Source organism: Alistipes sp. AF14-19 (assembly GCF_003461645.1).
Lineage (GTDB): Bacteria > Bacteroidota > Bacteroidia > Bacteroidales > Rikenellaceae > Alistipes > Alistipes shahii.
Genome location: NZ_QTXM01000013.1, coordinates 57,672 through 105,669, shown reverse-complemented (window position 1 = coordinate 105,669; position 47,998 = coordinate 57,672). Strand labels below are relative to the sequence as shown.

General features: G+C 46.3%; 49 protein-coding genes and 2 pseudogenes (1 of these 51 running past the window's edge). 30 read left to right on the top strand and 21 right to left on the bottom strand.

Going from position 1 to position 47,998, the window contains the following annotated elements; translation table 11 throughout:
• Nucleotides 1–101 precede the first annotated feature (101 nt).
• The 18 genes from DWW03_RS11680 to DWW03_RS11590 all read left to right on the top strand — a co-directional run bounded on the left by DWW03_RS11680 (nt 102) and on the right by DWW03_RS11590 (nt 16,343).
• Nucleotides 102–785 carry a hypothetical protein gene (locus DWW03_RS11680; protein WP_022061195.1) on the top strand — a complete coding sequence of 228 codons (684 nt, stop codon included), beginning with the start codon at nt 102–104 and terminating at the stop codon, nt 783–785.
• Nucleotides 786–1,010: 225 nt separating this feature from the next.
• Complete coding sequence (locus DWW03_RS11675; RefSeq protein ID WP_118406784.1) at nt 1,011–1,283, top strand: hypothetical protein; 273 nt, start codon at nt 1,011–1,013, stop codon at nt 1,281–1,283.
• Between the two features lie 94 nt (nt 1,284–1,377).
• Nucleotides 1,378–2,118, top strand: a complete 741-nt coding sequence (locus DWW03_RS11670) for an AAA family ATPase (protein ID WP_118406783.1) — start codon at nt 1,378–1,380, stop codon at nt 2,116–2,118.
• Nucleotides 2,087–3,103 (top strand): DUF3871 family protein, encoded by a 1,017-nt coding sequence (locus DWW03_RS11665; RefSeq protein ID WP_022061198.1) that lies wholly within the window; start codon nt 2,087–2,089, stop codon nt 3,101–3,103. The genes DWW03_RS11670 and DWW03_RS11665 overlap by 32 nt, the downstream gene beginning before the upstream one ends.
• A 304-nt stretch (nt 3,104–3,407) precedes the next feature.
• Nucleotides 3,408–4,145 (top strand): Fic family protein, encoded by a 738-nt coding sequence (locus DWW03_RS11660; protein ID WP_022061199.1) that lies wholly within the window; start codon nt 3,408–3,410, stop codon nt 4,143–4,145.
• A 947-nt stretch (nt 4,146–5,092) separates the two neighbouring features.
• The gene (locus DWW03_RS11655; protein ID WP_147344317.1) at nt 5,093–5,626 is read left to right on the top strand and encodes a hypothetical protein; all 534 of its coding nucleotides are present in this window, start codon (nt 5,093–5,095) and stop codon (nt 5,624–5,626) included.
• A gap of 291 nt (nt 5,627–5,917) precedes the next feature.
• The gene (locus DWW03_RS11650) at nt 5,918–6,175 is read left to right on the top strand and encodes a hypothetical protein (RefSeq protein ID WP_042493551.1); all 258 of its coding nucleotides are present in this window, start codon (nt 5,918–5,920) and stop codon (nt 6,173–6,175) included.
• A gap of 46 nt (nt 6,176–6,221) precedes the next feature.
• Complete coding sequence (locus DWW03_RS11645) at nt 6,222–7,082, top strand: hypothetical protein (RefSeq protein ID WP_014775755.1); 861 nt, start codon at nt 6,222–6,224, stop codon at nt 7,080–7,082.
• Between the two features lie 78 nt (nt 7,083–7,160).
• Nucleotides 7,161–8,288: a site-specific integrase gene (locus DWW03_RS11640; protein ID WP_014775756.1), complete on the top strand. Its 1,128-nt coding sequence runs from the start codon at nt 7,161–7,163 to the stop codon at nt 8,286–8,288.
• A gap of 83 nt (nt 8,289–8,371) precedes the next feature.
• Nucleotides 8,372–8,665 (top strand): helix-turn-helix domain-containing protein, encoded by a 294-nt coding sequence (locus tag DWW03_RS17090; RefSeq protein WP_081488101.1) that lies wholly within the window; start codon nt 8,372–8,374, stop codon nt 8,663–8,665.
• Nucleotides 8,666–8,869: 204 nt separating this feature from the next.
• A complete protein-coding gene (locus DWW03_RS11630) occupies nt 8,870–9,118 on the top strand; it encodes a helix-turn-helix domain-containing protein (protein WP_181989626.1) in 249 nt (82 codons plus the stop codon).
• A gap of 810 nt (nt 9,119–9,928) precedes the next feature.
• Nucleotides 9,929–10,489 carry a hypothetical protein gene (locus DWW03_RS11620; protein ID WP_014775760.1) on the top strand — a complete coding sequence of 187 codons (561 nt, stop codon included), beginning with the start codon at nt 9,929–9,931 and terminating at the stop codon, nt 10,487–10,489.
• Between the two features lie 206 nt (nt 10,490–10,695).
• Nucleotides 10,696–12,804, top strand: a complete 2,109-nt coding sequence (locus DWW03_RS11615; RefSeq protein ID WP_181989625.1) for a ParB/RepB/Spo0J family partition protein — start codon at nt 10,696–10,698, stop codon at nt 12,802–12,804.
• A 444-nt stretch (nt 12,805–13,248) separates the two neighbouring features.
• Entirely contained in the window at nt 13,249–13,863 is a 615-nt protein-coding gene (locus DWW03_RS11610; protein ID WP_014775762.1) for a hypothetical protein, read from the top strand.
• Between the two features lie 60 nt (nt 13,864–13,923).
• Complete coding sequence (locus DWW03_RS11605; RefSeq protein WP_014775763.1) at nt 13,924–14,892, top strand: phosphoadenosine phosphosulfate reductase family protein; 969 nt, start codon at nt 13,924–13,926, stop codon at nt 14,890–14,892.
• A gap of 22 nt (nt 14,893–14,914) precedes the next feature.
• Nucleotides 14,915–15,433, top strand: coding sequence for a hypothetical protein (locus tag DWW03_RS11600; RefSeq protein WP_042493554.1), 519 nt, complete (start codon nt 14,915–14,917; stop codon nt 15,431–15,433).
• Nucleotides 15,434–15,486: 53 nt separating this feature from the next.
• A complete protein-coding gene (locus DWW03_RS11595; protein WP_014775764.1) occupies nt 15,487–15,876 on the top strand; it encodes a hypothetical protein in 390 nt (129 codons plus the stop codon).
• Nucleotides 15,877–15,899: 23 nt separating this feature from the next.
• The gene (locus DWW03_RS11590) at nt 15,900–16,343 is read left to right on the top strand and encodes a hypothetical protein (RefSeq protein WP_147344316.1); all 444 of its coding nucleotides are present in this window, start codon (nt 15,900–15,902) and stop codon (nt 16,341–16,343) included.
• A gap of 36 nt (nt 16,344–16,379) precedes the next feature.
• Here the strand turns inward: DWW03_RS11590 and DWW03_RS17085 are convergent, their stop codons facing one another.
• Together DWW03_RS17085 and DWW03_RS11580 are read right to left on the bottom strand one after the other, a co-directional pair.
• Complete coding sequence (locus tag DWW03_RS17085) at nt 16,380–16,922, bottom strand: RNA polymerase sigma-70 factor (protein WP_042494050.1); 543 nt, start codon at nt 16,920–16,922, stop codon at nt 16,380–16,382.
• A 376-nt stretch (nt 16,923–17,298) separates the two neighbouring features.
• Nucleotides 17,299–17,931: a transcriptional regulator gene (locus tag DWW03_RS11580; protein WP_014775766.1), complete on the bottom strand. Its 633-nt coding sequence runs from the start codon at nt 17,929–17,931 to the stop codon at nt 17,299–17,301.
• 767 nt (nt 17,932–18,698) lie between these two features.
• Here DWW03_RS11580 and DWW03_RS11575 point away from each other — a divergent pair.
• Genes DWW03_RS11575 through DWW03_RS11565 form a run of 3 tightly spaced genes read left to right on the top strand, consistent with a single transcriptional unit; the run spans nt 18,699 to nt 21,076 of the window.
• Complete coding sequence (locus DWW03_RS11575; protein ID WP_014775767.1) at nt 18,699–19,766, top strand: hypothetical protein; 1,068 nt, start codon at nt 18,699–18,701, stop codon at nt 19,764–19,766.
• Between the two features lie 35 nt (nt 19,767–19,801).
• Nucleotides 19,802–20,593: a JAB-like toxin 1 domain-containing protein gene (locus tag DWW03_RS11570; protein ID WP_014775768.1), complete on the top strand. Its 792-nt coding sequence runs from the start codon at nt 19,802–19,804 to the stop codon at nt 20,591–20,593.
• Between the two features lie 3 nt (nt 20,594–20,596).
• A complete protein-coding gene (locus DWW03_RS11565; RefSeq protein ID WP_014775769.1) occupies nt 20,597–21,076 on the top strand; it encodes a hypothetical protein in 480 nt (159 codons plus the stop codon).
• A gap of 149 nt (nt 21,077–21,225) precedes the next feature.
• Here DWW03_RS11565 and DWW03_RS11560 read toward each other — a convergent pair whose 3' ends face one another.
• The 3 genes from DWW03_RS11560 to DWW03_RS11550 are packed head-to-tail and all read right to left on the bottom strand — an operon-like array spanning nt 21,226 to nt 24,275.
• Entirely contained in the window at nt 21,226–22,047 is an 822-nt protein-coding gene (locus tag DWW03_RS11560; protein WP_014775770.1) for an SOS response-associated peptidase, read from the bottom strand.
• Between the two features lie 21 nt (nt 22,048–22,068).
• On the bottom strand, nt 22,069–23,394 hold the full coding sequence (locus tag DWW03_RS11555; protein ID WP_014775771.1) for a Y-family DNA polymerase: 1,326 nt from the start codon (nt 23,392–23,394) through the stop codon (nt 22,069–22,071).
• The gene (locus tag DWW03_RS11550) at nt 23,391–24,275 is read right to left on the bottom strand and encodes a S24 family peptidase (protein WP_014775772.1); all 885 of its coding nucleotides are present in this window, start codon (nt 24,273–24,275) and stop codon (nt 23,391–23,393) included. The genes DWW03_RS11555 and DWW03_RS11550 overlap by 4 nt, the downstream gene beginning before the upstream one ends.
• A 384-nt stretch (nt 24,276–24,659) precedes the next feature.
• Here DWW03_RS11550 and DWW03_RS11545 point away from each other — a divergent pair, with 384 nt between their 5' ends.
• From DWW03_RS11545 to DWW03_RS11505, 9 genes are all read left to right on the top strand, one after another.
• Nucleotides 24,660–26,243 carry a hypothetical protein gene (locus DWW03_RS11545; RefSeq protein WP_042493567.1) on the top strand — a complete coding sequence of 528 codons (1,584 nt, stop codon included), beginning with the start codon at nt 24,660–24,662 and terminating at the stop codon, nt 26,241–26,243.
• Between the two features lie 238 nt (nt 26,244–26,481).
• Nucleotides 26,482–26,904, top strand: a complete 423-nt coding sequence (locus DWW03_RS11540; protein WP_014775774.1) for a DUF3244 domain-containing protein — start codon at nt 26,482–26,484, stop codon at nt 26,902–26,904.
• 56 nt (nt 26,905–26,960) lie between these two features.
• Nucleotides 26,961–28,577 (top strand): hypothetical protein, encoded by a 1,617-nt coding sequence (locus DWW03_RS11535; RefSeq protein WP_014775775.1) that lies wholly within the window; start codon nt 26,961–26,963, stop codon nt 28,575–28,577.
• A 20-nt stretch (nt 28,578–28,597) separates the two neighbouring features.
• Nucleotides 28,598–29,194, top strand: a complete 597-nt coding sequence (locus DWW03_RS11530; RefSeq protein ID WP_042494055.1) for an outer membrane beta-barrel protein — start codon at nt 28,598–28,600, stop codon at nt 29,192–29,194.
• Between the two features lie 86 nt (nt 29,195–29,280).
• Nucleotides 29,281–30,195, top strand: coding sequence for a DUF4848 domain-containing protein (locus DWW03_RS11525; protein ID WP_167537968.1), 915 nt, complete (start codon nt 29,281–29,283; stop codon nt 30,193–30,195).
• Nucleotides 30,196–30,278: 83 nt separating this feature from the next.
• Entirely contained in the window at nt 30,279–31,202 is a 924-nt protein-coding gene (locus tag DWW03_RS11520) for a DUF4249 domain-containing protein (protein ID WP_259301991.1), read from the top strand.
• Complete coding sequence (locus DWW03_RS11515) at nt 31,199–33,196, top strand: TonB-dependent receptor plug domain-containing protein (protein ID WP_014775779.1); 1,998 nt, start codon at nt 31,199–31,201, stop codon at nt 33,194–33,196. Before DWW03_RS11520 ends, DWW03_RS11515 begins: the two co-directional genes overlap by 4 nt.
• Before the next feature lie 83 nt (nt 33,197–33,279).
• On the top strand, nt 33,280–35,778 hold the full coding sequence (locus DWW03_RS16470) for a hypothetical protein (protein WP_014775780.1): 2,499 nt from the start codon (nt 33,280–33,282) through the stop codon (nt 35,776–35,778).
• 32 nt (nt 35,779–35,810) lie between these two features.
• On the top strand, nt 35,811–36,272 hold the full coding sequence (locus DWW03_RS11505; protein ID WP_147344315.1) for a hypothetical protein: 462 nt from the start codon (nt 35,811–35,813) through the stop codon (nt 36,270–36,272).
• Nucleotides 36,273–36,308: 36 nt separating this feature from the next.
• On the opposite strand, the gene DWW03_RS11500 is transcribed toward DWW03_RS11505, so the two are convergent.
• The 16 genes and pseudogenes from DWW03_RS11500 to DWW03_RS11420 form a co-directional block, all read right to left on the bottom strand.
• A complete protein-coding gene (locus DWW03_RS11500) occupies nt 36,309–36,761 on the bottom strand; it encodes a TraQ conjugal transfer family protein (protein WP_118406780.1) in 453 nt (150 codons plus the stop codon).
• Between the two features lie 11 nt (nt 36,762–36,772).
• Complete coding sequence (locus DWW03_RS11495; RefSeq protein ID WP_014775783.1) at nt 36,773–37,375, bottom strand: conjugal transfer protein TraO; 603 nt, start codon at nt 37,373–37,375, stop codon at nt 36,773–36,775.
• 2 nt (nt 37,376–37,377) lie between these two features.
• Nucleotides 37,378–38,268: a conjugative transposon protein TraN gene (gene traN / locus DWW03_RS11490; protein WP_014775784.1), complete on the bottom strand. Its 891-nt coding sequence runs from the start codon at nt 38,266–38,268 to the stop codon at nt 37,378–37,380.
• A 6-nt stretch (nt 38,269–38,274) separates the two neighbouring features.
• A pseudogene (traM, locus tag DWW03_RS11485) lies at nt 38,275–39,333 on the bottom strand (conjugative transposon protein TraM); the annotation flags it as partial.
• A gap of 18 nt (nt 39,334–39,351) precedes the next feature.
• Entirely contained in the window at nt 39,352–39,501 is a 150-nt protein-coding gene (locus tag DWW03_RS16650) for a hypothetical protein (protein ID WP_155835658.1), read from the bottom strand.
• Between the two features lie 216 nt (nt 39,502–39,717).
• Nucleotides 39,718–40,341, bottom strand: a complete 624-nt coding sequence (gene traK, locus DWW03_RS11475) for a conjugative transposon protein TraK (RefSeq protein WP_014775787.1) — start codon at nt 40,339–40,341, stop codon at nt 39,718–39,720.
• 5 nt (nt 40,342–40,346) lie between these two features.
• Nucleotides 40,347–41,405 carry a conjugative transposon protein TraJ gene (gene traJ / locus DWW03_RS11470; RefSeq protein WP_014775788.1) on the bottom strand — a complete coding sequence of 353 codons (1,059 nt, stop codon included), beginning with the start codon at nt 41,403–41,405 and terminating at the stop codon, nt 40,347–40,349.
• A gap of 15 nt (nt 41,406–41,420) precedes the next feature.
• Nucleotides 41,421–42,050, bottom strand: a complete 630-nt coding sequence (locus DWW03_RS11465) for a DUF4141 domain-containing protein (protein ID WP_042493581.1) — start codon at nt 42,048–42,050, stop codon at nt 41,421–41,423.
• Nucleotides 42,040–42,411 (bottom strand): hypothetical protein, encoded by a 372-nt coding sequence (locus tag DWW03_RS11460; protein ID WP_042493584.1) that lies wholly within the window; start codon nt 42,409–42,411, stop codon nt 42,040–42,042. The genes DWW03_RS11465 and DWW03_RS11460 overlap by 11 nt, the downstream gene beginning before the upstream one ends.
• A complete protein-coding gene (locus DWW03_RS11455; RefSeq protein WP_014775791.1) occupies nt 42,398–42,847 on the bottom strand; it encodes a hypothetical protein in 450 nt (149 codons plus the stop codon). The genes DWW03_RS11460 and DWW03_RS11455 overlap by 14 nt, the downstream gene beginning before the upstream one ends.
• Nucleotides 42,848–43,249: 402 nt before the next feature.
• Nucleotides 43,250–45,748: pseudogene (locus DWW03_RS11450) on the bottom strand (TraG family conjugative transposon ATPase).
• Between the two features lie 51 nt (nt 45,749–45,799).
• The gene (locus DWW03_RS11440; RefSeq protein ID WP_014775793.1) at nt 45,800–46,132 is read right to left on the bottom strand and encodes a DUF4133 domain-containing protein; all 333 of its coding nucleotides are present in this window, start codon (nt 46,130–46,132) and stop codon (nt 45,800–45,802) included.
• 2 nt (nt 46,133–46,134) lie between these two features.
• The gene (locus DWW03_RS11435; protein ID WP_014775794.1) at nt 46,135–46,431 is read right to left on the bottom strand and encodes a DUF4134 domain-containing protein; all 297 of its coding nucleotides are present in this window, start codon (nt 46,429–46,431) and stop codon (nt 46,135–46,137) included.
• A 158-nt stretch (nt 46,432–46,589) separates the two neighbouring features.
• The gene (locus DWW03_RS11430) at nt 46,590–47,231 is read right to left on the bottom strand and encodes a hypothetical protein (protein ID WP_014775795.1); all 642 of its coding nucleotides are present in this window, start codon (nt 47,229–47,231) and stop codon (nt 46,590–46,592) included.
• Nucleotide 47,232: 1 nt separating this feature from the next.
• The gene (locus tag DWW03_RS11425; RefSeq protein WP_052312789.1) at nt 47,233–47,679 is read right to left on the bottom strand and encodes a DUF3408 domain-containing protein; all 447 of its coding nucleotides are present in this window, start codon (nt 47,677–47,679) and stop codon (nt 47,233–47,235) included.
• 2 nt (nt 47,680–47,681) lie between these two features.
• On the bottom strand, nt 47,682–47,998 hold the end of the coding sequence (locus DWW03_RS11420) for a ParA family protein (RefSeq protein WP_014775797.1). Its footprint extends 448 nt past the window's final position; the window shows 317 of its 765 coding nt (coding positions 449–765); its start codon lies beyond the right edge, outside the window; it ends in the stop codon at nt 47,682–47,684.

Below are 47,998 nucleotides of genomic sequence, written 5' to 3'. Positions count from 1 at the left end.
ATCGTAAAATTGGTCTTGTTAAAGATGCTTTATTTTAATTCAACCAACGGGTAGTAAGTAATATAGAACAGCCTAAAATACAAACACCATTTTTGCACCCTATGAAAAATTATACGGTTATCCCCACTGAAGCAGCTGAGAAGCTGCCTCTCAATGATCTTTATGTTTTTACTGCTCTCTGCCTGACAGCACATGATGATAATACAACGGATGTCACCTATGAGCAATTAGCCGGATTTACAGGAAAATCCCTGGGTTACATAAAGGATCATTTTGCCAAAAGACTGAAAAATAGCGGTCTTTGTACCATTGAAGAATTTGTAAGAAACAGCAACAGGCGCAAAAGATATATTTTGCCGTATGTTCCTGAACAATTTAGGATTATCCACAGAGGGGTATTAGAAGATAATAGGCTCTCATCCGAAGAAAAGGGCTTCCTGCTCGCTCTCTATTGCATAGGGTTTAATAATTCATTCAATATGGGACTATCTGCAACGGAAGCCATTAAGAGATTAGGTATTTCAAGAACAGCTTACTACAAACACTTAAAATCTTTACGAGTTAAAGGCTATATAGGGCTTGCTGGTGATTATCTGCAAAATCCTCAATTTGACAATTATCCCGATTCATTAATGCTGACATGTGATTGGTTAGGGCATCAGACTTATAAAGAGTGGTTACATGGGAAAGAACCGTTTGAGTATGACACTACTAAAATGCTATTTATCCTTTATCGGAATTGCTCAGATAAGCCATTATATAATTATAAAACTAAGTGCGCATAAGGGCGGGATTATCCAACTCCTGCCCTTATCCTAAGTAAATGAATCTGTTGGTGTTGGCAAACATTATTATTAATAAGACATTATTTCCTGACCCCTAAGTTCTAACTATTTTATTTTTTTTTCAGTTTTGTCCGCACACGTTTGCCCCAATCACCACATGACCTCTCCCTGCACTCGGCGTGGGGATGGTCCCCCGCCACAACACTTTAATCTAAAATTTGTGGTATGGAAAGCAATCTGAAATTTATCGAGACGTGGGAGGTAGCCCAGTTCAAGGCCCAGCAGGGAGTTGAGAAGCTGGAGGTAAAACAGAATCCCCACACAGGCAAGGTGCTCTTTGTCTATGGCCTTGAAACAGGCCCTTGCAGTCGGAAAGTAGAGACAGGACAGCTGACAGACCCGGTAGTCTCTCAGGTGTGCAATGCCGAGACAGGGGAGATGTTTATGATGCTCCATCAGCGGGGCGAAGGAGGAGCCCCTACATTGGCTGTGTTTTAGACTGATTAGGGATTCTCAGGACAGGCAGGAGGCTTTGGGGCTTTCTGCCTGTTTTTTTATGTTCAGATAGATACACACCTTAATTTCATACATCATGTTAAACATCCGTCCTTCTACAAGAAAGCAGGCCAAAATCAAATTGGCCCTTCAGGGCTGTGCAGGTTCGGGCAAAACCGACTCAGCCCTCCTGTTAGCCTATGGCATGACCTCTGACTGGTCTAAAATTGCCGTCATAGATTCTGAAAATGGCTCTGCCGATCTCTATGCTCACCTCGGGACCTACAATGTGGTCTCCCTCGGTGGTGATTATTCCCCGGAGAATTACATCGAGGCCATCACCTTATGTGAAAATGCAGGTATGGAGGTAATCATCGTGGACAGTATCTCCCAATGCTGGGACTACCTGCTGGATTTCCATGCAGGACTGCAAGGCAATTCCTTTGCAAACTGGGCCAAGGTTACACCCCGGCAGAATGCCTTTGTGCAGAAAATCCTCCAATCTCCCGTGCATATCATCTGTACCATGCGCACCAAGCAGGATTATGTCCTCAATGAAAAGAACGGCAAGATGGTCCCGGAAAAAGTGGGCTTAAAAGCCATGCAAAGGGATGGCATGGACTATGAATTTACCGTCGTTCTGGATATAGACCTCAAACACCATGTGCAGGCTTCCAAAGACAGAACAGGCCTGTTCATGGGCCGTCCCGAGTTCACCATCACTCCCAAAGTAGGCCAAGCCATCCTGAATTGGTGCAACCTCAATCCCCAATCAAACATCATTCAACCCCAAACCCCTCAAAACTATGGAAACAGCGCTCCAACTCCATCCCGTTAGGCAAGAGATTATTCCTCTGCCGACACAACATCCTATCAATATTACACAGCCGCTCAGGACGGATAAGACCACACCCTTTATAGAGGCCAATACCAAAGAGGTTTCAATCCGCCACCTGCAAAGTGATTGTGTGGTCCCGGTTTTCTCCAAAGACAACGAGGTAACCATTTCACACCCTGCCTTTGTGGAGACAGTCCATGAGGCGGCTCAGCAGTTCTTCCGGGGAGAGGCCATCGACAGCCCCGAAATAAGGGTGAGCCATATCATCAAGGGCAGAATCCCCGAGGCTATCCATAAGCCCGTGAATCAGCTTTTGGAGACAGACAAGACCATCTACTATGAGCGGATGATGTTCTGCTTTGAAATCCCCACTATCCACGAGGACATCGACGGAAACCCCTTAAAGCTGACAGTAGGAGGGGTAAGGGCCTACAACCATGAAAACCTCTACAACAAAAAATCTGCGGAGAAATTCAAGGTCTTTGTGGGCTTTCAGAACATGGTCTGCTGCAATATGTGTGTCTCCACGGACGGCTATAAGAGCGAGATCAAGGTGATGAATACACAGGCCCTCTTTCAGGCTGTCATGGAGTTGTTTCAGCTCTATAACCCCGAGAAACACACAAGGCAGATGCAAACCCTTGTGAACTCTTCCATGACAGAACATCAGTTCGCTCAGCTCTTGGGAAAGTCACGGCTTTATCAATGCCTGCCCCAGGAGGATAAAAAGAGACTGCCCCAATTGCTGATGACAGACACCCAGATCAATCTGGTGGCAAGGGCTTATTACCAAGACGAGGCTTTCGGAGTAGATGCACAGAGCCGAGAGATTTCCATGTGGAAGGTCTACAACCTACTTACAGGGGCTAATAAGTCCTCCTACATCGACAATTTTCTGGACAGGGCACTCAATGCCTCGCAACTGGCTGAGGGTATCAACAAGGCTCTGTATGGAGAGAGCGAGTACAGGTGGTTTGTAGAGTAATTCCCGCACTTACTTTCTAAATAATTCAAAAGTATGTGCGTGGGGTTTTCCCGGAAATCCCCTCTGTTATTAACTTACCATCCCAGCTATAAATAGTTTTCTTACCGGAAGTGCTGCGGTCTGTCTATTATCCATTATGATATGAAAGTTGGAGTGTGCGCACTTAATTGCTTATAATAATGGAATCTATCTGCGCATGAGTTGTACATCTATCTCTCTTATATAATGGAAAGATAGGTGTACAGACTCTCTAAAAGAGCGCCGGGAATTATCTTTTGTCTGAAATTTGTGTATTTTTGTGCGTATGGATGACAAGTTGCAACAGATCGACACCCTTTTAGGTGAACTGAATCAATACAGGGCTAATGAGAATTACCGCATCACAGAGGCCCTGGAGATTGAATATACCTATGACAGCAACCGCATCGAGGGAAATACCCTGACCCTCCATGAAACGGATATGGTGGTCAACAAAGGTATTACCATTGCAGGCAAAGGGTTAAGGGAGCATCTGGAGGCTATCAACCATAAAGAGGCCATTGATTTTATTAAGGACGTAGCCCAGAAGAAAGAGCCGATCTCGGAACGTGTGCTTTTGGATATTCACGCCATTGTCCTGCACAGCATAGACAAGGACAATGCAGGGAAATACCGCCGTGTACCTGTCATTATCAGCGGTAGCAAGCATATTCCTCCCCAGCCTTATCTGTTACAGCCCAAAATGGACGAGTTGTTTCAATGGTACGAGGCAAACAAAGATTCCATGCACCCGGTTGTATTGGCCGCTCAGATGCACGAGAAACTGGTGTCTGTTCATCCCTTTATTGACGGGAATGGCAGGACAGCCCGTCTCGTGATGAATCTGATATTGATGCAACACGGTTATCCCATAGCCAATATCAAGGGGGACAATGAGACAAGGCGACGCTACTATGAGACTTTGGAGGAAGCATCCTCGGGAGATAACTCGGCTTTTGTGGAGTTTATCGAAGATGTAGTAATTCAAAGTCTGACGTACTATCTGAAAATCATCCGGGGATAAGCCGGAGATTTGAATACCAATGGGAGGTGTGGAGCGATCCATGCCTCTTTTTTTATTCGGGTGCATTCAGCTATCATTTGAGACGTACCGATTATGCACTATTTTAGAGTACTGAATTTATGAAAGATTTGTATTTGACACTTATCGGAGGGCTTATATTTGTCCTTGTGGCCTACATAAGAGCAGACCCCCGCAAGAAAGAGTAAACATTTTCTCAGATCAATATTGATTTTCTGAAACTTTAAACCGAAATTTGTTGTTACAATACCCCGTTGAGTCGTTGTATTTAAAAAACATTTTCTAACTTTGTGATGCTATCCGCTGGGTAGCGACATATTGATTGATGAAAGTGTTTAGCTTTTATCCTTGACAATAAAATTTGGCGATTTTAAGAGAACAAGGGTAAGCAATACAAACACTCATCACTTGCGTAGCTATATCATCCTCGATATTATCTTCGATTGGAATAAGAAATATTCACAATTATTCCCAATGCGCATCGTAGCATAAAGCATTCATTTACATATCTTTACACATCGGTTTGAGTGCTATTCAGCCCATCGACAAACCGTTCAAACAGAGGATTTTGATGAATATCTGTCGTAAAATCCTTGAATCAATTCTCTAAAGGCATTTCATCCATTTTATTGATTGAAACAGTTGGTCTGAGTTGGACTGACATGGACTATGATGGACTATCATAGACTTACATGGACATATATTTTGGAGTATCTCCTTTCGATTTAAATTGAAATCTATATTCCACTATAATCCATGTCAGTCAACGGTAGTCCATTTCATTTTTTCCAATGTAAATCTGCTTCCTACGAAATAAAAGCTATGTAAGTGATCGAAGGCAGAACCATGATTCAACAATGAAAAATCACAAGAGAATCAAGGAATGTTTCGGCGATTTCGAAAATATTAAATTAACCATAAATCAGAACATGAACGAATACACATTCTATCAAGATCATAAAGGTACGATCTGGCAGCGGAGCCATTTCTCAGTGAATGCCGAGTCTCTAAATGAAGCAAAGCAGATCATAGCAGCCAACAACCTGTCTTCGAACTTCGTCGGTGATCTGGACGACGGACAAACCATTGTTTTCCACAAGTCAGAGTACCTATACGATACTTTGAGCAGTATGGTTCCCGATCATAACCAAGGACATGCCACGATAATCGTTCTCGATTCGAACCATGAGACTATCTGCATGAACGGCCACGATCCGCAGGTGGACCGATCTGTGCGGAAGGAGCTGCGGGTCTTCGCCTGGCCTTACAAACTACTGCCCCGCAATGCTTCCGACGAAGAGATTCTCAAGGCATGGGAGAATGGGCCCATACCAGCCCCGGAAGATGAAAGGGAGATGTCCGAAGTAGAAATATACACGCCTGATGAGTTTTCTGAGAGGATCAATGACAATAAATGCGCTTTCGACAATTATTATGTTCGTTTCATTATAATAACCTTATGAACATGACAAAAATAGCAAAACTGTGTAGCAGTAAGTCTGCTCACACGGATCATCGTTGATGAAACAGATTCCGAAGAGGAGAATCTGGCTACCGCCAAGCCTCAATTTATCTGCAAAATCAACACGGACCTTGGAGATAACGTTGAATTTATCGAAGAAGATACCGAATGTCCTTTCGATCCGGAAACAGATTGAACGCCCGGAAACCTATTGAAACGAACGCTGATTTAGATCAAAATTATAACTCAGAGCATGGCCGAATCAAGCCATGCTTTTTAATTATCCATAACCATGAAAACATTCGCAGATGTAAAACGTAAAATGAGACCCGGCACAAAGTGGCGTTGCATCCATCTTTTCGACAACACAGATATGGGTGTGCGAGCGGTTGGTAAAGCACAAACCAATGCCGTAGCATTCCTTAAACCCGACGGAAAACTTATATGGCTCTTTTGGCCCAAGGCTAAAGACATACAAATCATCGACGAGAATACTTTTATCGTAACAGACAACGGTAGACCTATGCTGAAATATATCTTCGTAGAGTAATAATTTCAGCCATAATACGCTGTAGAAATCTTAAAAATTAAAGCCTATGCAAAAGAAAAGCAAAGGCCGGATATTGAGTATTACACGAATATGTGGGTATTGCGGCAATCCCTTCGAAGCCCATAACAGTACAACTCGCTTTTGTTCAAGAAAATGTTATAACCGGGACTATTATCTCCATCATGCCCAAATTATGAATCTAAAAAGGGCCGAGCTGTATAAAAAAACCTACAAACCTCGAAATCCGGCAAAACCGAATCCTCTACCTGCTTCTGGAGAAATCACTACTCCAGTGGACCTCATTTCCATCAAAGAAGCGGCGAGACGTATGTGTGTATGCAAACAAACGGTGTACAACTTAATCCATGCGAATCAAATCAGGGAAATTCGTTACACCTCACGTTTATCCTATGTAAAATGGAGTGAAATAGTGAATCATTTCAATCACAACAATCCGAAGATTCCGCAAATCACGTTGCCGAAAGGTAAACAGCCGTTGCGCAGGGAAGTAATTGCAAAATTCGAAAAGGCAACGGCAAAAGCAAAACTCAAGGAATCAACTCCGCTGTGGCTAACGCCACAGCAAGTATGCGAAAGATACGATTTATCATCAATCAATATTGTCTACGCTTATGCCAGTAAATTTCATATAGTTAAAAAGAAAGTCCACCGGCATACATTGTATTCAAGCAAAGCCTTTGATGCCGTATTAGAACCTTATCCCGATAAAACGATGCCATCCGGGTATATAACCATAAAAGAGGCTTCACTGAGATACAATCTTTCTCTTACAGGAGTCCGAAAGAGACTTGACATTTTAGGTGTTAAATATACATGGTTTCAGAAATCGATTATTTTTCAGGAAGATGAGTTTGTGAAAAAATCCAAGAGACTTGAAATCGCCTGACAATTACCGCATTACAAAACACAAATAATTGATTGTATGGTTAGTAATAAATAACTTGCAATCCCAAAAAAATATAACATGAGAAGAGTAAAAGTTACAGTTCGCAGCCGTCCGATTTCCGGAGATCGACGCACGCTCTATCTTGATTATTACCCGGCAGTCCGCATTCCCGAAACGATGAAAATGATGCGGCAGGAAACATTGGGCATGTACCTGTATGATAAGCCGAAAAACCAGATTCAGAAACGGCATAATGAATCCACGCTTGCACAAGCGGAAGCTATACGCTGTCTCCGCGTCCAAGCTGTCATCAATGAAGAGTTTGGTTTTCTGGATAAACAACGCCTGAATACGGATTTTCTTGAATATTTCCGCAAAGAAACCCTCATGCGGAATTGTAGTTGGGCAAGTTGCTACAAACACTTCAAGACATTCGTGGGCGGTAAATGTACTTTTGCCCAGATCAATGTCGATTTATGCGTGAAATTCCGGGAATATCTTCTGAAAGCTCCCCGCTTTGATACTTCCGCCAAAGCACTTTCCGTCAATACGGCTTCGGGTTACTACCGCAAATTCCGGGGTTTGCTTGCCATCGCATTACGCGACAAACTGCTGCAGGAAAATATCAATTTGTATCTGGACCGTATCGATGTAAAGCCCAACAAAATTGAATTTCTCACCCAGCAGGAATTGCTCAATCTGTCGAAGGCTCCTTGTGAAATTCCCGTACTCAAAAAAGCGTCGCTTTTCTCATGCCTAACTGGATTGCGATATAGCGACGTGCAGCGCCTCGAATGGAGCAATATCGTTCCGAATCTCGAAGGCACGGGGTATAATATCCGTACACGGACAAAGAAAACACAAGCGGAAATATCTCTGCCGCTAAGTCCGGATGCCTTGGAGCTATGCGGAGAGCGTAGTGACGGCGTAGTTTTCATCGGACTTAACCGCAACATGCTCAATGCTCCTCTGCGCCGGTGGATCTCCGAAGCTGGAATTACAAAACATATCACTTTCCATAGTTTCCGGCACACCTACGCCGTGCTTCAGTTGGCAAGCGGGACCGATATTTACACCGTAAGTAAAATGCTCTCGCATAAGCATGTTACAACGACAGAAATCTACCTCGACCTGCTTGAAGAAACCAAGAGTAAAACCATCGGCCGCATTCAAATCCATAAAGATCACGATCCGGATGCAGCATGAAGAAATAGTACTAACCAATAAAATGTTTAGAAATGGACGAATCCACTAATTTGACATTCAACGACCTGCCGCAGGCAGTATGAATGATAGCGCAAGAACTGAAAGAACTCCGGGAAATGGTCGCGGTATTACAGCCTCCGAAACCCACGCGCCGGCCAATTCTTATCGATGAAGCCTGCAAGATTCTCGGTAAAGCCAAACCTACCGTATATACACTGTCCCGCTTAGGTGAAATTCCCAGTTGCAGACAGGGCCGAAAGGTTTATTTCTACGAAGATGAACTGCTTGAGTACATCAATTCCGGAAAAGTTACTACAGCCCGGGAAATACGGGAAACCGCAGAGCAGGCGCTATACAAAGGCACTCGACGCCGATAAATGATGAATACGGCAGAGACCTCACCATCGAATCAGGTGGTGAGGTTTATTGTTGTCTTAGAAATCTGATTTAAGTTAAAGCTTAAGTTAAAAGAAAGCCCAAAACACATTGTGCATCTTTGCCGTACAAAACGACAACCAACAAGCGGTGAAACAATGGATTCGGAACAACAGTTCAAAGAGATCAGAACCTTATGCGTTCTGATGATAGACAAGCTGGATAAGATTTCGGCTGAATTTCGGGAAATGTTTGGCGCACATAAACGAAACTCCGATGATATTATACTCGATTATCAGGATGTATGTCAGATATTGCATATCAGTCTCAGGCATTTGCGCCGACTGGCAAATTCGAATGAATTACCGGGCTTCAAAATCGGCAGACGGCGTTTCTGGCGTAACTACGACGTGCAGGAATATATTCGCAAGATAGAAAAAAATAAGAATCGCTAATCATATAAGTTATGCCCAAAGAACCAAAGTATAAACTCATCGAAGAAGAAACGCTTCGGGAACTCTTATCCACACAGTTCCAACTCAGCTATTCTATTATCCTGCTCAGCTACATTTGCCAGAGAAATAAACTCGACACGACCCTTACTGCAAACGAAGCGGGTGGCATCATAAAATTATCTCCCCGCCAGATAAATGACGCCCGCAACCGCTGCCTGATACGGGCTGTAAACTGCGGGACATGCAAGCTATACAGCATCTTCGACCTTGCCATGCTTGCTGCGAACCTACACCGGAAACGGATGATTTCAAGTTTGAGACACGTAACCACCTATTCTGCTCAAACACCCCGGGAATCCAAATAATTCCCTCTGCTTTTTCTTTTTAAACTCACCTTTCGAAGGGACAGACCGCTTGTGAAAGCCGTCTGTCCCGCTTTTTTATATTCTTATCCTAATTTAAAAATAATGCTTAAAAAACCACATAAATATGTTAGCACGATTCGGAGGCCCACTATATGTCACAGACGACTATATTCCTGGGATATATACTGAAATTTTCAACATACTGATACTCTCTGCCAGCCCCTCGGAGGTTCAACGACAATTACTACAGTTATGCTCCCGAAAAGGACATCAGAACCCCTATAATTATTTTAAATGGGGATTTTCGGGGTCCTATTTCTGGCTGCAGCAACGATTATCATACTGTTCAAAGGAGTGCTTTGCATTCAAACATCTGACGATAATGACTTATTCCCGGATTAATAAGCTCTTTATCAATAATTAATTCTCTAAGCGAAAATGACTTATGGTAAAAGAACCTTTATATCTGCCCGGTGATAAGCAGGAACTCTTCGACCGTTATTTGGATAAAACGGCTCATGCCGACCTGATTGAACGCCTCCGTGTTATCACCGGAGCCCTTCAAAACAAACTTACACCGCAGAAACTCCGACTACACCGTATCGATCGTACCGACGCAATAACCTTGTTCCACGAGCGACAAAAGCTCACAAAGAAAATGTTTCAAGCAGTAGTGACAGATTTTGCCGTGCGTGTCTGTACGAACCAGATTGAAATCTGCACGCAGCAATTCTATGAAGCGCCTCGCGGGAAAGAAGCCGAGCATATTGCGGCGTCCCGAATTCCCGACTTATGTGACGATACGGAGCTATTGGAACAAATGTACGAGTGGTGGAAAAACCTTCTTCCCGGCCAGAAAAAAGGCATTGCCAAAACCTTCGATGATGACTTTAACCCCGAATGGTGCTTCCGGGACAAAGAAGAAGAAACCATCCAATGTATTGATGCCTGCTGGCGCAGCTTGCCCTTGGAAACGCGCATAGATATATATCACTATTGTGTTTGACACACATAAAACTTAAATCCACCTTTTTGAACGTGAGACACACGTAAAACTGTACAACGAGCCTATGATAAAACCCACCGTTGTAAACCTGCCGCAGAGTTTGAATCAAGCCTCCGGTATAATCTTTCATTTTGCCGGGAGCCATGCGCTCCCGGTTCTTTTTTCCAGTAAAGCATTTCAACATTTACCTTTTAATTCCAATCATTATGTCTAAGAAAATCAATCCGGCAATCGCAGCCGCAGCAGAAACCATCGCACCGGAAGTAGCCCTTGTAGCAACTACCGCAATCGCGCCTTTTCAGGCCATTTCGATGAATCTCGACATCTCTCTGATCGACCCGTCGCCGCTCAATCCCCGAACGATCTTCTCCGATGAAGGGATTCAGGAACTTTCCGACAGCATCCAAAAGTACGGATTGCAATCGGAGATTCTGGTCCGCCCCAAGAACGGGCGTTACGAGCTTATCTTCGGAGAACGCCGTCTTCGTGCCTCAAAGAAGGCAGGACTGACGACCATTCGGGCAAAGTGTGAAGATTTGTCCGACAGTGAAGCGAAGATTCGAGCTTTCATCGAAAATCTGCAGCGCGAAAACCTCACCCCCATTGAAGAGGGTGATGCCTTTGTGCGCCTGCTGGACGAACCCGACATGACTGTGAAGCGGCTTTGCGCCGATCTGGGCAAAAGCGAAGGTTACGTGCGAACACGCATTAACCTTATGAAGCTGATCCCGGAGGTTGTCGAGCTGCTCAACAACAAAGAAATATCCCTCGAAATCGCAAAGGAATTTGCGAACTACAGCAAGGATATTCAGCAGACCGTTTGCAAGGATCATTTCAAGGAAAACGGTTATTTCAGTTGGCGCGGCATCTCAGCCAAAGAATTCTCGGAACGGTTGTATTCAAGATATATGACCCAACTCGACAATTACAGCTTCGACAAGACAGAATGCAACACCTGCGAGTTTAATACCCTTCAGCAGAAGGTGCTTTTCTCCTTCTGCTCAGACTGCGGCGGATGCCAGAAAACATCCTGCCTGCAGGCAAAGAATGAAGCGTATATGGTAAAGCGGAGTGTAGATCTGATTACCAACGATCCGCGCGTGCATCTGATGAAAACCACTACCAGCAACAAAGCCGTCGTAGACCAACTGACGGAGATGGGACACGATATTTCGGACCTTGAAAAGTCGGTTTACAATTACGACAACGGCCCGCGAATGCCGCAAAAGCCGGATGCCGAGGAATCAGGGGATGCCGATGACTACCAGTGTGCGTTGGAAGAGTACGAGAAAGATCTGGAGAGGTTCAAGGAAAGATGTACCGAGCTGGAATACAGCGTCACGGAAGGAAAGGTTCTCAAATATGCCGTTATCGAAGATACGGATGTTAAAATCTACTATGAGAAAGTCCGCGCAGAGACAACGACACAAAACGGTGTAACCGTTACCACCGTACCCGTGGTACCTGCAAAGGACCTCAAGCAGAAAGATGAACGAAACCACGAGATTTGCATCACGCACATCACCAAAGAACTCAAAAAGGTCCTCCACTGCGAAAAGAAGGATTTCCCCAAGACGGAAATTACACCCCGGGAACAGCAATTTTTCCATTACATTCTCCTGAGCAAAATTTCAGATAAGCACCGGGAAATACTGGGTCTGAAAACCGACTATTCGTCCAAGACAACCGAACGGATGAAATATGCCGCAAACCTCACAGACGAACAGAAAACGATGCTCATGCGTATGACGATCATGTCTTACTGCGACGACATGTACGAGTACAACTGCAAACCCGATTCGGCGAACAGCGCGATCATCACCGAATTTTCCACCCTGCACTTCCCGGATCAGGCCAATCCTATCATTGACCGGTACAAAGGCATTTTCGAAAAACGCCATGTCAACCTGGTTAAGCGCATCGACGCTATCGAGAAACAAGCCGAGAACATGCGCATTCAATCGATGTTCGAAGCCGGGGCCCTCTGGAAAATGCCGGACGGCACTATTCTTAACATTCTGACCGGCGAAATCCTCGACGAAAACGTGGTTTTCCATGCCCTGCCGGATGCCGAAATCCCGGAGTATCCGATCGAAGAACAACCGGAGGGCGACTTCCCCGAACCGGACATTGAGGAACCCCAGACCGAGGATGAGCCCGAAGGAGAGTATCCGGATGACCCCTATGAGTTCATCCCCTTTGAGGACGCTGCCATGAAGACGGGCAAAGGCCAGAAGTCCAAGGCAAAATCCAAGGCGAAACCGAAGGCCAAGACGATGCGTATTTCTCCCAAGAAAACCAAACTCGCAGCCTGATATACATCACACACTTATCGAAGGGGACGGATTAATCCGTCCCCTTTTTATTTTTTATGTACGGGAAACACAGACCCGCCGTACACGGGCAATCCTAATGAATAAACACACAAACCCTCGTGCAGCGCTATTTGCACAACGTGTCCGGGGATCACTCGAATGCTACCGGAGCCTGCATCTGGTAACATACGATTACGGCTCATCGCCGTCATTGGCCTATTGGATCGGAAAGCAGAAAAGGGCTGCCGAAAATCTACACTTTCTATCCAATGGTATACGATTGAAGTACATCGCTGAGCTTAGGCAAAAAACCTCCATTCTCTACCGTGCGAAGTACCGGTTACAAAGGCAACTGCAGCGAGTTGCCGGCAGTGTGATGGCGTAAATCATCCATCAGATTCACTGATCCTGACATTCAATTTTGAATTAAAATCTGAAATCAATATGACAAAAATCGGAAAGACCATGATTACGGTCAAAGGCGAAATCCATCCGGTAGAGATACATTATAACCGGGAACGAAAATTCTTTTACCGGGGTGTGCCCGATGAAGTTATCGCACTCTCGTCGTTCAGAAACCGAGACTATGCCAGTGAGAAAGAACTTACCCAAGCCCTGAGCATCGCACTGGAACAGTACCATGAGAAAATCAAAGTCCAACGCAAGATGATCCTCTATACTCTCTTTGGATCTTCCGCTCTGATCCGGGAACGAATCGAACAGGGCATGTACGGCGGGCAAAAAGAAGGTGTGAGTTCAAAGTTCGAGACTTTAATGTATGCACAATATCTGTTCGGATTTAATTTCGACATATTATTGGAAGTAAGCGAACAAAGAGTCGAATATTACTATATGAAGGAAGATGGCACAGCCGGACGTCGCATGTCACGACCTTTTAATAGCCAGATGTGCCTCATTGAATGGACTCCCCAACGAGAGCAGTTTTTCCGGGATATGGCCTCCCAACTACAAAAACTCATCTGCTCGGTTTCTGAATTCTTCGACAAGCCGGACATGCTGGAACTGATTGACAACGAGATCGTGCGGTTATTGAAGTAATAATAGCCGGACCCAACCTCTCCGGTTGGGCTTGTTTCCACACCCAATACATGATCGACCATGCAGACTGACATTCTCTCATACGATAAATACTTGGTTCAGTTCAGCGGCGGAAAAGACAGTTCCGCCGTTTTTCTTTACTTGCTCGAAGAAGGGGTTTCGCTTAACAAAATCGAACTTTGGCACCAAGACATCGACGGCTGCGGGGTGGCTTTCTTCGACTGGAAAATAACCCGCAATTACTGTCGCTGTTTTGCCCATGCTTTCGGAGTGCCTCTCTATTTGCAATGGAAAGAAGGCGGATTCCAACGGGAACTCTTGCGCAAGAATGCACGCACGGCCCCAACCTGCTTCGAACTTACGGATGGTACGGTGGCCTGCAGCGGTGGGAAACGCGGTAATCCCGGAACCCGGATGAAATTCCCGCAGCTCTCAGGCAGCCTCAGAACCCGATGGTGCAGCGCCTACCTGAAAATCGACGTTTGCACGGCCGCAATCGTAAATCAAAGCCGGTTCAAGGGGTGCCGCACACTGGTACTCTCCGGGGAACGGGGTGAGGAATCTCCCCAGCGTGCCCGATATGCAATATGGGAACGGGACCCCTCCGATCTGAGAGAAAGCCTGAAAAATGCTCGCCTTGTAGACCGCCACCGGCCCATCCGGGATTGGCCGGAAAAAAAGGTTTGGGCAATACTGGAGAAATACCGCATTCGCGTACACCCATGCTACTACATGGGCTGGTCCCGGTGCAGTTGCCTGTTTTGCATATTCGGGAATGCCGACCAGTATGCCAGTGCTGCGTGCATAGAACCTTTGCGTATGCAGCAGCTTATCGACCTTGAACAGGTCCTCGGATGTACTGTGAAACGTAACAAAACACTCCTCGATTTATGTAAAACCGGGAGACCTTATGCAGCCATTGATGAACAGCTCCGGGTACTTTCTTCGCAGGAGTATTATGACCTCCCGGTTATCATGCCATCGCGCGAGAAATGGATATTACCGGCCGGGGCTTTCGCCAAAAAGTAAATCGACGCAAAAAATTAATCACATGACAAGAACAGAATACTTACAACGCCCCTTAATCAAAGACGTTGTTTATGAAATCACCCCTGACAAAATCCGGGTATCAAACACCAACACCGTGTTTGTTGAAGCTCGAAACTGCCGACGGCTAACCCTGCAGGAGGTACGGCAGCATTTTCGGGAACTGCAGCAAGCTGCCAAAACATCTGGGAAAGTACGTTTGAAAGGCGTTACCAGATTTATGCCTGCGATCCGCGACCTTTATCCGAAATACTGCGCTGCCTGCGACAATATTGAAGGTCGCTTTAAAGAGCTGGCCGAACTCGTCCGTCGTATGCAGAAAGATGGAATTCATCAAGGGTATATATACGATGAACTTTTCGATGCCATCATCGAAAAACGGAGCGAAATCACACGGTGTAAATACTGTGACAATGACTATTATTCCCAATTTCTATATTATGATAAGCGAGTCTGTGATGCACTTCAGGACAGGCCGTGGGAGAATGAAGAATTTGCAGACTGCAATATAGTCGTTGCCTAAACTGCAAAACATTTACTCAGAACAAAAGTATAATATCATTAAAATCCACCTCCATGAAATCCATGGAAAATAAAACTTTAGAAGAGTTAGATAACTTGGAAAACGACTACATCGCCCGGCATTGGGACACGCGCGGTCGGCACGAATCGGATATGGAACTCAACGACATCGCCCGTGCGAAAATTGCGGCAGTAAAACGAGATCATGGAATCTGCTTTTTAGCCAAATTTAACCCCGCCAATACCGAATCTATCTTCGTGCCCTATGATGGCAGACTGATTTATAACTTCGAATACGACATCGCCGTACCCGTGGAAGATGAAGAACTGAGGCGTCTTTTAATTTTGTTGAATGATCGGCAAGCCCAGAACTATTCATCCATCATGGAACGAATATTTAACAGGGCCAGCGAAATCGGAGGTGTAGTGCTTATGTGGGTATAGCTAAATCATCATTCTACAAACTCATGGAAAAACAATCCTCTGCCCGGAAACGCCGGGCATCCGCTCTCTGCAGCCAGCAACATCATCCTCGGGATGATCCTTCGCACCATAATCCGACCATGAATCATATACAGAGAATTCAAAGTCCTTTTCCCGGGCTATGGCCCGACGGGAAGCTGAGATGTATCGATTCAGCCACAACCAGAAAGACTGGTGTCGAAATTCGTGGTATCCTTGATATTCTGGTGGACCTGAACATCACAGGACTCTACACGGCATTCTTTCATTTCCATGCACACGTTGGAGAACTCGAAATCATTATTTTCCAAGGCCGCTGGAGTATTTTCAAAAGTCCTGTGTGGCAAGTTCAGATAGATTGCCGGGAGTATCCTTTGATTAATATTAATACCGGTCAGCCGTTTTATGTCCCAGCTTTCCTTGAAATGCTTATTCTATGGGTCCAGTGACAATTTCCCGAATAGATTTAATCGAATCGAAGATAATCATGCATATATCTCATCTAACTCATGCTTAATCTCGCAGAGCGCAAGATGCAAATGATTGGCAACCGTTTTATGCGATATATTCAATCTATGAGCTATCTCGTGGTAATTGAGCCCATCGCGCCTGCTCATCAGAAAAACATTATACCTCTGCCGAGGCATTTTACGAACCAGCATGCGAACATGACTTTCAATTTCGGAAGCAAAGTAATATGCCTCGATCTGTGATATTCTTGGCTCAGGCTTGAGATGTGATCGGTAATTACGCTCCACGGCATACCCCCTGAGATAATCGAATGCGGCATTTTTTCCGATATGGTATATATATGCCCGGAATGAATTTATTGCCTTCATCTGTTTCCGAAGAATCCAAATCTTTATGAAGATGTCTTGCACGATGTCCTCTGCAGCAACATCCGATTTAATAATAAATGCAATATATTTTTTGAGTCCCGGCTGGTATCTCGTAAACAAAATTCGGAACGCTTCGTGATCTCCGGACGATAACCGGATTAATCTTTCTTTGTCGTCATCATACTCCATGTAACACCCACAAATTAGTAATATAATCAGACAAAAAGGCTTCCATTCTCTGATGTACAAAGAATGGAAGTCTTTTTGCCTCTTGAATGATAAATTACATCACCTCGTCATAAGATGTCCTAACGTAGACTTAGACGAATATTTGGGGATTATTTCAGTTTGAGTATTTTTTACTCACCGACACAAATCCTGATCATTTCGTGTATCTATATTTTCCAGAATGCTGTAATTGACTCCCAATAAAACAAAAATACATTTATTTACCGGATTATTGTACCCGATGCCGATTGCATAACGTTTTTATTTTAAACACAATTTTGATCTGCGTTGACTTGCTTATCATGCGAATCAACCAATTCGGGAAATATATGCTATATCAACGGTTATCGAAGTGTTTATAAACTCCGCAAAGGTCCCATATTGCCCGAATCTCATCACACTGTATCTCAACCTTTACGGAATCTGAATTAATATCGTGGAGACATAGACAATCTGATGCAGAGCCTTCACCGACAATACACAACAAACGAATCCGGGACGAAATAACATAGTAAATCCTGCCGAAAATAATTGAATCTACAGTGATTTGCCGAAGAAACAGGATCGTGTGTTGGAGATATTTCTCAGACATTGTATCGTTGCCCTCAAAATATGCTGCGACTTGTGCCCCGTTTGCTACCATCTCGGAAATGACCAGCTCTCTTTCAGGTCTTTTTTTCATTGGACAGTCTATCGACCAAACCGAATTATAATACGGAACACGCATTACACCGGGAATGCCATCCACGTCATCGATGCCAAACATCAGCCATGGAATCGAGTATTCCGGAAACTTCTGATTAATTCTCCGGGCGACATCGATGCTTATCTTGTTGTTACCCCGCTTTATCTGATAGAGATTTTCCCCGCGCAACAGACCGATATGTTTTGCTAAATAATTAGTTGACATATTGACATCCTTCAGCACCGTTTCAATCCGCCGCCAACAATCATTGTTCTGTTTTGCCATTTATGGTGTAATTTTCCGAATTTTAATTCCGTACAGCAGATTGCTCCAATTTCCGGATACAAATTAAGTAGAGGATTCAGATAACATATAATGCAGAGCAAGCTGCTTATAGCTATAGTAATAGAACGGTTATAAGATAGCTAAAAGTTTTGATTATTGATACGGTCAAAACCGTATGCAGACGATTAATGGTAGCATTTTTGCAGGTTTTAAGTTATGCGATCCTGCCATAAAAAAAGTGAGCGGGGCCCTTGCAATCAGCGAGGTACTTGGAGGAAACCCGAAGCAATGCAAGTGAAAATGCCCACGCCCACATATCGTAGCGTAGTAATATACCACAACCGGGCGTGGGACACACGACCCGTCGGGCTACTTTTCACTTCGTCACTTCTAAAAAAACCTCCAAGTTTTCTCTGAACGAAGGCGTCGCCTATTGGCGGGACGCACTTCAAAGGTAATACTAAAAACTTATTCAGCCAATATTGGACGATTTTTTTGTTCCGTAGTATAGTTTTCGCTATTCACTATTCAACCCCGTCAACTTAGGTAGTCACGAATAAATTGAAATCTCCCGTTCTGAAATCCATACCGCTACAGGACGATTTTTCGACTTTTTCTGCTTGTAATCTCAATGTAAGTAAAATTATTTTTTAATACATTGAATACCAGCATGGTTTAACGGCTAATGTAAGGTTGTTGCAGCTTGGTGTTTCGGGATTTATCTGCTAACTTTGAAATACACGTCGGCTGATAAACCTATGGAAAAGATGTCGCTCAAAAAAGGAATAATCTGCATCCTCATTTTGCTTTGCGGATTCCCATTGCATCCGGCCGACGGCCAACAGGCCTGCCGGACGCTGAACCCTGTGCAGGTCGAATCCCGCAGCCGGCATTACCGGCAGGCATATCTCGAAATGGCCGATATGCTCGACGGCAAAATTCCCTTGAGCATAAAACGTGCGGTCTTCCTTGCGGAGTGGGCCTACCTTGACGGCGACCTCGATTATGATGCCTATTGCTATGGTATAGATACGGCCGTCGCGTTTTTGCAAAGGTTCATTGTGGCAAACGGACTCGAACGCTATAAGACCGGGAAGAATCTGGCGCTCACGGAATACTTTTTTCGTCCTTATTCCGGGAACGGGCATAAACCCTTCACCTACGATTTCGACGATACCGGGGGCCAAGCCGATTTTACGAAACAGTTCGTAACCAAAGTCATGCGGACGCACAGCGGGCAGTGTCGTTCCCTGCCGATGTACTACAAGGTGTTGGCCGAGACCCTCGGCGCCGAAGCATATATCGCGTATGCCCCTGCCCATGTGTTTATCCGCTACCGGAACGAGGATAAGATGTATCCCGAAGAGTGGGTGAACGTGGAACTTACCACGCACCAGATTACCCCGGAGTTCTTTTACAGGGAGCATTTCGAGATCAGCGACAAGGCCATCGAGAACAAGATCTATCTTACTCCTCTGACGGATCGTGAAACCGTTGCGGCGCAGCTTGCCGACCTCGCGTTCGGATATTGGAACAAATTCAAATGTTACGACGAATTCACCCGATGCTGCACGGAGAAATCGCTGGAATACTATCCGCAGCACCCCAAAGCGTGCATTATTCTGGGCAAGTCTCTCGATGCGGCCCTTGTAAAACATCTGAAGGAAAACGGGTATAAGGAGGACGCTTGCACCCGGCAGATTGAAGCGCAATCGGCCGCTCTTTACGAAAAACTGAAAGCATTAGGCTGGGAAGATATGAGCGAGGAACTGCATGACAAACTCGAAAAAGGCAACGAAGAGGGGATGAAAATGCAGGAAGCAACCACCCAATAAACTGCCGATACAATAACCCTTAAAATTATACGATTATGAAACCTAAACTTTTGACCTCAGCGATTTGCATTATCGCATTATTTTCAGTAGATTTGACATACGGCTATCATCCGATTTCACCGTATGCGTATTGTATGGGAAATCCTATTCGATTTGTCGATCCTGATGGACAGGATGTTTGGGAAATGGATTATAATGGAAGGGTAAAATGGATAAGCCAAAGTGAAGAACATACCATGTATGCTCTAAACAAGGATGGTAATAGAACTGGACAATCCATTACGATCCAAGACAGAGCTATTTTTGATGGCCTTACGGCCACAGGAGAAGCAAGCGATTATGCGGCGAGCTTTACAGGAGGAAATCCTACCGAATTAGCTTCAGTCTTTCTTTTTGGCGCAGATAACTCAAATGCTGAATGGAGATTTAGCCGGTATGACGAAGGCAATGGAGACCAATATGCGATTGGAACCGTTCATAATGATGGTTTGGCAATTTCGCCCGAACAGATGGGGTTTGCACGCGAAAACGAGATCGCTTTTATCCATTCGCATCCCGGAAATTATAAATCGGTAACAGGTCCGTTTAGTGAGCATAGCAGCATGGGGTCGCTGCCCGGTGGGAGAATAATACAACCGTCCGACTCTTGGAATGTTTACAATAACTCCGACCGTTATCCGGGTAACAGGAACTCATTCGTGTATTTTCCGAATTCCAGTAATATATATCATGTACGAGGCGTGCAGGCACCTGCATTAATACGAAATGTGAGTAACCACAATTACAATGGTAGGAAACTATTTTGGGGAACACTTAATGGCAGATAATCTATGAAAAAAATCGTTTTATTATTCACTGTGTTAGTACTTTTTGCTGGATGTAAACACAGGAAAGCTATTCGAGTGGAAGATGAAACACCACAAAATAGTGAGGAATCTTTTGTTTTACATCCCACAATAATGGCTGCTATTAAGGAATTTGGATTGAGTAACCATACGGACAGAATCTATGCAGTTTATTTTACCGATACGAATGACGGATTTACCATGCTGAAGCAAGATACGCTTATCTACCTGTCATTTTTGGAAGAAACACCCTTAATTGATGCAAATTACAAAGGTATATTGGATATAGATTCCCTTTCGGTTGCAATTTTTGATAAAAACAGTTGTGGAAATAATTTTTATGATTCGACAAAACTTTCCACTATCCCGTTGAGTAACCTGAAAAAAATCCCCGAACACGAAATTAAACCTGTAGCCGCATGGGGAGTACAGGCGGATAGTATAATAAGATGGGTCGCTCCATAATGACGGAGTGCAACAAAGCGGGAGAACTTAGCGGTAACTTCTTTTACGGCTGACAATAATTTGTCAGCCTTTTCCTCTCCCTACCTCCAATATGGTCGAATACACTTTTAAAGAACGAACAACAGAGGATTGATAAACTAATTGAATAGCTACAATCCGAGATTTTGTTGTTCCGCAACCGGTTCAATAATTCCTTCGTCAAAAGGATCTCCATAGTTGAACTTCTGCCTCACGGGCCATGCCGTCATTTCTTCTTCGGGATATACCGTGAGCAGATCAGTGACGGCTTCCTTCGAAGCGATCGTCGGATCGAGCCACAAACGCTCCTGCTCCGAAGTGAGTATCTTCGGCATCCGGAAGGGATTACTGCCGCCGTTGTGGATCTTACGCATCATGGCGTTGGCATCGGTCGTAATCAAGACGAACGACAGCACCTTCTCTCCGGTCTGGGGATTCGTCCATTCGTCCCAAAGCCCGGCGATCGAGAAAATTTCCTGATCCTTTAAAGTGGTATAGTAGTACTGCGCCTTTCCGTTCGGCAGTCTGTGCGGCTCGAAAAATCCGGTTACGGGAATGATGCACCGGTTATGCTGCCACAGCATTCGCCACGGCCACTTCTCAAAAAGGGTTTCGGCCCTTGCGTTTTTGAACAGGTTTTCCCGGTTATAACGTTCTGCATCCTCAGGCTTCGCCATTCGTGGAATCAGCCCCCATTGCATTACTTGGAGTTTGTCGCTCCCGGAAACAATGACACATTGCGGCTCGGCGTAAGCGGGAATGACGTATATATCCTCGGCCAATCGAATGTCGTAGACACTAACCTTGTGTTCGGGGCCGGCTTCCTGCCTGGCCCTTTCTTCCTGTTCCTGCTCGGCGAGTATCTGCCGGGCTGCTTCGATAATATCCAACTGCTTGCCGTACTTTTTAGCTACGGCTGCCGCATTTGCTGATAGAGAGGTGAAGAAACACATAAACAAAGATTCTTTACAAATTTAGATGGCAATATCTATCCGGTCACTCCATTTGGTCGTAGGACATTTCGAAAGCATTTCGCGCCGCAGCCGGGTGTTATTCTGCCCGGTCAACTCCGCGCCCAGCACCACAAGCCGGCTGTCGAGGTTCAGCGGACCGTTCACCTCGTCCACGGCAGCCTGCAGGCGTCGTAATTGCTCGATGTTGGGCTCCTGATGAAACATGTTAAGCTGCATCGCTTCGGCCGGAATAAGGTCCGAAAGAGTTACCGTCGCCCGTTTGAACAGGAACGGTCTCTCACCGAGAGAATAGGTCGGCCAGATCGCTTTGAGCAGCGTCATGGCATACGGGATCATCTCAAACGTATTGTCCGTAGGTACGGGGAACTCAATCTGCAGCCCCCGGTAGGTCTGCCGCTGGTATTCGTTGAAGGGATTTGTTTCGATACCGACGTAGATGCGCCGGGCATAGGAATGCTGGTCGCGGAGCTTGCGGGCCGAGGAGCTGAGGTAACGGACCACGGCGGCCTTTACCTCGTTGAAATCGGAAGTCATTTTCCCGAATGCCCGCGACGTGCATATCTCCTGCTTGTCGGGCGGCGCCAGTTCCAGACTGATGCAGGGCGTCCCGTTCATCTCGCGCCAGAGGCGATCGCACACAACGGTCATGTTCTTGCGCACCCATTCGCGCGGCAGAACGGAGAAATCGTAGGCCGTGCGGATGCCCATCGCCGTCAGCCGCTTTTCATGCCGCCGTCCGATGCCCCACACATCGCCTATAGGCAGCTTTTTCAGCGCTTCCACGCGCTTTTCTTCCGTGTCGATAATGTAGAGCCCCCGCCGGGCATCGTCCGTCTTGGCGAGCTTGTTTGCGGCTTTGGCCAATACCTTCGTCGGGGCGATACCCAGACAGATCGGGATGCCGATTCCGCGCCGGGTGGAGCGAATGATGTCGCGCCCCAGCTTCTCGAAATCGAATCCTTCCATCCCCGTGAAATCGAGGAACCCTTCGTCGATGCTATACCGCTCATAATTCGGGGTGTAAGATGAAAATATACTGTGCATACGGTTACTCAAATCCCCATAAAGCTCGTAGTTAGAAGAGAACGTGACGATGCCGTGTTCCCGGATGGTGTCCGTTATCTGAAACATCGCGTCACCCATCTTGACGTATTTCTTCGCCAGCCGGTTCATGGCTATCGCACAGCCGTCATTGTTCGAGGCTACGATGATAGGCTTTCCGTAAAGCCACGGCTGAACGGATTCCTCGCAGGAGCAGTAGAAAGAATTTCCATCGGCAAGGCCGACCATCTGACGGGGATTCAGGGGCAATAGTTTCTGACTCATTTCTTACCTCCCTTCTTTACCCTTAATTGCCGGATGGAATGGGTTACGATACCCCAGAGCAGGCGTTCATTGTCTTCGGTAATTTGAATTGGAGCGTAATCCTTGTTGCCGGGCATCAGCCAGATCTCCCCGTTGTCGCGCAATTCAACGTATTTCATGGTGAAACCCTCGGTAGTGACGCATACGGCAAGGTCTCCCCACTGGGGTTCGAGCATCCGGTCTACAATCACCGAATCGCTGTCCTCGATGTCGTCGTCAATCAGGGAGAGGCCCTTTACCTTTCCGAAGAAGGTGCTGACCGGGTTGGGAATCAGCTCTTCGTTCAGGTCGATAAGCCCCTCGGCGGAAACATCGCTCTCCGGAAAAAACGAAGCTCGGATCGCCCGCCGCTCGAACAGCGCGGGTTGTTCCTTCTGCGGCAGGCGGTCGATAAGGCGTGTGCGCCGTCGCTTGAACCTCCGGACTTTGATGACGACCGTAACGACGCCCAGCACCCGCGCTTCGGTTTCGCCGTCGACAGGAAGCGTGTCGTCCGTTCCGCCGCCGAGAAGCCATAGCTCGCGCCCCTTTTTGCGGATGTATTTCAGCACGCGCTCGCCGCAGACCTCGCAGAGTGCGAGGTCCCCGGTATGCGGGGCAAGGCTCGTGTCGAAGAGGATGCCGTCGCCCTGTTCGAGTTCTTCTTCGACCATATAGTAGTCCCGAATGCGGGCATAGTAGGTCGCACCCGGATTGAGTATTAGGACTTCGTTCAGGTCGATGCGGTCGCCGATATAGTCCGTGGCCGGCGAGGGGAATCCCGCCGGAATTCCCTCGCTGACGTAGGGCAGCGATTTGGCCTTTACCGTAACAAGTCCGTATATATCGAAATGAATATTCATTAGATACAGTTATGGCGCAGGGAATACAATGGCAGCACGCAATGCTATCGGGCATTGTGTTGTCATTTCATCAATTATTTAAGCCGGCCGTATACCGACAATGTACATGATTGGAAGTTGCGTCCTTTCCGTAGTACTCTCCTGCGGAGTTTATGTGCAAAAATAACGGAAAATTTCGTGCCTATGTTGTGTGAATCTAAAAGATACTACAAGGCACACATACTTTCCAGCACTTTTATTATGCTTTGAGGTCCATTTTTATTATCTTTGGTCGTCACCTTGCATTCTTCTATGATAAACGGAACAAACAGAATACTGACAATCATTATCCTGATCATTGGGATAAGTACTGGATGTTCGGGAAATAAAACCGTCGAATCGCAGTTGTCCCGAGCCGAGCAGGTGATGCAATCATTGCCGGACAGTGCCCTTCGAATCATTGAAAATATCGATACAGACGATATTTCACGCCGTAGTACCCGTGCCCGCTATGCACTCCTGTATTCCCAGGCCCTCGACAAGAATTACATCGATCAGACAAATGATTCACTCATTCGTATCGCCGGTAAATACTACCGTTCACAAGGCAATATACGAGCCCAAGTTCTTACAGGTTACTATCATAGCAGAATTTTATGCAATAACGGAGATTATACACGGGCACTGTTACTTCTCCTGCGAATAGAAGATAAAGCTCAGGAGTTGAACGATCCTTACTTGCTGGGTATGTTATATCATCAAATCAGCGAGATATATACCACACGCTATGATTACCCCAATAAATTGAAATTCGCACAACAGGCATACGACAGCTATCTCAGTGCTGGTCTGAAAAATCATTGCGGGTATGCACTTTTCGATATTGGCGAAGCATACTTCAACTTGGAAGACTATGACAATGCTTTCGAAAACTATAAAAAATCACTCTACATAGCTATTGAAGAACAGGATTCAGTTATGCAGCGTTCCTGTCTCAGCAATATCGCAATGGCATGCGTTGGGCAACGTGAACCCGAAAATGCGATTGCGGCGTTATGGCAGATTAAGCAACAACTGCATGAAGATTGGGATGACCAAGAATATATCTCTATGGCTAATGCTTATCTTATTGCCAATCGACTGGACAGTGCGCAATATTACCTGAACATGGCCGAAATTCGGCATGATGACGATCCTATTGCTATTGCACGATTGAAAAGCGCAGCAGCACGAATTCATATCAGAACCCGCGAATTGACGAAAGCCGCAACTGAATTTCAATATTGTCTTTCTGCCCAAGATTCGCTATTCAGAATAGCCCTGCAGGAGTCTTATGCAAGTTTGCATCGGGATTATCTCGACAAACGGCAACGAGTTGCCCATCGTATGCTACTTATCATGCGGCAGCGTATCTGGCTTGCATCGGCTCTGTTCATCACTATAATACTCTTTGTAGGATTCATCGCTTTTGTGAACTTTCGCAAACGGCAGCTAACCGTTGCAAAATATATGTCGGCCATCGAAGATATAAATAATGCCAAGAAAATTTTGATGGTTAAACTCGATTCGCAGCAACAATCGGATACGACTGAATTACGGCGTATAATCAAAGATCGGTACTCTGTAATCGACCAACTCGCCTCTACTTATTACGAGCGTCAGGGCATGGACGAGCAAAAAGCCATTTACAATAAGGTAAAGAATTTGCTTGATTCCTATGCCTCTGATGAGAAAGGAAAACAGGAAATCGAACGAATCGTAAACCTCTGCTACGATAACGTGATGCAAAAGGTCCGAGAGGAATTACCGACTTTGAAAGATTGGGAACGCGATCTGCTTTGCTATGTGTACGCCGGTTTTTCGCTGCGTGTAATCAGTGTGTTCACCGGAGACAGTATCAACTATGTGGCAGTAAAAAAATCCCGTCTGAAGACAAAAATCGCCGAATCCGACGCTCCGTCAAAGGATTTTTTCATCAGTTTGATATAGTAAATCACTAACAACCAGATCATTATTTGCATTTGTGTAGATGCTTATTTTGCATCCACCTAATAATCAGTGTGTTATGAATGCGTAATAATTAGCCGCAAATATCGGCCGCAACAATCTGTAATACAGTGTGTTATACTTGTGTCTTGTAATGGTTTTACAAGGCATTTTTTCGTTTTGAACGGAAGGTATCTCTAATTTTGCTAATAATTAACTCACTTATTTAAATCCCTTAATTATGAAAACCTTTACTCTAATCCTCGCTGTTCTGATGCTGGTTCCGGCGATTCCTTTTGCCAGTTCTCTATGTGAATCGGAATACTCCTGTATGACCGGGAAAAAAGACAAAAATCATCAGCACACCTTCGAAATTATGATTACCTCTGGCCGGCCACGCCCTACGCGCCCCCGGATGATCGTTCCGACTCCCATTACCTGCATTTATGACGCACAGTCGGAATCTCTGAACTTCGTATTTTCTGAAAATCTCGGAGGAGTTACTATTACCATCGCAAATACTACTACGGGAACCGTCATCTATGACATGTGTTCAACCACTCCTGGAAACTGTAAGGTCATGTTGCCGGATGAAGAAGGCGAATACCAGATACTACTTGAAGGAGATCACGGAGAAATCTACTCCGGAGTATTCGATCTGTAACCTTCGGTAAATATGTAATTTGATCATTCTTTATCAACTTATAAATTACATCCATTTTGAAAAAAGTATTCACTTTAATCGTCTTGTCGGTTGCCCTGTACTCCTGTTCTCAGGATGAAACGCTGAACGACACAGCAGTGTCCGAACCTGAAAAGGCGGTGGCAGGCACGCCCCCCGGCGTACTTTGTTTCAGCTCGACAGAAGATCTGAATTTCGCCATATCAGCAATGAAAGAGACGAAAAATCTTGACATTCGACATAATCCCATGACCCGCGCGGCAGTTGCCGGGCCTGTAGACGGTTTCGTTTCCCTGCGAGAGCATCTGATCGATCAGGGGCTTCGGGAGTTTACCGATGCGGAACTTGCGGAAATCATTGCCGACTCCCTTGAATATGAACCCGAAGACAGCCTCATCGTAGACCCCTATATGACAGCCATTCTCAACGGTGAGCGTGAAGTACAAGTTGGTAATAAAATTTGCCGTTTCGTGGATGAAGGCATGGTAATGTACGATGTTGCCGATAAAGAAAAATTTAAAGTTCAGGACATAGACCTTGCGCTAAAGAAGGTCGATGTAAATGCAATGGAAGAAGGGCAAACGGCCAAACTTCAAGGCGCCGACATGAACGCAGAATTAGTGAAAATCGACTATATAGCAAGTCATAAAATCGATGATACAAATCTCCATTTTATTCGGGACGACGGTAAACTTATAGAGGTTGGCGGTTCATCGGGCGGTTCATCGGGAGGCTCATCGGGAGGTTCGTCGGGTGGGTCATCGGGTGGCTCCGATTCGGAATACCGCTTGAACGAGAGTCCGGATACGAGAATTTTTCTTGTCGGGGGTGTACAAATCCCAGCCAACAAAATCAGAAGGGCAACATATAAAAAAGGCGGTGGTAACGGCAGTTGGCTGGCTAAAGGTGTCTCCAGTGTCTTTGGGACGAATGTGACCATAACCAACAATTACGATAAGCGTCATCGGATGAAACTGCGCATGTATGAGCAGAACTACATTATCCATCGAGCTGTAGGTATGACCGTCCGCATGCAGGCAAGACGATTCCGGATTTGGTGGAGAAAGAAAGCTCAGGAATTCCGTTATGGCTGGTCTGCTATCGAATGTGAATATGACATGAAAACTCCGACATTCCAGCCTCCCCAAATGCCGGGTGGAGTGACACCGGAGTACAGCAGAATTCCTACGGCCATGACCAAGAAATTCCCGTTCGCCAATTCTAAAATCATTCTTTTCAATGTACCTATTGCTAACTACGATGTAACAACTGGAACTATTAACTCGGTATTCGCAAAAGGAGTAAATGCGATCGCCAAGAATATGAAAAAGTGGTTCGATGCCCCGGAAAATAAGAATACGAAAAAATACCCGCGCGGAATCTTTACCGAAGTAGATTCCAAAACCATAAGGGTCATTTATCCACAGGGAGAAGAAAAGGATTGGAATACCGGACGTGAAGTGGTAAAGTGGGATGCCGAATGGTTTTCCGGAGATTTCTCAGTCGGTTTTGCATACAACTCGCCCGGAGGCGGATTCAAATTTGGTAGTTTGGATGTTAAAGCTGCTAAAAAAGTTCACATCGTCCGAGGCCAGATATATGGGGCTGTAAAATATCGCAATGAATGGCGGGCTTGTGTAATCGCAACGGAGTAGTCAGTTATAAATTCGTCAATATGAAAAAACTAATTCTTGCATTGGCATTGCTATGCGCCTTCCAAAGTAATGCCCAAAGCACCCCGTCAGCAAAAAGATCCGATTGTGAAGTAAGACGGTTCGAAGGCGAAATCGGCGTGGGAATCAATTTCGGAGCCGATAAACTGAATTTCAACAGCAATAGGATCGGTGCTACATTTTTTGCCGAAGGACGCTATAACCTACAGCGGCTTCCAATAGATGTCGGACTACAGATTGCAGGATCGATTTTTCATCGAGATGCAGACAATGCCGGGAATCTGGAATTCCAAACATGGAACGTACTGGCTGTAACGGACTACAATTTCAGAAGGTGTAACAAAGTATCATTCTTTGCAGGCTTCGGCCTTGGCTATACCGCTTTGGACACCTCCGGACCTATCCGCTTTGACAATTCAAATCCCAACTGGGCCGGTTTTTCCACGGGAGACAAAAAAGGATCATTCTGTTTCATGCCGCGTGTCGGTGTTGAACTGTTCCACCGTTTGCGCTTTACCTTCGACTATAAGTTACAGGAAAAGGCAAACCGGCATTTCGATCTTACCGTAGGTTTTGTTTTCGGCGGTGGACGAAAATAACGCTCCATTTTTCAGACCCACAAATGTATCAAGTAACTGCCGAAAAACTTTACGAGTAGGCAAAAATCAACTAACTCATAATGATTATGAAATTTACAAAACTTATCATGCTGGCCTCGGTCGTATCTTTGGCCTGTGCCTGTGAAAAAGAGATGCCCGCCGAGACTGTGCCCGCGCCGGATCAGGCGAAAGAAACGCGCGTTTCGACGCAAATGCTATCGTTCTCTTCGATCGAAGAAATGGGGCAGCAAATCAACGAACTGGGAGCTATGGATGAAGTGGCCCTGAGTGCATGGTATGCTGCGCACAATTTCGAATCCCAGAGCGATGCCGTCTATCGTGTCGCAGCGGAGATCGAGGACGCAAAAACTTTGGCTGAAGCCGAAGCAATCAAGGCCAGCTATGCGCCATATTTCCTTTTCAATGAAAATCCCGATGATGAGGAGAGTTTCAATCCCTATATTCGCAACGAAAATCCGGATTACGCCTATGTCTGCAACATCAACGGCGATGTCGTGATCGGCGGGCAGGTAATAAACTTCAACACGATCAGCGATGTCAAGGATACGCATGAATACCAACTTACGCACGAGACCTTAACCAGAACTGTCGAACAGAGCCGGAATTATCTCAAGTCCACCGTGGGTAAACACAAATTCTGGGCAGAGGGACGTTTCGAGCCCAAGGACGATTTTGTAAAAGTGGAATTCACGGCACACCGGAAAGGGACGTTCGGATGGAATAAAACCAAACAAAATTACCATTTGAGAAACGGTCGTTCAAGCTATCCGAACACATGGGAGCTTTTTGAAAGCATCGGCTATGAACTTATCAACGGATCAAAAGATTTCTGGACCGGCACCTTGAATCCGCACAGACTGAAAAATGTCGGCCGTATCGCTGCCGGCAAAACGGCATCCTTTTCCATGATGGTTTATACTGCCGGAACACTTCAAGCCGGTGAAGGCCGTCTCGATCTGTATTTCACGTCTGCACGGTAATCTACTGAATTCGCAATATTTGCTGAGTTCATGTAAAATCGTTCGTTTTCTATGAAGAGTTTTTTCCGACTGCTATACACAACATGAATTATTCATCAGTTGCCATCCTGACAAACCCAAACAGATTTTGCATGAATATCATTCGAACCTTGAGTATGACGGTGTTAATCACCGTCATACTTTCCTCTTGTGAAGTGGATTATGATTTTGAGGGTAAAGACCTCAAAAGGCGCGTTGTCGTCAACGCGCTGATCACCCCGCAGGAAGAGTTTGCCGTCCGACTGAATTGGAGCGGCACATATACCGACGGCACGAAATTCAAAGCTGTCGCGGACGCCGAAATCCGGCTGTATGAGAACAACGCAGAGGTCATCAACTGCCCGGCTGACAGGGAAGGAATAACTGCGACCGACTTTGTACCTACTGCCGGCCGGCATTACCGGTTAGTCGTCACCGTTCCGAATTACGGGGAATTGTCCGCAGAAACAGATATTCCGCAGGCTCCGGCCGGTTCTCTTGTCTTCGCCCGTCAAAAAGGCTGGTACCGGCATTTCGATATGACGGAGTTGACGGTCCCGGACGACACCAAGTCGGTATGGATTCGGGGCAAGCGCAGATACAACGGCTGGAAGGATGTCTTTGAATACTATACGACCTCTGCATTTGTCGACCAGATCAATGGTTCCAACGACGCTTCCGAAGCCAACGACAAAGGAAGCACCGTGAATTTCGAGCAGTTTTTACGCATCCCCTATGAAAACTGCGAGGCGGTTGTTCCGCTGCGCTTCTCCGTCTTCGGAGCTGAAGACGAAAAACATATTTTCCAAGTAATCACCGCATCGGACACCTACGACCGTTATATGAAATCGCGCTACAAACAGGAACTCAATACCGAATGGGGCGGTGAGGAAAATCCGTTCGTCGAGCAAATTACGGTTTACACGAATATCAGCAACGGCCTGGGCATCTTCGCCGGGTACAACTACTACAAAACCCTTGAGATATGAAACGGTGGATTTTTTGCTGCCTGTCACTCTTGCTTGTGGGGACGGCCCTTGCTCAGACGCCCGCCGACAGCGTATCCCGCAGCGAAGCGATCGATTCGGTCGTTGTTACAGCCCGGAAACCTTTGATGATCTACAAACAGACGGGCAACATCGCAGTCAACATCGAGCAGCTCAAGTATGCTCCGCTGTTCGCCGGCGAGAAGGATATTTTCAAATTCCTGCAGCTCCTTCCGGGAGTCTCGGCCGGAAAGGACGGCATGTCGGGTCTGCTGGTGCGCGGCGGCAGTAACGACCAGACCCTAATTCTTTACGACGACGTGCCAATCTACAACCAGGCGCACGCCTACGGCATTCTCTCGATTTTCAGCGGCGAGACCGTCCAATCCGCCGAGGTGTCGAAAGGCTACATATCGCCTGCCTACGGATCGCGTCTTTCGGCCCTGACGCAGATCCGCACACGCGACGGGGACCGGCAGGACCACCGACAGTCGCTTACCGTGGGAACGCTTTCGCTGGCCGGAACCGTCGATGGCCCCATCGTTCGAAACAAAGGTTCATACCTCGTTTCTGCCCGTTATTTCTTTCCTGAAGCAGTCTTGGCGCTGGTCGGCAATGCCGTCCGTTTCGGGTTCTACGACCTGACCGGGAAACTCTCTTACGATATTCACCCCGGCCATACCCTGAGTCTGGGAGTCTATTCCGGGGACGATCACATGACCAACAAGGAGGATTATGCCCGGAACGAATACGGCTGGGGCAATACCACGGCGTCGCTTCGTCTGGAATCCCGATGGAGCGACAACCTGCGGTCCTCGATAGTCGCTTATTATACCTACCTGCAGAACCGGCAGGAGTCAGAATACGAGGACGATGATTTTAAAAACTGGGGCAAAACGACATATAAAACGCATGAGTTCGGGGCGCGTCTGACATTCGATCAGCGTCTCACACGAGCATGGTCGCTCGATTACGGAGCGAATATATCACACCAACGCTTTATGCCGATGCACTCGAAAGGTTATGTCAACGGACAGCACAAAGAGCGCGGCTATTCTTCCGAGCAGCTTGTTTCGGGGGCGCTTTTCCTGAACAACCGGTTTCAATGGGGCGGCTGGCGGGCAGATGTCGGAATCCGGGGCGCTATGTATGACAACTCGGAGCAAACCAGATTCGCCGTAGAACCGCGGGCGCAACTCGCGTATGATTTCGGCAACGACAATGCCATATGGCTTTCGGGCACGATCAATTCGCAGGCATTGGTGCAATACAATCGCTACTACTATTCCATGCCGATCGACTTCTGGACGCCTTTTAGGGACGGGAAATTACAACATGCATGGCAGGTGGCGCTCGGCGGCCGGGCCCGGCTGCGGGAGAATCTGACCCTCTCGCTGGAGGGCTATTACAAGCGCATGCGCAACCTGCCGCTGATCTACGACAGCGACGATTTCCTGCTGGGGCGCGGCGGCTTCGTCTACGGAACAGGCCGGGCATGGGGACTTGAGATCATGTTGCAGCGGCAGACGGAGCGGCTGAGCCTGACGGTATCGTACACTTATACGAATTCCCGACGCAGTTCGGAGGGCGTTAGCTATCCCTTCGAGTACGACGTACCACATGATTTCAACACGTTCCTCAGCTACGATGTCCTGAAAAGGCCCGGAAGGAGACATACGTTCACTTTCAATATGTCCTGGCGGTCCGGCCTTCCGTACCGCCTGACGAACGAGAGCTATCCCGATACTAACGGCAATCCGATCGTCGGCATTACGGCCTATCCTTCGATGCGCATGCGCAATTACTTCCGTTCGGACATAAGCTACAACATGGAGCGCCGGAAACGCAACGGCGTCCGTAACTGGCAGTTCTCGATCATCAACTGGACATGGCACAAGAACCCGGTCTGCATCTATCCATACCAAGGGACCTATAAGGCGACTGTTTTAGTGCCGATCATGCCGTCGGTTTCCTACACCCGAACGTTCGGGAAATAGTTCTCATAGCCCTCCAATTACGGCTTATTTGTGGGCTTACACTTCATAATTAATATCTTTATTTCAACCTAAACCTCAATCCTATGAAGAAAAATCTACTTGTTTTAGCTATTGCGGTCCTGCTGATCGGCTGCTCCAAATTTGAGGAACCACCTTCTGACACTCCAATAAGAGAGAGCAAGACCAGATCGGCACTCGCAGCCCAAGACAACCCCTATTCTCTGACTAATGTTCAAATGGCAATGGATAAAGTATCTGTAGAGATGGGACAACCGACAATAAAATTAAAACCGACACATTATTACGTCCGTTTCTTGCCTAAAGATTCAACGGAATATACCAGATTACTGGACTCCTCGAATCTTATGCTTTTCACCTATCCCCTTGACCGGGAACTGACAGATGAAGAAGTTGAATTCTTTGAAAACGATACTACAAATACTTATGGCTATCCTTGGCATTATACTAAAGTGCCGACTGACTATATATTTCCGGATGGCATTATCCATGAAATACTCGATGAAGTAGTTGTCGAAACTTTTGATGACAATGATATTAATGCTGGCGTGTCAAATAAACTGACTGAGGACGTGTGGGATCGGGTGATGATAAAATCCATGAGATTGCCCGACCAAACTGCTCAAACACGCTCAAGCTACAAATGGCGTCCCTATGCAAGTGTTCGGTACGTTGATGACTTCAATGGTCAAACTATTCCTCTTGTTGGGGTTCGGGTTCGATGTCATCATCTTCTTCATTTTGAGGAATGCTTTACAAACGCTAATGGTGAGGCAACCTCGTTAGGTAGCTTCAAACAACCTGCACGATATAAGATATTCTGGGAGGATCAAAAATATTGGGATATTCGGGATGGTCTCACATGGCAGGCAAAAACAAAAGGTCCCCGAATGACCGGACGTTGGGAGTTGGTAATCTCCGGAGACACCGAAGATGCAATGTTCGCCGCAATACATCGTGCTTGCCGGGCTATTTTCCACGACAATCCGTTTGGGATTACAAGACCTAAACGTGGTCGAATAAAACTATGCGCCTTTTATAAGAAAGATGTCGGAAAAAATGGCGACCATGCAGGAATTACCGTCGGAATATGGCCTGATATTCGGATATTCAGAAAGGTTAAAGGCAATACAAGATCCCGATGGGAAATTACATCAACTGCGCTCCATGAACTCGGACACGCTTCACACCATCGGGCTGTCGTTGAATTGCCTGGCTCTAATCGAATTGAAGATTTTGTGCTGGCGGATGGAATACTCAAGGAAAGTTGGGCTCGGGGAATCCAATTTGCATTTATGAATTGGCTATACCCAAATCAAGTGAACAAAATAAGACCTGACTATTTTGAAAATTATACCGGAGTCGTTGAAGGACTGATGAATCAGGGACTTACCCTAAAACAGATCGAAGGAACAGTAGTGGGAAACAGACTTTGGCGCGGATGGCGTCGAGATGTTAAAGCACTTCATCTCGTTGACGATATTATTGTGGATATGATTTTTGATAATCCCTACATGTTCTGGGCGGCAGATTTCAAAAACCTTATCATCGGCACATCGCAGATTTATACGGATACTGAGGTAACTTATTCATTGCCCCAAAGTGATAAGCTGCCATCCGCCATATCAAATTCCGGCTGGACAGTTTCCGGCGAAGGATACACAATCATCAAAAAAGAGAATCGGTCGATAAAACTGCGATTCAATACTCTCGGTGAACGGACCCTAACAGCACATCTAAAATTAATTGACGGAACAGACTATGATGTAATCAAAAAAATTAATGTAACTTCACGGGGTACAATTTACGGATCGCCAAATCCCCACACGGGAGAGTGGACAGTATACAGGTTAAGTAATTACACCGGAACAGTTGACAAATGGGAATTTGAAGGACTACCTTCCAAATATTATTGGATCGTATCCCAAACATCAAATAGTGTCACTGTTGTATTTAAGTCATCCGGCAGCGCAACGATAAAAGCAAAAATTCAGAATAGTGAACTGGCAACAAAGTCAATAAAAATACCGACAGACATGCCTATCAATTCATTTTGTGCTTACAAGAATACAGATTGGCCTTATGACTTTTGGATAGATAATGTTTCCAATTATACGCCTAATCCTTCGGTGTATTATAATGGATCACGGACATTAGAACCCAAAACGTCAAAGCAGCATTTTATGGCCTATGGATCACGGCCTTCGTCAAGCCATCCCAACTATTCTCTTCTGAAGCCAATATATGAAAACGGGTTTCATCATGGTAAATATGCATACGACCAGCGAACCTATCCCGAATTTTCACAATATGGAATAAAGGCATGGGTATTTTCATCACAGCGCCCCGGTACGGTTCCTCTTTATTTGATTGAAGACAGTCAATATAAGGATAAGAAAATGGTCTACACCATCAGTTATTTAACTCAGGAAAATCTTGGCGCATGGCGAAAAGTTTCATCATGGTATTGGAACTGGCTCGGAACAAGAAAAAAAGGAGATCGAAATTGGACGGAACGAAAGAATTTCGGCGTTATGGGATACGTTTATCCATACATTCCTTAACTGGACTTGTTAATTATCAAATTATTATGATTATGAGAAAAATATTGATTATATCCATAACCGCATTCACCGCTGCATTATTTATCGGTTGCTCTGACTCGGATTATTCGTATACTTCGAATTATATTTACAAGAACGACAGTTCTCGGGATATTACAATGAAATCATACAATTACGCTAATGGTGATCTTCTCGAAGATGCAAATTATACATTCGTAATCCCTGCCGGAAAAGCCCATACACTGCGTTTTGACACTGAAGGCGGATTCCCGTATCCATTTATGTGGACAAGCCCGACAGGTGCGGATTATATTGTCATTTCGAACGGAGAGAAACAATTTACAAACACCCGACACTCATCCACTGGAGAAGATAAATTATTCAGATCAGAAACGTATGAAATCTTGAAAAACAATGATAAAAAACGGAATAGAACCTATCAATATATTTTTACGGATAGCGACTTTGAGAATGCAACACACATAGAACCTTAATGAAGCAAAAGGGGCGGAAAATTTCCGCCCCTTTTGCTATTCTCGACTAACGGTATCAAAGCTCACCGTCAAATCCCTTTTTAGTCCGAAGTTGTCGATCACGAAAAATACAACCTCGGATTTCTCGTCACTGAGACTCTGATAAAAGAGCGTGAAGCTCAAATTATACGGATCACTGTCGTTGAAACCGACGATCGCAGGCAATTCAACGCTCTCTCTGTTTACAAGGCGGTTTGCGGCAGCATCCAGCACTTGTCCGGCCCCTTGCGTCTGAATGTACCCGAAATGGTATTTAGCGCCTTTGAAATCTCCCTGCCGACGAAGCGTGAAACGTATTTCTACGAGTTCGTCCGGTTTTATATCCTCCGGCAGATGCCATGTGCCCAATGCGAAGTCGTAATTCTGCTGTACCTCGATATGATCGTCACATGCACTCGCAAAAATGAGCGATGCTAAAGCTATGAGGCAAATACATACTAATCTTTTCATTCCTCGATCTTTTAATTGATGATAAACCGAAATCCGATTCCCCAGGTAGTATGGAATGTCCCGGTAGAAGAGCCGAATGTACAATATTCTCGAAGGTTCAACAGCACAATAACCCGGTTTGAAAGATAGCCTTCAAGAGATGCCGAAAGCCGCCCGCCGTATATAATACTATCATCGCTGCGCAACGTCGCTCCGTCCCTGAGATGTTTATCACCCCAGTTGGTTGTTTCGTACCCCGCGACACCCGCCAATCCTGCAAAAAGGGATATGTTGCGGCCGCGATCCGAAATCAAGGGGTGATTATAACCGGCCTCCGCGGTAAATTGTGCCATCGGCACGAGCTGATCGCCCAGCACGCCTTCGTATCGGTAATCCTTACGAAGACAGGAGACCGCGAAATTCCAATAACTGTGATTCCGGTTATAGCGCGTCAGTTCCAACTCGCCCCAGAACCGGTATGCTCCATGAGAATCCCGAAAAGAGAAACCATCGGCAATGCCCCCGTTGACACCGAGAGCAACCTGTCCGGGTAATCCGCGTTGGGCATACACTTCACCGGGATTGAGCAGCAATGCGGCCCAAAGCCCCAAGCATAACATAATGATTGCCCGCATAGCTACCTGATTTTAAGTTCCTCGACTGTATGAGCATCCACCAAATCCGTATTCTGAATCATAAACGACTGGTGACGGCCGCCGTTCTTTTCGAATACATCCATGATAAGCACTTTATCATCCGGGATGGTGAACTTCTGAAAAACATAAACATTACGCAGGGTCTCTCCGGCTTTCACGGCTGCGATCGCATTATATGCCCGGACCGGCTCGACGAATGTTTCCTGCAGTGCCGTGCGTTTAGCGACTTTTCTGTCGGCAATACGGAACCGGATATGATCGATGTCGAAATTTACGTTTGAACTGTTGCTCAGGGAGACATGAATGTAAAATAGGTCGTTGTGAATGTAAATTCCCCTCAACAACAGTTGCATGCCGAATCGTTTGCTGCCGATGTTCTTAATCAATCGTGCATCCTTTTTATGGATCGTGTACATGATTCGGTTTACGGTAAGCGGGTTTTCATCGCCGAGTTCCTGAAGCCTGACATACGTCTGCGTGGATGCGAAATCACCATAGGGGTCTTTATGCAGCCAGTCTTCCATCTGAATGGAAAGGCGCCCCGGTACATCGGCATAAATGGCGTTGAAGGCGTAAAATACTCCGTCCGAGGTGATGACGCTGAAATTCGTTTCGCCGGGAAATCCCCGCACCGCAGATTTTACCCGCAGGACATTTTCTGCTCCATCCGCTTTACCGGCAACAAGGTCCGTTGATCCCAGATCAACGTATTTTACGGCTGCGGGGAAAAGAATATGTACGGTTTTGGCAAATGTCACCTCTACCTGATAGGGTTCAATCACCTGCTCCGGCGGTATCACCCGGGATGATTCCTGCGCTCCGGCCGCCCAAAAGCTGCAAAGGAAGAGGAAGGTAATTAATAACGTTTTCATGGAAAATTATTCTTTAGAAATGAGAATGATCTGATAACCCGCTTTCACGGTAACTTTTACCTGCCGCAGCTTTGAAGCAATATATTGCGTTCCTCCTGTCATGGCTCCTCGAACAAGATCCATTGCCACTTGCTGACCGGCATTCTGAGTGAATGAAATACTCGTTCCTAAGCCCGAACCGATTGACGCCGCAGCTTCCTTTGCCGCAGTTCGCTCTTTCGAATCGGGAACATATAACCCTTTTCCGCCGTCCAAATCAAAAGCGCTAAGTTCCACGGGGATGATATTACCAGCCTGTTCGATGCTCGACACGACAATCTGTAATCGCTGTCCTTCGATAGCCGCCGTACCGAATAGAAGGCTTCCGGCATCGATCTGACAATCGTTCACTCGTATAGGCTCCGTCAATCGCAGTCGAATTCGATCTCCGCTGCTGATTGTCTGGTCTTCATCCACACACACCCGAATACCGCGATGATTCGCTTGGGTATTGCTTCCTACGGCAGTATTGAATCCGAGATTACGTTCCCGGCCCAGTTCCGACAACAAAGAATCGGGTTCTACAGTCGCCAGTGTCGTAACAACCCCTTCACCTAAACTGCGGACCGGATGAACTGTAACTGTTTTGGAAGCACTGTTTCGTGCCGGCTCTGCGCGTTGTTCCCCGTTATTAAAGTATTTTGCCGCAAGCGCATATTGCTTTTCTGCAATTTCCATCGGATCAGGAGGAGTCTGGGGCTTCGTCTCAAGGCGCGATTCCAACTCCTCAACCTGCCGTTTCAGTTCTTCGACCTGCGGGTCTGTTTTCGGCGTACTGTAGAAATCGTTCAATAGTTGTGAGACTTCCCGATTCGCTTCCTGAGACTGAGTAATCGCATTCTGCGGATTGGATTTTTGCGGTGTGCCGGATGCTCCGTCGAGCAGCGAAAAAGAGTTCGAATCGAAGGCCGACACACGATCCTGCTGTTGCTGTTCCGAGTTGACACGTTCCAATGCCTTTTGTTTGCTGGCTTCAATCCCCGGACTCCGGCCATCAGGAACAGTCATGTTGAAAGAATTCTCACCCGGAGTTTCCGCCTTACTTCAGCCGCCGAAAATCAAATACATACAACCAAGGAACGGCACGAGCAAAATCAAAGCGGCCAGAACGGTCTTTTTCCGTTGTTCCTTTTGCGGGTCCTTCTGAATATTATCGGACGAACCCTTTTTTACATCAGTTTTATTATCTGCCATTTTATTTACGGTTTAATTGATTGTATATGTTCCATCTGCTTCTGCGGCCTCTCCGTAGACAGCCCATCGATAAGCTGCCAAATGTCGAGAACTGCAAAAATCACCAACATCCCAACGATTATCCACAGCCGTTCTCGTTGTGTACGGCGGTCTAAAAACGCCTTTACCTTCGCCTTGCTCCTTCTTATCCAGATGCGAGGCATGAGCAGTATTCTTTTAGCGGTCATAGGTTCCGAGGTCTTTGTTTTCAATGATGTTGAATCGCTCGATCAGGAACCCTTGCGGATTATTATCTGAACGTGTCGCGTTTACCAACTGGCATGTCGTAACGAGACTTCGCTCAGTAACACTGCTCTCACGTAAAATACGTTGCCGGGCATAAGTTTTCACCTGATACGGGTAATTCGTGAAATCACAGCGGATGCTGTCAACCTCGACTTTCTGGATGATATTTCCGGCTATCAGCCGATTGAAATAGCCCTTCTCCATTAAATCGCGGTAGTAACTCATTGCGCTTTTATCGGCCAGCAAAAGAGCTTTTGTAAGATTGCCTTCAATAGCGCTTTTATCCGGCGAGAGATCGAAGAATAACAGGTGAAAACGTCGGACATGTTCCCGTGCCTCAACAGGCCGGTTTTGTTGTAAATCCTGTGAGAGCGCCAGCATCAAGCTCCGGCCTTGATCCAGAACATAGATTTTCTGACGCTGCGCTTCGGCAAAGCTGTAGGACCTCCACACAACCAAAACCGTCAGGAGCATACAGCAACCCAGAAAAATGATTGCATACAAACGGATTTGCCGGAAACTGCTCTCTATATTTTTCAGTGCTTTAAATTCCATTTTGCTTACTTTATATTAGGGTGTCTCATTTTGAATTTTCGCTCTTCCTCGGCAATCCTTTTACCTTGCCCCTTGATGTACTTTCCAGCACCAGTAATAGAACCCATAGCAAAGCCACCGAGCCATTTACCCCCTTGAGTAACGAGATTATTATAACTGTTGAAACCTCCGGCCTGCACAATCCATGATGCAACAGTAGGAACGGTAAAATAACCACAGATACCGATCAGCAGAAATACCAGATAAACAGTACCGTCCATATTGATAAAATACCAGGGATCAGTACTCATCAACTCCAAATCTTTTTGAAGCGATAGTGTTTGCAGGCGGGCCAGAATAGCACCGAAAATATCAGCAACCGGCAACCATAAATATACGCCGATATACTTTGTGAGCCACTGTGCCAATGAAGCCTGAAAGCCATCGAACGATGCTATAGCAAAGACCAGAGGGCCCAGAATAGCCAGTACAATAAGGTAAAATGTCCGGATCGTATCGATAACCAACGAAGCCGCTTCGAAAAGCGTTTCCAAAAGCCATCTAAAAGCCATGACAATGAGACCGCGTATCCCAAACCAATATCTATCCTGATGCAACTGCGACATTGCATTCAAATCCGGTGGCATCCAGCCCAGTTCATCAATTTGCCGGTCAAACTCTTCATCCGAGACCAAATAAGCCTGTGTCGGGTCCTTGAGCATGATTTCTTTTTCGAGTTTGTCTTTATCCGCCTGATATTGATTCATACTGAAAGTCTGGCCTTGAAGAAGAGAGTGCGTGGCTTTAACAATCGGGGATAGTATTCCGTTGAGACCGCCGATAACCAATGTATTGAAAAAGATGATGCAAATGCACATGGCAAAAGGTCGTAACAACGGAAAAACATCAATGGGCTCAGCACGCGCAATAGACTGCCATACCCGATAAGATATGTATAGCAACGCACCGATACATGCTATTGCCGACGCCATGACAGTCATTCTTTCACATAACGGAAGCATCGAATCGAAGAGCTTACGCAGAATTTCATGCAGGCTTTCAAAAGATACTAAAGGGATCATCATAATCATCGTCTTTTATTACCAATACTTATCCTCATCTGTGCCGTACAGGGATAATGTCCGCTCCATATCATTCGACTTCCTCGCCCTTATATAGGACACAGAAAGATTCTGCCGGGTATAGTAGCTCGTTAAATTCCGTAACCGCAGTAATTCGGCATAGGTTTTATCAACCACATCCAAGCGATCTTTGTCCGTCATCGACAAATCCGAGGGATTGATGATACCCTGCAAATCCTTTAGCGTGTTGGCACTTCCCTGAAGAATTCGTGTATATCCCGAAGCGATAGCAGCAAGTTCCCTCACGGAAAAGTTCTTGTCGGAAAGCATGAGCTGATAGTTCGAGACATACATATCCGAAATTTCTCCCACAAAAAGAATACACTGCTGGACCTTCCGGGCGCTGCGAACAAGGTTTTTTACTTTTTTCAGCGTATCATAGTATTTCTTACTCTGGTCATAAATCTTCTGAGTCTCCTGAAAATTCTGAACCATCGTCTGTGCCGTAGAGGATGTCTGCACCATCTCATTCGACGAATTGATGATACTTTGCGTTAAACCGGCAAGGTCCGTTACAGGCCACTGGGCCCGGGCCGCCCCCGAAATAAGGACGAGGGCGACCAGCATAACACTAATTTTATTTTTCATGTTCTGTTTCCATTTTTCGTTTGAACGCTCCGTAGTCTTCAACCAGAAGCAAATCCTGTTTGGGATCGTAACCAATGCCCTGATTCATAAAATCGGCATAGAGATTCCCTTCTTTATCTTCCAGCAGCTCAGAGGATAGGCATTTCTTATAGTTATTAATCTTGTTCCCATAGCGGAATTCGATATAATACTTCCCGTCCTCTATATAGATTCTGAAAGAAACCGTAGAGTCTTTACGTTCCCATTCACCGCAAAGCAGCTCACGGGTCGATGCGGTCTGCAGTAAATATTGCCCCCGCATCGACCGTATCGTCTTTATAAGCGACTCGAATAAATCGAGTATTTCCTTAGAACGTCCCATCGTCTTCGGTTGCCGACCGTACTGCAAATTCCATTTCGCTATCCATCTCCTCACGGAGCATGTCTTCTTCACTACGGAAAATACCGTAGGCTCCGCATCGAAGCAGCCCGTCTTTGCCGATCGTAATGTCTCCGCCCGGTCCCTCGGAAACAATCACCACACGGCGTCCCTGAGCGAGGGCCGTCATCTGGCGAATAATCGTCTTGTAGCAGCGCGTATTGTCGCAGAGCATGAGGGAGAAACCGTCCTCGATACTGCGAATCAGCAGCGAGCAGCCCCCGTCCTGAGCGATCCAACTGCCGCAAATCGTGTTATTACGCACCTGTGCGCTTAATCGATCCACATACGACAGGAATTGCCCCTGCTCCGCATGTCCTTTCCGGTAGGCAGCAAGAAGTTCTGCGAATTTTTCCGGATTATTATTTTTCTTATCCATAGCATTGAGTTTTTATTGGGTTATTTGTGTTGATTTTATTCTGCGATAACTACACCCTGGCACGAGTAGTAAATTATTCCCTGATTCCGAGAGCCAGACATAAATCCGCCTTCCGTCTTGAAAATAATAGGGCCTTAGCCAATGATGCAACCTATACCAAGTATCTTTTGAGTCCCCGAAGACAACTATATAATGGTCATCTTCGCGCGAAATAGTGAGCCTTCCACGCGGAAGAACAGCATCTCATACCCCGCATAACGCGGCATTCTTATTCCGACAATGGGATGCAGACCACCATGCGAGGGAAGCTGCACAGATTATAAACGTTCAGAGACCTGTGATAGCCCAAAGCCACATTTTCGTCTTTCGGGATAATTCGGTTTTCTGTAACATGATCGTTTGTTATTCTGAATTGCGCCTCTTATCTGCCAAAATACGAATAGCTCCCTCGATGTCTCCGTTCATCTTCTTGGCGAGGTTGAAAACCTCGACTTTCTCAACCTCTTCGGTCGTGTATGTCAAGTATTCCTCTGCCGAGACCTCCGTAGCATAGACTGCGGATTGCACCCCGCCCAAACCGATCCACACCTCTTTGTACAGCCGCGAGGGATCGTTCGAAAGGTTGATAGATAGGATCTGGGCCTTCTCCTTGTCCGAAAGTCCCAGCAGGCTTTGGATGCCGTCGAACTTTGTCATGTACTTACGCTGATCGAGAAGAATCTTGCAATCTGCATTGTTGATGATCGAGTCTTTTACAATGGAAGAAGAAATAATATCATCGACTTCCTGCGTTACGGTAATAGCTTCTCCAAAATACTTGCGGACAGTCTTATAGAGATATTTCAGATACTCCGCCATACCTTCCTTGGCGATAGCCTTCCACGCTTCCTCGATGAGAATAACCTTTCGCACGCCCTGTAACCGTCGCATCTTATTGATGAAGGTTTCCATGATGATGAGCGTTACGATCGGGAATAGGATTTTGTGATCCTTAATATTATCTAACTCAAAGATCACAAGACGTTTTGAGAGCAAATCCAACTGTTTGTCGGAGTTGAGAAGATAGTCATACTCGCCACCCTTGTAGTAGGGTTCAAGCACATTGAGAAATCCATCGACATCGAAATCTTTTTCCCGGACATTTTTCTGCCGCAGAAGCCGCCGGTAATCGCTGCCCACGAATTCATAAAACGTGTTAAACGAAGGAATCAGTTCAGAATCCTTTCTCAGTTCGGCCAGATAGAGATTAACGGCATTGGAAAGAGCTACCTCCTCGGCCCGCGTCGGCGGTTCATTCTCGCGTTTCCACAGAGTCAGAATCAAGGTTTTGATAGACTCTCGTTTCTCAATGTCGAAAATCCCGTCATCCGTATAAAACGGATTGAAGCAGATCGGGTTTTCGTCGGTATAGGTAAAATAGATGCCGTCCTTCCCATGCGTCTTTTGATTCACAAGTTCACACAATCCTTTGTACGAATTACCAGTGTCAACAAGTACAATATGCGCTCCCTGCTCCCAGTATTGACGAACTAAATGATTGGTAATAAACGACTTGCCACTCCCCGAAGGCCCGACGATACATTTATTTCTGTTCTGGATTATACCTCGTTTCATCGGCAAATCCGAGATGTCGAGATGTATGGGAATTCCAGTATGCCGATCGACCATTTTGATCCCGAAGGGTGACGGACTGCTGCGGTAATTTGTCTCTGCGGTGAAAAAGCATAAAGCCGGCTCCAAAAAGGTATAAAATGATTCCTCAGCGGGAAAATCCGCTTCATTACCCGGAATAGCGCCCCAGAACAATGCCGGAACATCAACCGTATTGTGATGGGGCGTGCAACCCAAAAGTGCGAGCTGGGCTCCAACGTCATTGCGGATACGCTTGAGATCGTCTTCATTCTCCGCCCAAGTCATCACATTACAATGGCAGCGAACGGAACGAAGATTACCTACATGAGCTTCCGAAAGATACAGATCGATCCACTCCTTGTTCACGGCATTCGACCGGGAATACTGCGACAAGGAATTCATATTACGTCCCATGCGTTCGAAGCGTTCGAGAATCTCTTCGTGGTTCTCCAGAAAGATAAACTGATTGTAAACGTGATCGCATCCGAGCAACAACCCAACGGGTGCGGCAAAAGAAAGACGGCAATCACTGCGATCGGTAGAAAGCCGCTCGTAACGGGTGTCCGTTCCGACCTGCTGGGGCAGGTCATCCAAATCGGTGAGCGTATGCATACAGAGGATCTTGTCCCCGATCATCATTCGCCCCGGATCGAGCTTTATATCCTCGTTTACCGAATGTTCGAAGTTGAGCGTGAAATACTGGTTCAGGATTCCCGGAGTCTTTTCATCCCCAAGAATCTCTTCGGTCGTAAGACGCCGGATTCCAATCAGACCGCTTTCACGGATAATGCTCTCGGCCTGACCTACGGCATCCAGAAAACGGCTTATAGCTTCGGGATCACGAATCTCCTTTGGAATGATAAAACCCCGGCACAACGTCGTGAAATTGCTCTGCTGGCTGATACGCTCTTTGGTTGTCTTCGTCAGGAAAAGGTAACAGGCATGCTCAAGGTAAGGCCGTTCATTGAAATGCCGTTCAAAAGAGCGGGAGAGGAAACTTTGATCGCCATCCCGATTCTCCGGCCGATACTTTTGCGACAGAAACCAGTCCTGTTTATGAACAACGGAGTAATCGGGTAGGACTTTGATTGCTTTCAGTCAGGTAGCATGAATCGCTTCGTATTCTTTGGTGGTCACGGAAAACAGTTCCGGCAGTTCAACCCGAAATGCGACCGTTACATCAGCCTCTTTACTGACGATGCAGCCATGTTCGACAGCCATGATTGGAAACTTATCTTCCAATGTATTTTTTTTCAAAATGCTTTTCATAAGTGTTTGGGATATTAATCCTTTTCAGGCATTTGAACCTCTTATCGACAGCTAAAGGTCCCGGATTCCGCTCGTTCTGGCGATGAGCCTTACAAGGGTTTTCCGAGAACTTATCCTCCGGGGAAACCGATGCCGCGCAGCAAGTTTCATCAGCCCGTGAGCCCCATATTCGGCGTTCAAATGAAAAGTGAACCAGACCAGCGCAGTACCCAATACCAATGCAATGGTGATACATACTACAGGAGGTGCGCCCATCATGTACAAGACGACAAAAAGGACAAATACGCCTAACAATCCTCCGGCGAAAATGAAGACATACTGCGCTCTGAGTCCTTTAAATTCAACTTGTTTGCCAACGCCTTTATTAATCATGTACTCGGCCATCGTTAGAGGAAGAACGATTCGAGAACGACACCCACGATTACAAGGAAAATGCAGGCTCCAAACCAACTGGCAGCCGTTTTTGAAGTGTCCGGGTCTCCCGACGAGAACTTTTGATAGACTTTGATGCCGCCGATCAAGCCAACGACAGCGCCTACGGCATAAATTAATTTCGTTAAAGGCGCAAAATAACTCGTAACCATTGAGGTGGCATCCGTGATGCCTTTAATACCATTGCCCTGAGCCATAGCTGCGCTGGCAAGAACGACGGCCATCAAAGTCAAAATCAGTTTTTTATTCATTTTTTATGTCTGCGTTTTAAAATTATTAAAAACCGCAGACCGCGCACTTCGGAAGATTGGCGGCCTGCGGTCGTCAGTCTTCGTTAGTGCGTTCAGGTCAGTCAGCCTGAATCGAAATAGAGCATTTTCATCGCTTCGTAGTTTTTGGGTTTAACAATTTAACTGTAAGCACCTGCATCGAAATTATCAATGCCGTACTTCTCTTCATCCGTAGGTTCCAGCAGGTCCCGTTGTTCATCGGCTTGTGCAAGTTCCAACTGTTCGGCAACTTCCCGGCGAATTTGTTCTTCATCGATGATCTCGATAATCTCCTCCTCTCCGTCACCGCCATTGACAGGAACAAATCGCGCCGCAGCAAAACCTTTGTCTTCCCACCTCTGCGGCTGTTTCTTTTCTGCAGGGCGGGGTGTCTGCGTTCTCTGAAAGGCCGGAGCCCTCCATTCCATGATCCGCGGCTCCTGCTCAACCTTCGTCGTGGCTGCAAATGTATCATCCCCGGCAGTTTTTGGTTCTCTTTTCGGGCCGATGTCACCCGTTGGCTCTTTCTGGCGTGAAACATACCGCTTCTTTTCAACCAGATTATCGTCCGTCAGCGTAGATATTACCTCCTGTTCGGGAGACGCCAAGGGTTGTTCGGGCGAACTGCGGCAGGAAAATCGGAGTATAGGACCGAACCATTCCCGAAGCAAAGACCGCCATCCGTCAAAGAAAAGTTGTGCGAGTTTTCCTTTAAACAGGAACTTGTCTACATAGAGATATGTAGAAAGGCTTCCCAAGAGTATTATTAGGATTGTCTTCATGCTACAATATGTCTTTCGTATTCTTCTGACGATGCAATCTGTTAATCTCATCCCGAAACAATTCAAGATGATGGGCAAGGATATTTTCGGCAAAGGATGTGACTGAAATCCTGCTCCATCCCAACCGGCGTACTACATCTGAGAGTTTCTCTTTAGTCTTTGAACTGATGTATATTGCACTGCGCTGCTGCACGACATGTTCGCAGAGGAAAAGCCGCTCATAGCTCGATATAGGGCGAGGTTTCGCTGGTTGAGGAGGTCTTTGTTCAGTAACAGCCCCTTTCACCTCTTGCTGTACATTCTCTTCGGTTCTGTTCGCAGAGTCGGTCTTGCCGGTTTGCGCCGTGGGATTATTCAGCACGGAGCCCGAAGGACTGCGGCGCGACGCCACTTCTCGCAGGAGGATTTCATCAAGATCAATCTCCTCCAATTTTTTCTTTCCTGCCATGCCTATTCCTCCTCGACGATTTTGCAGATTTCAGCACACAGAGAATCGAGACAGCACTCCGCAACGAAAGACCGCTCACCGGGGAAAAGCGTCGAACGGCATATAGCGCCGCCTTCGGGCCGCAATTCTTTACTGAAACGAAGGCGCTGCGGGATGTTGGTTTGCATCATCGGGAGCCCGAATGCGGCCAAAGCCTTCTCGTACAGATCGTATAGTGGCGTGCGTTCACGGCGATCGATCATCGACCAAAAAAGATGCACTCCTTTGATTTCCGACTTCTCGCTGGGAATAAAAGACTCCGCAATGGTGCGGGCAAAAG

Coding starts and splice junctions, on each gene's coding strand:
- DWW03_RS11680 (WP_022061195.1), top strand. CDS start 102: ATGAAAAATTATACGGTTATCCCCACTGAAGCAGCTGAGAAGCTGCCT.
- DWW03_RS11675 (WP_118406784.1), top strand. CDS start 1,011: ATGGAAAGCAATCTGAAATTTATCGAGACGTGGGAGGTAGCCCAGTTC.
- DWW03_RS11670 (WP_118406783.1), top strand. CDS start 1,378: ATGTTAAACATCCGTCCTTCTACAAGAAAGCAGGCCAAAATCAAATTG.
- DWW03_RS11665 (WP_022061198.1), top strand. CDS start 2,087: ATGGAAACAGCGCTCCAACTCCATCCCGTTAGGCAAGAGATTATTCCT.
- DWW03_RS11660 (WP_022061199.1), top strand. CDS start 3,408: ATGGATGACAAGTTGCAACAGATCGACACCCTTTTAGGTGAACTGAAT.
- DWW03_RS11655 (WP_147344317.1), top strand. CDS start 5,093: ATGAACGAATACACATTCTATCAAGATCATAAAGGTACGATCTGGCAG.
- DWW03_RS11650 (WP_042493551.1), top strand. CDS start 5,918: ATGAAAACATTCGCAGATGTAAAACGTAAAATGAGACCCGGCACAAAG.
- DWW03_RS11645 (WP_014775755.1), top strand. CDS start 6,222: ATGCAAAAGAAAAGCAAAGGCCGGATATTGAGTATTACACGAATATGT.
- DWW03_RS11640 (WP_014775756.1), top strand. CDS start 7,161: ATGAGAAGAGTAAAAGTTACAGTTCGCAGCCGTCCGATTTCCGGAGAT.
- DWW03_RS17090 (WP_081488101.1), top strand. CDS start 8,372: ATGATAGCGCAAGAACTGAAAGAACTCCGGGAAATGGTCGCGGTATTA.
- DWW03_RS11630 (WP_181989626.1), top strand. CDS start 8,870: ATGATAGACAAGCTGGATAAGATTTCGGCTGAATTTCGGGAAATGTTT.
- DWW03_RS11620 (WP_014775760.1), top strand. CDS start 9,929: ATGGTAAAAGAACCTTTATATCTGCCCGGTGATAAGCAGGAACTCTTC.
- DWW03_RS11615 (WP_181989625.1), top strand. CDS start 10,696: ATGTCTAAGAAAATCAATCCGGCAATCGCAGCCGCAGCAGAAACCATC.
- DWW03_RS11610 (WP_014775762.1), top strand. CDS start 13,249: ATGACAAAAATCGGAAAGACCATGATTACGGTCAAAGGCGAAATCCAT.
- DWW03_RS11605 (WP_014775763.1), top strand. CDS start 13,924: ATGCAGACTGACATTCTCTCATACGATAAATACTTGGTTCAGTTCAGC.
- DWW03_RS11600 (WP_042493554.1), top strand. CDS start 14,915: ATGACAAGAACAGAATACTTACAACGCCCCTTAATCAAAGACGTTGTT.
- DWW03_RS11595 (WP_014775764.1), top strand. CDS start 15,487: ATGAAATCCATGGAAAATAAAACTTTAGAAGAGTTAGATAACTTGGAA.
- DWW03_RS11590 (WP_147344316.1), top strand. CDS start 15,900: ATGGAAAAACAATCCTCTGCCCGGAAACGCCGGGCATCCGCTCTCTGC.
- DWW03_RS17085 (WP_042494050.1), bottom strand. CDS start 16,922: ATGGAGTATGATGACGACAAAGAAAGATTAATCCGGTTATCGTCCGGA.
- DWW03_RS11580 (WP_014775766.1), bottom strand. CDS start 17,931: ATGGCAAAACAGAACAATGATTGTTGGCGGCGGATTGAAACGGTGCTG.
- DWW03_RS11575 (WP_014775767.1), top strand. CDS start 18,699: ATGTCGCTCAAAAAAGGAATAATCTGCATCCTCATTTTGCTTTGCGGA.
- DWW03_RS11570 (WP_014775768.1), top strand. CDS start 19,802: ATGAAACCTAAACTTTTGACCTCAGCGATTTGCATTATCGCATTATTT.
- DWW03_RS11565 (WP_014775769.1), top strand. CDS start 20,597: ATGAAAAAAATCGTTTTATTATTCACTGTGTTAGTACTTTTTGCTGGA.
- DWW03_RS11560 (WP_014775770.1), bottom strand. CDS start 22,047: ATGTGTTTCTTCACCTCTCTATCAGCAAATGCGGCAGCCGTAGCTAAA.
- DWW03_RS11555 (WP_014775771.1), bottom strand. CDS start 23,394: ATGAGTCAGAAACTATTGCCCCTGAATCCCCGTCAGATGGTCGGCCTT.
- DWW03_RS11550 (WP_014775772.1), bottom strand. CDS start 24,275: ATGAATATTCATTTCGATATATACGGACTTGTTACGGTAAAGGCCAAA.
- DWW03_RS11540 (WP_014775774.1), top strand. CDS start 26,482: ATGAAAACCTTTACTCTAATCCTCGCTGTTCTGATGCTGGTTCCGGCG.
- DWW03_RS11530 (WP_042494055.1), top strand. CDS start 28,598: ATGAAAAAACTAATTCTTGCATTGGCATTGCTATGCGCCTTCCAAAGT.
- DWW03_RS11525 (WP_167537968.1), top strand. CDS start 29,281: ATGAAATTTACAAAACTTATCATGCTGGCCTCGGTCGTATCTTTGGCC.
- DWW03_RS11520 (WP_259301991.1), top strand. CDS start 30,279: ATGAATTATTCATCAGTTGCCATCCTGACAAACCCAAACAGATTTTGC.
- DWW03_RS11515 (WP_014775779.1), top strand. CDS start 31,199: ATGAAACGGTGGATTTTTTGCTGCCTGTCACTCTTGCTTGTGGGGACG.
- DWW03_RS16470 (WP_014775780.1), top strand. CDS start 33,280: ATGAAGAAAAATCTACTTGTTTTAGCTATTGCGGTCCTGCTGATCGGC.
- DWW03_RS11505 (WP_147344315.1), top strand. CDS start 35,811: ATGAGAAAAATATTGATTATATCCATAACCGCATTCACCGCTGCATTA.
- DWW03_RS11500 (WP_118406780.1), bottom strand. CDS start 36,761: ATGAAAAGATTAGTATGTATTTGCCTCATAGCTTTAGCATCGCTCATT.
- DWW03_RS11495 (WP_014775783.1), bottom strand. CDS start 37,375: ATGCGGGCAATCATTATGTTATGCTTGGGGCTTTGGGCCGCATTGCTG.
- traN (WP_014775784.1), bottom strand. CDS start 38,268: ATGAAAACGTTATTAATTACCTTCCTCTTCCTTTGCAGCTTTTGGGCG.
- DWW03_RS16650 (WP_155835658.1), bottom strand. CDS start 39,501: ATGGCAGATAATAAAACTGATGTAAAAAAGGGTTCGTCCGATAATATT.
- traK (WP_014775787.1), bottom strand. CDS start 40,341: ATGGAATTTAAAGCACTGAAAAATATAGAGAGCAGTTTCCGGCAAATC.
- traJ (WP_014775788.1), bottom strand. CDS start 41,405: ATGATGATCCCTTTAGTATCTTTTGAAAGCCTGCATGAAATTCTGCGT.
- DWW03_RS11465 (WP_042493581.1), bottom strand. CDS start 42,050: ATGAAAAATAAAATTAGTGTTATGCTGGTCGCCCTCGTCCTTATTTCG.
- DWW03_RS11460 (WP_042493584.1), bottom strand. CDS start 42,411: ATGGGACGTTCTAAGGAAATACTCGATTTATTCGAGTCGCTTATAAAG.
- DWW03_RS11455 (WP_014775791.1), bottom strand. CDS start 42,847: ATGGATAAGAAAAATAATAATCCGGAAAAATTCGCAGAACTTCTTGCT.
- DWW03_RS11440 (WP_014775793.1), bottom strand. CDS start 46,132: ATGGCCGAGTACATGATTAATAAAGGCGTTGGCAAACAAGTTGAATTT.
- DWW03_RS11435 (WP_014775794.1), bottom strand. CDS start 46,431: ATGAATAAAAAACTGATTTTGACTTTGATGGCCGTCGTTCTTGCCAGC.
- DWW03_RS11430 (WP_014775795.1), bottom strand. CDS start 47,231: ATGAAGACAATCCTAATAATACTCTTGGGAAGCCTTTCTACATATCTC.
- DWW03_RS11425 (WP_052312789.1), bottom strand. CDS start 47,679: ATGGCAGGAAAGAAAAAATTGGAGGAGATTGATCTTGATGAAATCCTC.